The sequence below is a fragment of the Lachnospira eligens genome, from assembly GCF_009680455.1.
Taxonomy (GTDB): domain Bacteria; phylum Bacillota; class Clostridia; order Lachnospirales; family Lachnospiraceae; genus Lachnospira; species Lachnospira eligens_A.
This window is the reverse complement of the sequence record NZ_WKRD01000008.1, coordinates 3,876-61,546: the sequence shown is the minus strand read 5'-3', so window position 1 is coordinate 61,546 and position 57,671 is coordinate 3,876. Positions and strand designations below refer to the sequence as shown.

The window sequence follows — 57,671 nt, the reverse complement described above, 5'->3', positions numbered from 1 at the left end:
CATTTTTCTACTATTGAGAATTATATCTCAAGTACATATGCCAACCAGATGACCGAAGGTCCTAAGCCTTCTAACGGCATGAGAGTCGCAATCATCGGTTCAGGTCCTGCCGGTATCACTATTGCAATTATTCTTGCAAGATACGGATATCAGGTTACTATATTTGAAGGAAAGGACAAGATTGGCGGCGTATTAAGATACGGTATTCCGGAATTCAGACTTCCTAAGACTGTTCTTGACGACATTGAATACAGACATCTTGCCTTAAAGGGAATCAAAATTCGTCCTAACACCACTATCGGTGGTGCCATCGGAATTGATGATCTGTTCCGTGACGGCTACAAATCTATATTCATTGGTACTGGTGTATGGAAGCCTAACTCTCTTCATATTAAAGGAGAGACTTTCGGTAATGTCCACTTTGGTATCAATTACCTCAATAACCCTGACAGCTACCATCTCGGCGAAACTGTTATTGTTATCGGTGCCGGTAATGCTGCTATGGACGTTGCAAGAACTGCTAAGAGAAAGGGCTCTCGCAATGTCATCTGTTTCTCTATCACTAAGGAAGTTGCTGCAAGTAAATATGAATTCAGCTATGCACAGCTTGAAGGAATCACATTTGAATATAACAAACGCCCTGTTGAGATTAAAGATGACGGTGTTATATTCAGGGATATTATTGAGAATGAGGATGGAACTTTCACTGATGTAGAAGGAACTGATACACTTCACCACTCAGACAGTGTTATCATCTCTATCAGTCAGGGACCTCAGAACCGTATTGTCAACACAACAACAGGTCTTAAGGCTACTGCAAGGGGACTTCTTGACGCAGACGAGACTGGCCACACAAGCCGTCCTGGTATATTTGCATCAGGTGATGTTGTCAACGGTGCAAGAACCGTAGTAGAAGCTGTTGCACACAGCAAGATTGTAGCAGAATCAATGCATCAGTATATGCAGTCTCTGCCGAAAGATAGTGAGTAAATAGAATATTCTTAATATTACATCAGGTGGAAGTATGTATCAGCCAATACATATTTCCACCTGATTGTCTGTATATGACTTACGCTCGATTTATTACGAGCTGTGTGGGAGTTAATGCCGTTATATGCATAAGGTCTGTGAGTGAAAGCTCGTTCAAGCGAAGCGCGTTTGCTTTCGCTCACAGTAATAGCCTTTGCAGATGACGGCATTTACTCCCACTAAGCGCAGTAATCCATGAGAGCGTAAGCCATATACAGACGAGCTGGTGGAATACCATTGTCTATACTACTTCAACATCACCATATCCGCTATATACCACTTGCCGCTTCTTTTTACGAATATATACTCCATATGAGTAGGGTAATCTTTGAAACTGCCACTGTTATAAGATACTTGTAAATCAAAACTTACTTCACATGAAAAACAATCTTTTGTATATGACTGATAATTATATACTTTCATATCACTGAATGCTGGTTCCCTGCTTACCTCTAACCATATATTAGTCCTTGATATTCTGGACAGGTATGAGTATGCATATGAGCCAGGCAGTATGTATGGCGAAAGCTTTGCAAAGCTTTCATAATTAACTACATATTTACCGTAAATTTCTGTAATTTCTTTTATACGGCTTTCCTGTTCCTCTATCAGCTTGCCATTAGCTTCAAATCCAAATTCATATACATTATCTGTGCTGCTTATAAGCTCCAATTCACTGTTATACACAGGACCTGTTGCTTTTATTTCATGTTCTTTATATACATTCTCTATATGATATGTTGTTGTCTTAGGCATATTAATGTGTTTGGCAACATTACTTAGTACTTCTGCATCTTTAGTTTCTGTTACATATTCACTTCCTAGCTTATTACCATCAACTGTCACTTCTGAATTCTCCGGAACTATTATCTCATAGGTCTTTCCTTCACAGCTAAGTCCTGACACATCCGCAATTGTCCACTCATTTTTACTTCTTTTCTCAAGATATATTATTATATCTGTTTTCTGCCCGTCTTTCTTTAACTGATATACCGGATTATCATTAGTGTACTCACCAGACTTCTTAGTGTATGTCCACTCTCCCTCACATAATACATTTTTAATATATTCTCTCACAGCTTCATCTAACACTTCACTGCCTTCATAAGCATTTTCCCCTGTGTGTACATACTTTGTGAAATCTCCTGTATCCTGTAATTGTATCTGTTCAGTTATCTTATCCATAGCATACTCTGGTCGTGACTGCTCATACTTTTTTAAAGCTGTCCACAGGATGCTCCACAGTACAACAAATCCTATCAGTACTATGGTGACAACTATTATATATATTTTCCAGAATAACGGGATTTTTATTGTCTTTTTAATCATTATTTTCTCAGCCTCCGGCCTGCCCTTTTTAAACATTTATTTAATAATTATTGTTGTCGGTAAATCTCTTGGTCCATACATTGATGCACAACTGTTGATGTATTCTCCATTGTAATACATAAGTGATGATGAGCCACCATCAAGATTAGCCGCATTAACTGCACCATACTCAAGCATGAGCTCTATCACATCTGAATATGACGCTCCCAGACTGTTTACCTGGCGTCCATCTATTACTACAAGCAGTATTGAACCATCTTCTCTCTGTCCGATTGCTGTTCTTGGATTAAGACCGCTTCCGCTCCCATTAACTTCAACCGCTTCTCCATTAACAACAAGCACCGGCCCGAAGCTTACGGCATCTCTTACTCCCCGGTCAAGTGCCGCCTGTGCTGTCATATCTCCCACTACAAGTACATTATTATTGTCTATACCTATAATTCCATAAGTTGTTCCCAGTGACCCCCACTTTAACCTGCCTTCTGATATAACAAGTCCATCCGGCTCGCCACCTGTTCCTACTCCTCCTGCATCCCGAAAACCGCCGGCATTAGTCGCAGCTATTGCTCCATAGCTTTCCGCTATCTCTGATACTTTCTTTCCCTTACAGCTTTTTCCATATTCTCCGCTTGTTCCTACCATAACTCTTGATGGGTCTCTTACAATCATCATCTTACCTCTGTAAGTATCCTTCTCTATATCAATAACCTCTATCATTGATTTTTCTTCTTGTGTAAGAATTTTTGTATCTGATATAAGCGAAGAATCTGTCACTTCATTTGTCTTCTGTATGGAATTGATTGCTCTTATTCTGGCTATCTCTTCATCTGAAAAAAATAGTGTTACAAGTATTCCTCCTGCACTTGATTCCATTGCTGAATTAACAAACAGATTTCTTGCTGTCTTTGATGGTCCGAATTCCATAATTCTTACAACGCCTAACAGCCCTATAAGAAGCAAAACCACTGTGGTAAGAATACATATTCCTACTCTCCTTACTATTTTCAATGCTATCCTTTTCTTTGTCATAATTTCTATCCTTTCACACAAAGTAAAAAAATTATAGCATAAAAAAAGGCCAGAGTAAATCACTCTGACCATTATCTTAGACATATTCTGTTATAAATATATTCTACATATCTGCAAGCAATTCCTTTGCCTTGTCCATAGAATCCATATGAACATAAATATCGCACTTAGAATTCTTACTGTTATTAAGGAACTTGAACACGCCTGTGTGAAAATTCCACTTCTCAAAATATGATATATTGTTTCTTCTAAGAACTCTCTCTATCTTTCTGCTTTCCTCTAATGTTACATCAGAACGCAATAAACGTTCATTAGTTCCGACTTCTGACATACTGCTGCACCTCTTTACTAACGTCTGTTATATTAGTATGTTATCACATTTTTAATGTAAAATCTACTTTAGAAAATTAAAAAATCGGTCTGAACACTTGTCCAGACCGAATAAATATTTTAATAATACGAATTACGCAATTGTGTAAATCCATCCCTTAGGAGCTTCAATCTTGCCCATCTGGATACCTGTTAATGTATCATAGAGCTTCTGAATTGTAGGTCCCATCTTCTCCATTCCGCTTGGGAAGCAGATTTCCTTACCATGGTCGTTAATCTTACCAACAGGTGAGATAACTGCAGCTGTACCACAAAGACCACACTCTGCAAAATCCTTAACTTCATCAAAGAGAACTTCTCTTTCCTCAACCTCTAATCCAAGATACTCCTTAGCAACAACCATTAATGAACGGCGTGTGATTGATGGAAGAATTGAATTAGACTTTGGTGTTACGAACTTACCATCTTTAGTGATGAAGATGAAGTTAGCGCCACCTGTCTCCTCAACCTTAGTTCTTGTTGCTGGGTCAAGGTACATGTTCTCTGCATATCCTTCTTCATGTGCTGTCATAATAGCATGTAAGCTCATTGCATAGTTAAGTCCAGCCTTGATATGTCCTGTTCCGTGTGGTGCTGCTCTATCAAAATCTGAAACTTTGATAGTAATAGGCTTAGCACCGCCCTTGAAGTAAGGACCTACTGGAGTTGTAAGTACTCTGAACTGATATTCATCAGCAGGCTTAACTCCGATAACAGGGTTGCTTCCGAACATGTATGGACGGACATAAAGTGTAGCACCTGAACCAAAAGGTGGTACCCATGCTGCATTAGCTTCTACTGTCTTAGCAACTGCCTCTACCCACTTATCTTCTGGGTAAACTGGCATTTCAAGTCTCTCACATGAATCTTTCATTCTTGCTGCATTCAGATCTGGGCGGAACATAACAATGTGACCATCCTCTGTTGTATAAGCCTTAAGACCTTCAAAACATGTCTGTGCATACTGAAGGACTCCTGCACACTCGTTAATGACAACCTTGTCATCCTCTGTAAGTGTTCCGTTATCCCATGCGCCATCTTTATAGTTGGCTACGAATCTCTTGTCAGTCTTGATGTAACCAAAGCCAAGGCTTGACCAATCAATATTCTTCTTTTCCATTGTTAGTACTTCCTTTCATCTAAAGATACTGATGTAAAAAATGTTTTACACGATTTTGAGCATATTTTACGCTCTTAAAAATGTCATGTCAACATTTCATTATTCATCTCCGGTAATTTCTGTGTAATATTTAGCATAATCGGTTCTTTCTGCCTTAGTAAATGCAATTGCTGTTCTTGGATGCTGGTTAGTCTGACCGGTAAGCATGTACTGTACATCACATCCCCATACAACACCTGATGCTTTAAGTGGAACCATATGCTTCTCAATAAACTTAAGCACTGGAACAATATTAAACTTAGGATTTCTTAAGAACCCTAATAATAATTCTGAATAGCAGTTACCTGCACCTCTTCCCATTCCGCTTACTGTTGCATCAAGAAGGCTTACGCCGATTGAGCATGCCTCAATTGTATTGGCAAATGCAAGCTGCTGGTTGTTATGTGCATGTATACCAACACTTTTTCCATACTTCTCTGCTATCTTAATGTATTTGTCAGCAAGTCTTCTTACCTGCTCCGGGTATAATGAACCATAGCTGTCAACAAGGTATATGTACTGTGCCTTGCTCTGTGATGCAAGAAGCTCTAATGCAAGGTCTAACTCATTCTCACCTGCTGTTGATATCGCCATAATATTGACTGTAACCTCATATCCCATATCTGAACAGTAGTTAGCCATCTCAATAGCTGCTGGAATGGTATTAATATATGTTGCAACTCTCACCATATCAACAACTGACTCTGACTTAGGTGGAATATCTCTCTTCATATTAGTTCTTCCGACATCAGCCATAACTGATATCTTAAGTGGTGTATCATTCTCGCCAACAATAGCTCTGATATCTTCTTCCTTACAGAACTTCCACTTTCCGAATTCTTTCTCATCAAATATATCCTTATCAGCCTTATATCCAAATTCCATATAATCAACGCCTGCTGCCACATTAGCTTCATAAAGATCTTTAACAAACTCATCAGTGAATTCAAAATTATTCACAAGACCTCCATCTCTTAATGTACAGTCCATAACCTTGATGTCTGGTCTGTATGAAGTCAAATTACCCCTGTTTTCTGCCATAACCTGTTTCCTCCTGTAAAATTTCTCCCTGAAATTGTTTCCTTTTGGAATTGTACCCCTTTGGGATTGTTCCCTCTTGAGATTGTTTCGCTTTAAACCGTTACGCTTTAAAGCGTTAAACTGTTTTGAATTATAACACATCTTTCGAGGTTGTCAACTGTTGATGTAAGATTTTCAGCTTTGGCCTACTAATCTTTCATAACACTTTGCTTTAGTAGGTCTTTTTCCTCATTCTTGCTTACATAAGCTGACATATCATGCGTAAAAGACCTACTAACTCACCTATCTCTGCCTGTTTAGTAGGTCAACTCCTGCTCTCCATCTCTTTTCCCTAGCTAATTCACCTACTAATCTTCCATTACACTTCATCCTAGTAGGTCTTCGCCTGATTCGCTCTTACATAAGCTGGCTTATCACTCTTAAAAAACCTACTAAACAAACCACTTCTGCCTGTTTAGTAGGTCTCTCCCCACACACCAAAAAATTTGCTTGGCATAGTACAACTACATATCACAACTGCACTGCTCATCCAAGCAATATGCCGCCTCACGACTTCACCATCAGCCTCTCAATAAACACATCCATCAACGCATTAAGCCCCTTAAGGTATTCCTTCGCATTAGTGAATTTCTTCTTAGTTACAGTCCATATGAATGCAGGATTGGCGTCTACTCTCATCTGGATTGCACCGCCATACTCGTCAAGAAGCTTCTTTATAGCATCCGGGTCTAATTCAGCCTTAGGATAAACTGTCATAACTGTACGCCATACTGCTGTTCCTGATTCCTGATGTGCAACGCCGCCCTTTATCTCTATCATGCCAAGTTTATGTGCCTTTGACTTGATAAGCGCAATCATAAGCAGATTGTCGGCGCATGATGGCACACTTCCGTATCTGTCTGATAACTCGTCCTTCATATCTGATAATTCATCCATGTTCTCAAGTGCAGCAATTCTCTTATATATATCAAGCTTCTGGTACTCACTCTTAATATATGTTGCCGGAATATAAGCGTCCACATCTACATCTATTGTTGTCTCAAACTCATACTCATTCTTAATTCCCCTAAGATTGTTGACCGCCTGATTAAGCATTTTACAGTACAGGTCGTATCCTACAGCCGCCATGTGACCGTGCTGGCTGTTTCCAAGCACATTTCCTGCACCTCGGATTTCCAGATCCTTCATCGCAATCTTAAAACCCGAACCAAAATCCGCAAATTCCCTGATTACGCTGAGTCGCTTCTCCGCTACCTCTGTCAGTACCTTATCTCTTCTGTACAGTAAAAATGCATACGCAGTCCTTGAGCTTCTGCCAACTCTTCCTCTTAGCTGATAAAGCTGAGAAAGTCCAAAACGATCTGCATCTTCAATTATCATTGTGTTGCAGTTGGATATATCCATACCTGTTTCAATTATAGTTGTAGACACCAACACATCTATCTCACCATTAACGAAATCACACATTATCTTCTCAAGCTCCCGTTTAGCCATCTGACCGTGGGCATATGCCACATTTGCATCAGGAACAAGCTCCTGAATGTGTGCAGCCGCCTCATCAATGCTTCTTACACGGTTGTATACATAGTAGACCTGACCGTTTCTGGCAAGCTCCCTTGTGATTGCCTCTCGTATCATCTCATCATTATGCTCTGTAACGAAAGTCTGTATCGGAACACGGTCAACCGGAGGCTCTTCAAGAACACTCATATCCCTGATTCCCGCAAGGCTCATGTGAAGCGTTCTTGGAATCGGAGTGGCACTGAGCGTAAGTACATCAACATTATTCTTTAACTTCTTAATCTTCTCCTTGTGTGTAACACCAAAACGCTGTTCCTCATCAATAATAAGAAGTCCCAGATCCTTGAACACCACGTCTTTAGAAAGAAGCCTGTGTGTGCCTATTACAATGTCAACCATGCCCTTCTTAAGTTCCTCAATAGTCTCCTTATTCTGTGCTGAGGTTCTGAAGCTTGACAACTGGGCTACCGTAACCGGAAAGTCCTTCATTCTCTGTTCAAATGTGGTAAAATGCTGGCTTGCAAGTACTGTTGTCGGTACAAGATAAGCAACCTGCTTTCCTTCCTGAACTGCCTTAAATGCTGCTCTTATCGCAATCTCTGTCTTACCATAGCCTACATCTCCACATATAAGTCTGTCCATTACCCTGCGGCTTTCCATGTCATGCTTCGTGTCTTCTATCGCATTTAACTGGTCTGTTGTCTCCTCATAAGGGAACATTTCCTCAAATTCCTGCTGCCATACCGTATCCGGGCCAAACTGGTATCCTTCTATCCTCTGTCTTGTGGCATACAACTCAACAAGATCTTTAGCCACTTCTTCAACAGCTGAATGAACCTTTGACTTGGTCTTGCCCCACTCTGTACCTCCAATCTTATTAAGCTTCGGCTTTTTCTCTACATCTGAACCCGCGAATTTCTGCAGACGGTCAAGCTGTGTTGCAAGAACATACAGGTTGCTGTTATCAGCATAAGATATCTTAATGTAATCTTTCTCAACACCTTCAACCTTAATCTTCTCAATGCCCTTATACTGACCTATACCATAATTCTCATGAACAACATAATCGCCAATATTAAGTTCATTAAAGCCGGCAATATTCTTGCCGTCGTACTCCTTCTTCTTTACTTTCTTGCGTTTCTTCTCTGTAAATATGTCAGTCTCGGCAATACACACAAATCCCTGCAGCGGATACTCAAATCCTCTGTGAAGGCTTCCGTAAGTAACCATCACAAGCCCGCCTGCCATGGATTTATTGCTGTCCTCTGTATAGAAGCTCTCAATTCCAAGCCTTCCGAGGTCGTCAACAATTCTGTTAGCTCTTGTTCTTGAGCTGCATACAAGAAGAACTGCGTATTTGTTGCGTTTGTACTTCCTTATGTCATCTGAAAGATATTCAAAGCTGTTATTATATGAGCTGATGCTTCTTACTTCAATGTGCATTGAATAATCTATCCCAAAGAATTCAGGGGTGTATTCAAGTGTTGTCAGCACAAGCTGCTTATGTCCATTCATTGAAAGAACGGCTGTCTCCATATCCATAAACATATGTGTCTGGCTTGGAAGCACATAACCGCTTTCTAATCTGTTCTTCATACTCTCACTGTACTCATAGAAAGTCATGTCGCTGTGTTCCTTAAGCCTTGCAGGTTCGTCTACGACAATAAGAGTATCTCCCTTAGGGAAATACTCTGCCAGACTGCTCACTCTGTCTGCAAATGTATATATGAATTTGCTGTAATCTCCTGTCCTTAACGCGTCATCAAACATTCTGTTAAGATGATTTCCAGCCTCTATCTGTTCCTTAGTACGCTTTCTTTTATCTGCTCCAAACAGCTTCATCTGTTCGTCTTTTTCATGTCTGATTTTTTCAATCCCATGCTCTATCTCATCCTCAGTAAAAAGGAACTCTGTTGCAGGAAATACTGTATAACTCTTATAGTTCTCAATCGAACGCTGGCTGTCTGCATCAAATGCCCTTATTGAGTCTATCTCATCGTCCCACAATTCAATTCTCACAGGTGCTTCATCTGTATATGAAAATATATCTATTATTCCGCCTCTTATGGCAAACTGTCCTTTGGCTTCAACCATTCCGAATCTCTCGAATCCCATAGCTGTAAGCTTCTTTGCCATATCATCTACATCGAGTATGTCACCCTTCTTAAGGTTAATGACTGCCCTCTTGAATCTGTCGACTGGAAGAAGCATATCTGATATTCCATCAATGGTTGTCACAATTGTAAGCGGTCCGTCTGAAGCTTCCTCTGTTGATTTCTCCGTTCCAGATTTTACAATGTCCGATTTATTCAATCTGTCAATTATGGCTGCTATACATTTGATTCGCTCTCCGGCAATCTGTCGTCCCTGCACATCTGCGTTATAAAATATTACATCCTTCGCAGGATAATACATTACATTTCCACCGTTAAAGAATCTGGCATCCTCCGCCATATCCCTTGCTTTCCCCTCGTCACTGGTTATAACAAGCTGGAAATTATAATTGCTGGCTATAGCACTTGAAAAATGCAGCTTCTGCGTGTCAATACAGCCACTTACCATTACTGTTCTGCCACCATCTTTAGCAAGCTCTTTATTAAGTTGTTCCACACCGGCTGTATTATACACCGGCTCAAATATTGCTTTCATATTATACCACCAGTTATCCGTTATATTTATTCATACCACTTTCTATTCCATCTGTAAGTATGCATTCTACAGCTTCACAGGCTTTCTTATTAGCCTCTCTTAATGTTGCATATTCCTCTGTAGGAAATTTCCCAAGCACCCAGTCTGCAAGATCCCAGTTCTTAGGCTTATCGCCGACTCCGAACTTTATTCTCTTGAACTTGTCGCTTCCAAGATGTGCTATTATACTCTTGATTCCATTGTGTCCACCTGCACTTCCCTTTGCACGGAGTCTTAGTTTACCTACGTCAAGACTTATATCATCGAAGATAACAATAAAATCATCTATATCACATTTGTAATAATCCATAACTTCTCTTATACACTCGCCTGAATTATTCATATATGTCATTGGCTTAACAAGTATTACTTTCTGACCTGCTATTACGCCTTTTCCGATAAGTCCTTTGTGCTTTGCTGTGTCCACACTGATATTATATTTGTCTGCAAGCTCGTCTATTACTGAAAATCCTGCATTGTGTCTTGTTCCCATATATTCTTTACCCGGATTACCCAGTCCCGCTATTATATACATAACATCCTCCTGATTAATTATCATATATTAGCAAGTATATAACATATTTCTTCTTTTGGCTATCTTAACGCACCATCTGTAACCTGACAGGTTAAGACAACCATATCTTTATCCAAAAAGTCCCGCAAGTCATAACGACCGCGGGACATTTTGTTATATTAAACAATTATTCAATTATAATTATTTAACAGATATTCTTCTTTTCTTTGATACAAATACAATTCCTGCTAATGCACAAAGTATTAATACTACATATAATGCAATTGGAGCTGTATCTCCAGTCTTTACAGTTTCACTTGTTGACTCTGTTGTTCCATTAACATTATTGTCTTTTCCTGTTTCTCCACCGTCTGCTACATCATCCTTTGATGAACCGTCATCCTTAGAGATAACTTCTTTATAATGAACCGGCTTCCATGTTCCAAGAACTGTATCAACAGCAGAAACATTTTCTAAATCAATGTAATTAACAACAGCATCTAATGTACTATTAGTGCAGCCTGTTGTCACAAATGCTTCACCCTTGTTTGTGTTATTGTACTCATTGAAGATTGCTGAAGCCTTCTCTCCATTAGACATTTCTGTCCAGCCTTCTGAGTCAATGTATCCGTTAGTCTCACACTCAATAAATGATGCATTAGAGTTAGCACCCCATGTTCTACCGTACTTACCTAATACTGCTGCATCACCATGTGCTCCATCTGTTGTAACCTCACAGTTTCTGAATACATATGGGCTTGTCTTAGGTGCAACAATGTAACCAATCTTTGCATTGTTATTTTCATCATTCTTATATGTCTTCCACTGTAACTTACAGTTATCAAATACAGCTGCAAACTCACCACAGATATAATCTACATTACCACCGATTGTACAACCGTTGAAATATGCGTGATATCCATAATTTGCTGAACCATTTCTACCAAGTGTATCCTGTGATGAAAGAATTGAACAGTTGAAAACTTCAATATTATCAGCCTCAATATAGAAAGCATTTGATCTCTCTTTAAACTTGTAATCTGATACATCTGCGCCTTCTGCTAATCTGTCTACTGAAAGATTTGAACCTGCAATATCTGTCTTCTCAGCCTCTGTTAAGTAATAGTTGTATGTATTCAGGAATGTTGTATTCTCTGCAACAAAATTATTACCTCTAACAATGAATACTCCACCCCAGAGACTTCCATTTCCTTCTTCAGATGAGTATCTGTCCATAGCAAGTGTCTTATTGTAAAGACCTGTTGCTGGATCTATTGAATAATACTTTGTTCCAACACCATAATACCATGAAATTGTATGTCCATTACCCTTAAGTGTTACATATGGTGCAGCCATAACTACCTGTTCAAATACATCAGATGTAAGGTTAATAGTTACTCTGCCTGCTTCGCCTTCTGGTCTGTTCTGCATACCAAGAATAGCATCTGAAGCTTCATTTAATGTATCATAATCGCCAGGAACATTAATCTCTGACTTGAATTCTGTCATAGGAACAACTGAAATTCCTGTAATATATGTTGTTGCACCAAAGTTAACAACAGCATCACCTTCAACTACTATCTCAAATGTATCTGTCTTAGATGTTGTACCAACTGATGTATAGCCCTTATCAGTTTCTGTACTATCGTACTTCTCTCCATTAACTGTAAAGTTGAATGCATAGTAAGTAGAAATAGCAACCTTAGCTTTTCCCTTTACTGGAATTGTAAGTGAAGAATCAGCTCTTGCTACTGTGTGAGGCTTTCCATTCTCTACTGCAATACTACCTGCTGTTGCAAGAGATGGAACTCTTGTATAGCTGTAATCTCTCTTAGATGCTGGATCATCCTTCTCTACATATACATCATTAACATTATCAACACCAGCCTTAACGGATGCTCTGTCATATGTTGTTGATCCATCCTTAGTCTCTACGCTTGTTGTATATTCTCCAGGCTTTACAGAAACCTTGTATGAATCTCCTGTTATTGTTGCTTCATTTACTGTTCCACTAGTATTATTAGTAAATACAAGCTTTGTAACATTAGATGAATCTGTGCCTACAATCTTACCTGTAAGTTCAACATCCGGAACATTATTAAGTGTGATTGTAACTGCATCACCTGTTACTGTAAATGTCTGTGAATCACCTACGAGTGGCTTAACACCGCCATCGTTAGAGCTTACTCTGTATGTGTGTCCCTTAAGAAGCTTAAGAGATTTTGTTGTTGTGCTGAGAGATATCGCATCTCCACCTAACTGGTCATCTACTAATGATAACTTTAATCCGCTACCAATTGTTGCATCAATATTATTTACAGTTACCGGAACTGTAATCTTCTCATCTGCAATATAGCTGTATCCAGCATAGAACATATTATTAGTCTTTCCTGTTGTTGACATAACATATGTCTTACCAGGAACAACTTTAAATGAATATGATGTTAATCCTGTTTCTGAATCAACAAAGCCTTCCTTAGTTCCATCAGCATTGAAAGTATGTACTCTGAGGAATGATGTTGAATTATAGTAAACTGTCATCATACCCTTAGCAGCTGGTGTAAATGTAGCTAAACATCCATCACCTTCACCTGGAAGATTAGGAATATTATTGGCATCAGCATGTCTCTTACCTGATGTATAAGCATCATGTTCAACACCATTAATTGTAACCTTCTTATCTGGCTTTACTGTATACTGAGTAATAACTCCGCCTACTGTCTGTCCACCTAATGTAAGTGTGCTGTCTCCGAACTTGTACTCACCAGTCTTAACAACACCATCTACAGCATGCTCATCCATAACAAATGTAAAGTTTTCTACATTAGCTTCTGGCTCTGCAATATGCTTTACATCAATGCTTCCAAGATATCCATCAGCTGTTGCAACTAATTCTACATATCCTGCTGCACCTGAGTATTGATACTTGAATTCTGTAGTGCTGACTTCTGTTCCTTCAATTGTAGCCTGCTTCTCTTTATATGATCCAATTGTGATTTCACATGAACCCTTAACCGGAATCTTAACAACAGCTCCTGTGTTAAACTGTGCCCAGTCACTTCTTGTAGAATCAAACTTACCAGTTGTAGCATCAATAACTAAGCCATTAACTTCACCTGTAGTTTCCTGAATGAGCTTTCCGTTAGAACCCATTAATTCAGAACCTTTTCTGAAGTTCCATGTTCTGTCTCCGTTATCTTTTGATTCTACTAATGTTAAATTCTTAATCTTCATCTCACCTGAATCACCGCTTGCAAGTGTATCTGGTGTAAGTAAAATATAACCATCCTCAAAAGCTGCTGATGAAACTGTTACAGTAGCTTCTTTATCACCATTGATATTAACAGCATTAGGAAGTTCCTCTCTACCTGCTGTATTCAGACAGATGACTGCATTCTCTCCGCTCTTGTCACCAACATAAACATATCTGTTATTGTTGTTACTAGAAAACTTTAAAGTAAGTGTAGCTGATGTTGCTGTTGGGTCAACAGGAACAGCAATAACAGCATCCTTTGTTTTCTGAGCTGATAATCCTGCTCCTTTAGTCTTAACATATGCTGTACCGGCAGCAACCTTTATTCTGCCAACCTCATCACCTTCTGCTAAAGTAAGTGAACTGCTTCCTGAGTATTTTGAAAAATCCCATGTTGTTATTCTTTCGTTATTCTCCCATGTACCAGCGTCTACTACGACCCCAGATTCAGCGGTCTTATCATCGGCTTTAGTATTAGTAATACTGCCTGGCATGAGAGCTGCAACCATAAGAACCGCCATGAATAATGATGCAATTCTTCTGATCTTACGCTTTTTCATAAACTTCATAATTATCCTCCTTAAATATATTTGCACACGATAGTGTCTTTCGCGGTAGTTTTCCGCTTTTGTTACCATAATACATTTATGTAATGTGTTTTGCTACCGCTTTTTTTGTTTCTTGAGTTGTTTTTACATATAATTTTGGCTTGATTTTTTAACCATTTGTTAATTACAGCAATATTTCAACATGTTTTTTGTGCAAAATGTATATATTGCACTTATTTTGCTCTAAAATTTTCCGTTTTTTAATCCATTTATTTTTCCATTTATCTGTGTTAATATATCTTTAAATATAACTTCAGGAGAATGTATGAATTCAAATTATTTTAACATTTCAAAATTATATCGCACTCCAGAAAATTCAATGTCATCTTCTCATACACACTCTTTCTGGGAATTATTTTACCTTACCAAAGGAAGCTGTAGCATTTTAATAAGAGATGCTTTATATGAAATAAACGAAGGAACCATTTTCCTGATTCCATGTGATATTTCTCATAAAACCATATATTCTAATACAGATAATGAACGGATTGTAATTGAATTAGGAGACGACTATGTAGCACCAATTATATCAGGTTTCCCCGACTTAACTTTTTATAATAAATACTGCTGTCATTTCTTTACTTTTAATCTGTCAGCATCTAACCTGATTAATTATTATTTTGATACTGTTCTTTTAGAATCTAAAAAACACAGTTCTATATCTTCATTAACTATAAGGCATTCAATTCAGGGAATTATTCTGTGTATAATCCGTTCTGGTTTTGATATAACAGCGTCATTAAATGTCAGGAACTCATTACAAACAGAGAATACAATTATTCAGAATGCCATTGATTACATAGAGCAGAACTTTTCCGCCAATATTTCTTTGACCGCTTTGGCTGAACATTTACATCTGAACCCTTCTTATCTGTCCAAGCTTTTTAAAGATGAAACCGAAATGACATTTAAAGATTTTCTGAATAGAACAAGGATTAGCCATGCTGAAAGATTATTGCTTGAAACCAATCTTCCAATGTCAGATGTTGCTTCATTGTGTGGATATGAATCCGGTAATTATTTTGGGGATGTTTTCAAGAAAACAAAAGGTATTTCCCCTATCAAATTCAGGGAAGCAAAGGGATATATTGCATAAAAAAGGTCTGACTCTGAAGATGCGCTAACGCATCTGTCAAAGTCAGACCTTTTAAATGTGTTAAATTGTTACTCCTCTACATCCTCTGCCTTTTCATAAGCATCAAGTACAATCTTCTGTAACCTGTCTCTTGTCTGGGTATTGATAGGATGAGCAATGTCACGATACTCTCCGTCTGATGATTTTCTGCTTGGCATTGCAATGAACAAGCCCTTCTCTCCCTCAATCACCTTGATATCATGTACCACAAATTCATCATCTATTGTGATTGACACAACCGCTCTCATCTTACCCTCTTTAGCAATCTTCCTGACCCTTACATCTGTTATATTCATAACGCACCCCTTCTTGAACCTCTGCGGTTCTTGTTATACTTTAGTCTGAAAACCTTCTGTTGCAACTTTTATTCTTAATAATACAAAGGGCTGTCCTCCACAACAATCCTTGTACCATTCTCCCCGACATACCTTGAATTAGCTTTGATTGTACTATTGCTTTCAACAATACAGTTCTCAATATATGCATTGTCTCCAATATATACGTTGTTAAGAATAATTGAGTTCTTAATTACACTGTTATTACCAACATATATCTTCTTAAATAACACTGAATCTTCAACAGTTCCGTTTACTATACATCCACTTGAAACAAGGCTGTTCCTTACATTAGCTCCGAAGTTATACTTAGCAGGTGGTAAATCCTCAACCTTAGAATATACATCCGGATACTGCTTGAAGAAGTAATCTCTTACATCCTTCTTAAGGAAATCCATGTTAGTCCTATAATATGAATCTACTGTAGATATATTGCTCCAATATGTATCAAGCTTATAGCCATATATCTTCTTGATATTCTTATATCTTACAAGAATATCTCTTACAAACTCATGTCTGTCTTCTTCAGCAGCCTTTTCAAGAAGTTCAATAAGAAGTCTTCTTCTTATTACATATATTCCTGTTGAAACTGTAGAGAGGTTAGTCTCTAATGGCTTCTCATCAATATCTGTGATTCTTCCTTCCTCCGTCATGGCAACTACACCATAACGTCCTATCTCAGAACGATCTTCTAAATTCTTAACAACTACTGTAATATCAGCCTTCTTCTCAATATGATACTGAAGCACTTTATTATAATCGAGCTTATATACACCATCGCCTGATGCAATAACTACATATGGCTCATGGCTCTGTTTTAAGAACTGCATATTCTGATATAATGAATCTGCTGTTCCACGATACCAGTTACTGCTCTCTGCTGTAATTGTAGGAGTGAATACAAATAATCCTCCCTGCTTTCTTCCAAAATCCCACCACTTAGATGAACTTAAATGTTCATTAAGTGATCTTGCGTTATACTGTGTAATGACAGCAACCTTCTGGATTCTTGAATTAGTCATGTTGCTCAATGCAAAATCTATGGCGCGATAACTTCCGGCAATCGGCATGGCTGCAATGGCTCTCTTATTAGAAAGTTCACGCATCATTCTGTTATTTCCGCCAGCTAATATAATACCTATTGCTTTCATTAATTATCACCTGCCTTAATTATTATGCCTCCGCCTGGTAACTCACCATTAGGGTAATCCTGTAATGTTGTCTCTCCTGATATGGCTGTATTCTTTCCAACCTTAACATTGTCTGGAATAACAGACCACTCACCGATAGTAACAAGTCCAGAATTATATATCTTAGGGAACTTAACATTCTCTGCTTCTTCACCAACTCCAAGTTCAACATTCTCTCCAATCGTTACATCTTCTGCGATTATTGACTTGGTTATTGTTGTGTTCTTTCCGATGTGTGAATTATTCATAATAATTGAGTCTCGGATTACACAGCCTTCTTCAATAACAACTCCCGAACCTATTACGGAATTAAATACTCTTCCGTATACTTCAGTTCCATCACCTATGATACTCTTCTCTATATAAGCATCTTTTGCAATATACTGTGGTGGGATTGTATCTGTCTTAGTGTATATCTTCCAGAATTCCTCATAAAGATTAAATATAGGAATAATATCTATAAGTTCCATATTAGCTTCCCAATATGAGCTTAATGTTCCTACATCTTTCCAGTATCCGTTGTACTCATAAGCAAATATTCTCTTATTGTTATTAAAGCAGTATGGAATTACATGTTTTCCAAAGTCACATTCCTGCTGATCCTTAAGCTTGATAAGTGCGTCCTTAAGAACCTTCCAGCTGAATATGTATATACCCATTGATGCAAGATTGCTCTTTGGATGTTCAGGCTTTTCTTCGAACTCCGTAATCTTATTATCGTTATCCGTTACAACTACACCGAATCTGCTTGCTTCTTCTATAGGTACAGGCATTGCAGCAATTGTAATATCTGCATTATTAGCCTTGTGATAATCGAGCATTATCTTGTAATCCATCTTGTATATATGGTCACCTGAAAGAATAAGTACATATTCAGGATGATACTGCTCCATATACTCAAGATTCTGGTAAATGGCATTAGCTGTTCCTGTATACCATTCACTATTCTGACTCTTCTCATAAGGTGGAAGAACTGATACGCCTCCTACATTACGGTCAAGATCCCAAGGAATACCAATTCCTATATGCGTGTTAAGACGAAGTGGCTGATACTGTGTTAATACTCCCACTGTATCTATTCCTGAGTTAATACAGTTACTGAGAGGAAAGTCAATTATTCTATACTTTCCACCAAATGCTACTGCCGGCTTTGCCACCTTAGAAGTAAGAACTCCTAATCTGCTTCCCTGGCCACCAGCTAACAGCATTGCAATCATTTCTTTTTTAATCATGCTATCACCTCTGATGTTAAATTTTTACTGCTTTTAGATATTTTGATTATATCATACTATTCTCATTAAGTAAAAAGAATTTCGAGTTTTTTATACACATTTTTATGCACATTTTCTAAATCGTATAGTATATAATAAGAAAGGTTTGAAAAATAAGCCGATAAGACATACAATATATTAAACACTAAATTCAAGGAAGGAAAATATCATGTACAAGATTGATTTCAACAACCCTATCCATATTCACTTCATTGGCATAGGCGGTATAAGTATGAGCGGACTTGCCAAGATTCTTTTATCTGAAGGCTTTACTGTTTCAGGCTCTGATTCCCACTCATCAGCACTCACTGACGAACTTACAGGTGACGGATGTCTAGTATCTGTACCCCAGAGTGCCGGTAATATAACTAATGATATAGATCTTGTTGTATATACAGCAGCAATTCACCCGGATAATCCTGAATTCAAGGCAGCTAAGGAAGCTGGGCTTCCAATGCTTACCCGCGCAGAGCTTCTTGGGCAGATTATGACTATGTACAAGAATGCTATTAACATTGCAGGTACTCATGGAAAGACTACTACTACTTCAATGGTTTCTGAGATTCTGCTTGCTGCCAATATGGATCCTACTATCTCTGTAGGTGGTATACTTAACAGCATTGGTGGCAATACAAGAGTCGGCGGTAACAAGTATTTTGTAGCAGAAGCTTGTGAATATACTAACAGCTTTTTATCATTTAATCCTACAATGAACATTATTCTCAATGTCAAGGAAGACCATCTTGATTTCTTCAAGGATATTGATGATATCCGTCACTCTTTCAAGCTTTTTACTGAAAAGCTTCCATCTGACGGAACTCTTATCATCAATACTGACATTGATAATTATGAATATTTCTATCAGGATACTGACTGCGAAGTCATTACATTTGGTTCTGACCCTGCAAAGAGCATGTACAGTGCTTCTGATATCACTTATGACGAGCTTGGAAGATGCACTTATTCTCTTCTTATTAATGGAGAGAAGGCTGACACTATTACTCTTGGTGTACCGGGGCTTCACAATGTTTACAATTCTCTTGCTGCTATTGCCGCTGCAAGAAAGCTTTCTGTTGATATGGAGCATATCAAGGCAGGTCTTTCTAACTTTAAGGGTACTAACAGAAGATTTGAGAAGAAGGGTACATTTAACGGTGTTACTGTCATTGATGATTATGCACATCACCCTGATGAAATCCGTGCTACTTTAAGTTCTGCCGCACACTATCCACACAACAATGTATGGGTAGTTTTCCAACCTCATACATATTCGCGTACGAAGCTTTTATTTAATGAGTTTGCTGATGCATTAAGCCACGCTGACAAGGTTGTTCTCGCTAAGATATACGCTGCAAGAGAAACTGATACGCTTGGAATCAGCTCTGCTGACCTGTGCGAGAAGATTAAATCTCTCGGTAAGGAATGTGTATACATTGACAATTTTGAGGACATTGAAAAATATTTATTAAAAAATTGTATCAACGGTGACTTGTTAATAACTATGGGTGCCGGTGACGTATATCAGATTGGTGAAGACTTGCTTAAATAGTACATTTTCCACCAGCCTGAACTTTTTCAACAAAGTTATCCACATTATCCACAATTTTCTGTTACTTAATTGTTCAGAATGATTGTGGATAATTTTTTATTCTGGTAATTTTAAGAATCCAGATTCTATGCGTTTTTCCTGCGTTTATTTTTTACTTATCCACATTATCCACATTTTCCACATTTCTCCTTTCCGCACTGGGCGCGCTTTGCATTTATTTTTTTCAGTGGTATAATCTGCTCATAACTTTTTTGGGAGACTAATACCATGAATAATCTGAACTTGTATTCAGAGACTGTTTCTGGCTATACAGCAGTTTCTGATTTATTTATAGACGAATATGTACCATCAGCCAACGGAGACTTTGTTAAGGTCTATCTTTATCTTCTGAGGCTTCTTACAAGAAAGAACAGCAGCTTAAGCATTTCTTCTCTTGCTGATACTTTTAACCAGACCGAGAATGATGTCATGCGTGCTTTAAGATACTGGGACAAGTCAGGGCTTGTGTGCCTTTCTTATGACGATAACAACCAGCTTTGCGGCATTACCGTTAAAGATTTGAAGAATAATTCTTCTCCTGAGCCTGACAGAAGCCGTTATGCTACACCTGAATTTAATAACGACACTGCTGATACCACGGTTCCTGCCACAGCTTTCGCCGATGAAACTTCCGCTGATGAGGCTGCTTCAGATGTATCGTCAAATGTTGTTTCTATGGATTTTGCCATTAAAGCACCATCACATACTGTTGAGCCTTCAAAGGTAACTGCTCCTGCTGAAAAGCTGGATGAACTTAACTCTAACGATGATTTTTCTATGCTGCTTTTTGTAATACAGACATACCTTGGCAAGACACTTTCTCAGCCTGAGGTTAATGCTATTGTGTATTTCTATGACACTCTGCATTTTCCTGCTGACCTTATCGAATACCTTATTGAATACTGTGTATCCAAGGGTAAGACTTCTATAAGATACATAGAGAAGATTGCTCTCTCATGGGCTGACGAAGGTATTAATACCGTTGAGGCAGCCAAGGACGAGGTATCCAACCATAATGAGGCTGTTTACGGTGTCATGAAGGCATTTGGTCTTAACAACAGAGAACCGGGTCAGGTTGAGAAACAGCTTATCTCCAAGTGGACTGATGTATTCTGCTTTGAAACTGACATGATTATTGAAGCATGTAACAGAACAATGAAAGCAACTCATCAGCCAAGCTTTGAATACGCTGATTCAATTCTTACCAAGTGGCATACTTCTAACATCAGGAATTCTGAGGATATCAGAAAAGCTGACGCACAGTTTGAAGCCGGTAAAGCTGCCAAGTCTTCAAAGTCAGGTGTTATCAAGCAGAATGCCAACCGTTTTAACAACTACCAGCAGCGTCCTAAGAAATCTGACGACTGGTACAACTCTTTATTAAGCAATAATAATTAATTATACAAGGAGGGGCAGCCATGCCTTTGACCAATACACAATATGCCTCTATTATGAGACTGTATGATGATATTAAAACAGCCAACAGGCGGCTGCAGAGTGACCGTTATAACGAAGTCACTGCCCTGTGTCCTGATATTGCCGATATTGATTCTGAGATTATTGACCTGTCTGTGAAAACTGCCAGAGCGCGTATAGAAGCTGACTCATCGGACACGAATACTGATGAATTAACTTCCAGCCTTAAGTCACTTAACGAACGAAAAGTGGCTGCCCTGGCCTCAATAGGCAAGCCCGCTGATTATCTTGATGATATATTTACATGTCCTTACTGCAAGGATTCCGGTTATGTCGACGGTAAACGCTGCATATGTTTTAATAAGAAGGCTATCGACCTTATATATAAGGACTCTAATCTCAAGAATATAACTGCTGATGAGAACTTTGATACATTTTCTCTTAGCTGGTACAACAACACTGATGTTGATCCTGCAACAGGGCTCACACCTTATATTAATATGCAGAAAGTTCTCAAAGTATGTCACGATTTCGTTGATAACTTTGATAATACATTTTCTAATCTTTTGTTTATCGGACAGACCGGTGTTGGTAAGACTTTTCTTTCTAACTGTATTGCAAGGGCGCTTATGGACTCATGCCACAGTATTATTTATCTTACTGCTGGTGAGTTCTTTGACTCATTCAAGAGCGATGATTTTAAGGAATTTGGAAGTTCCAAGTTTGACACTTCATTTTTTGTTGAGTGTGACCTTCTTATTATTGACGACCTTGGAACAGAGAAAGCTTCAGATTATAATTTTTCTAATCTGTTTAATACTATTAATGAAAGGCTTCTTAGAAGAAAGAGTATTATTATATCTTCTAACCTTGAGATGCCTGATATTGAGACAAGGTACTCACAGAGAATTTTCTCAAGACTTGTAAGTGCCTATTCAATTTTAAGACTCTTTGGAGATGATATCCGCTGTATGAAGAAATTATCACCAACTAAAAGGTCTTAACGATTATTTATGTCAAATATATCATTGACTTATTTCGCGTCAATGTTTATATTTTTATATGTATGTTTAATTATTATACTTTTATGGAGGATTATTTATTATGCCACGTGATGAAAGACACACAGAAACTATTCCCTACGGAACTTTAGGTATTATCCCATTAGCAAGCTGCACTGAAATGGGTAAGAAAGTTGACGAGTACCTTGTAAAGTGGAGAGAGCAGCGTCAGAATGAGAATACTTCTACCCTTAATTTTGCAGGATATAAGAGAGACAGTTATATTGTTAACGCTAAGACTCCTAGATTCGGTTCAGGAGAAGGAAAGGGCGTTCTTGTAGATTCTGTCCGTGGTCATGACTTATATATTATGCTTGATGTCTGCAACTACAGCCTTGAATATACTGTTTGCGGTTTCAAGAACCATATGTCTCCTGATGATCACTATGCTGACCTCAAGAGAGTTATTGCTGCTGCAGGTGGAAAGGCAAGAAGAATTAATGTAATCATGCCTTTCCTTTATGAATCAAGACAGCACAAGAGAACAGGAAGAGAATCTCTCGACTGCGCACTTATGCTTCAGGAACTTACAGATATGGGTGTTGAGAATATTATTACTTTCGATGCACATGACCCTAGAGTACACAATGCTATTCCTCTTAAGGGATTTGAGTCTGTATCATGCACATACCAGTTTATCAAGTATCTCCTTCTTAATGTGGACGACCTTCACATCGACAGCGAGCATATGATGGTTATCAGCCCGGATGAAGGTGGTATGGGACGTGCTGTTTACTTTGCTAATGTTCTTGGTCTTGATATGGGTATGTTCTATAAGAGAAGAGATTACACTAAGATTGTTAATGGACGTAATCCTATCGTTGCACATGAGTTCCTTGGAACTAATGTTGAAGGCAAGGATGTCATTATCATTGATGATATGATTTCTTCTGGTGAAAGTATGATTGATGTTGCTTCTGAGCTTAAGAAGCGTGGTGCAAGCAGAGTATTCTGTGCAACTACATTCGGTCTTTTCACTAACGGATTCAAGAAATTTGATGAAGCATATGAGAATGGTATTATCGACAGAATCCTTACAACTAACCTTGTGTACCAGCCAACAGAGCTTCTCTCTAAGCCTTGGTACATCAATGTTGATATGAGCAAATACATGGCTCTTCTTATTGATACACTTAACCATGATTCTTCAATCAGCAACCTCTTAAGCCCTGTTGAAAGAATCCAGCAGAGAGTTAAGGAATATAACGAACTTCATTACGGTAAGTAATTCTGGTATTATTTATACTAAAAAGCGGAATCTGATTCAATTGTCAGATTCCGCTTTTTATCTTAATTCTTAATCTAATTCACTTCCTATCTGCAAGTAACCTTTTGAATAATTCCATGTTCCATCTTCATTCTGTCGATATATAATTATTGTTTGCAGCCCCTGATTCTTAGGTTCAATAGTATTAATTACATCTCCTTTTCCTACAATTTCATATCTTGTGCCATTATCAGAAACAACATATATACCGAAACTAAATCCCTTTGACAATTTATCTCCTCTAATTTCTCCCCCGCCCCCAGCATCAGCATAATTATCTGTTTCAAAATCTGTCTCAAGCGTTTCTATTTCTCCATCAATATATTCATATATCTTGTCTACCGCTGTCTCTTTCCCCGGCTGCAGCCTTTCGCAGAACTGCTCTTTTAGCTGTTCACTGTCATGATTCTTTATGGCATCATAGACATTTTCTGCCATATCCTTTGTTTGTCGTAATGGTGACTTACTTGTATTATTACTTTTTACTCCGCATGCTGTTATATTGAAAATCATACATATAACCATTAATGACATTATTAATATTTTTCTCATAATTTTATAAATGTTTCATTCATAATTAAACAGCTTTTTTAAGCTATTCATTATGATATTTAATCAAGTTCACTTCCTATCTGTAGATAATCATCTGTATAATTCCATGTTCCATCTTCATTCTGCTTATATACACGAAGCACCTGTAATCCTTGGTCTCTCGGCTCTATTGTATTGATGATATCGCCTTTTGCCCCAATCTTATATCTAACTCCTTTATCCGTAATAATTACCAGCCTAAAAACAAATGTTTTCGATAATTTATCTTCTCTAATTTCTCCCCCGCCCCCAGCATCAGCATAATTATCTGTTTCAAAATCTGTCTCAAGCGTTTCTATTTCTCCATCAATATATTCATATATCTTGTCTACTGCCGTCTCTTTCCCCGGCTGTAATCTTTCACAGAACTGTTCTTTAAGTTTCTCACTGTCATGATTTTTTATAGCATCATAGACATTTTCTGCCATATCCTTTGTTTGTCTTAATGGCGACTTGCTGGTATTATTACTTTTTACCCCACATGCTGTTATGTTGAAAATCATACATATAACCATTAATGTTATTATCAATATCTTTTTCATAAAACTATTATTGTTATCCCTATAATAAATCAACATATTTAATTCAATTCACTTCCTATCTGCAAGTAACCTTTTGAATAATTCCATGTTCCATCTTCATTCTGCTTATACACGCGAAGCACCTGTAATCCTTGGTCTTTCGGCTCTATTGTATTGATGATATCGCCTTTACCTCCTATTTCATATCTGATTCCTTTATCTGTGGTAATGATTATTTCAAATACAAATGTTTTTGATAGTTTATCGCCCCTTATCTTTCCACCACCGCCCGCTCGTGCAAAATGCTCTGTTTCAAAATCTGTCTCAAGCGTTTCTATTTCTCCATCTATATATTCATATATCTTGTCTACCGCTGTCTCTTTCCCCGGCTGCAGCCTTTCGCAGAATTGTTCTTTTAGCTGTTCACTGTCATGATTCTTTATAGCATCATAGACATTTTCTGCCATCTTTTCAGTTTTTTCTAATATTGTTTCACTTTTATTGTTCAAATCAAATCCACATGATACGGTATTAAATATTATCAATATACAAATTAAAAATAGTGTTATTACTTTTTTCATAACTGGTCTCCAATATACATCCGACATTCCATTACAACGCTTAATCTAATTCACTTCCTACTCTAAAGACATTGTTTTTGTAATTCCATGTTCCATCTTCATTCTGTCGATATATAATTATTGTTTGTAACCCCTGATTCTTAGGTTCAATAGTATTAATTACATCTCCTTTTCCTACAATTTCATATCTTGTGCCTTTATCAGAAACAACATATATACCGAAACTAAATCCCTTTGACAATTTATCTCCTCTATTTTCTCCACCTCCTGTGTCAGCATAATTATCTGTTTCAAAATCTGTCTCAAGCGTTTCTATTTCTCCGTCAATATATTCATATATCTTGTCTACCGCTGTCTCTTTCCCCGGCTGCAGCCTTTCGCAGAACTGCTCTTTAAGCTTCTCACTGTCATGATTCTTTATGGCATCACAGACATTTTCTGCCATATCCTTTGTTTGTCGTAATGGTGACTTACTGGTATTATTACTTTTTACTCCGCATGCTGTTATATTGAAAATCATACATATAACCATTAATGTTATTATCAATATCTTTTTCATAAGTAATGCAATCTCCTTAGTAAACCTACCATTTCATCATATTCAGCAACTTTAGTAGGTCTTTTCACATTGTTAATTGTTTTATAATGCTTCTTCCCAACTTAAAAGCCTACTAAACAAACACTATTCACACTTTTAGTAGGTCTTTTTCTTATATATCTACAGCATCAAACAGTTTTAGTTAGCAAAAAAGCCCACTATTCGGACACATATCATCAACTTAGTAGGTCTTTTTCTTTATTCTCATTAATTCTCCTCGGAATTTTCTTGCAATTAACCTACCACTTCATCATATTTAGCAACTTTAGTAGGTTTTCCCTGCTATGCATTAATTTCGTGTGCCATTTGACACTATCAACAATTATTTTCAAGTCTCTGCTAAAACAAAAAAGGCTGCATTTAAGAAACATTTCCTAAATGCAACCGAACCATCATAGCATTAGCCTTAGACTTCTAGTTTTGTGTCCTTATATTTCTATAAGTTTACCCCACTAAAATTTATCATACAATCCACTTTTCTGCAAGTATTATTTTATTTACATCTACGATATATCTGCAATTAATAACCTGAGATATCCCCTTTAGTCTCTGCCGGCTTATCTGTATCTGCCCGGCTTTCACTTCCTCCTGCCGTACTATCCTGTCTGGTGCCTGCAGTTGCATCATTATCCCTTGCCGTGCCTGTTTCCATCTGACTTGACGACTGGATCTGACTGCCCTTCTGCGTCTGTGTTACTGACTGCGTCTCACTGACTGACTGCGTTTCTGTCTGTGTTTCACTTACAGATTCAGTTTCTGTCTCCTTATTGTCTGACTTCTGTCTGTACTTAGGGAAATCCTTCTTTGCCAGAGTCTTATGTGAATCCTGCATAAATTGCCTGAATATATCCTTTGTATGACTCTGTGGGATTGATGCAGGATAATCATATCCCTGCCATACAGCCACTGTATAATAAGCACTGTATCCACAGAACCATGAATCATAATTAGAGTTCGTTGTTCCAGTCTTTCCGGCAACAATTGCATTATCTGGTGCTGCCCCGCGTCCTGTTCCTTCATTCACAGCAGTTTCAAGCATATCCGTCATCATCCTGCACGATTCAGCATCATATATCTTCTGCCCCCTGCCAGATGAATCATATACTATTCTTCCTCTTGTATCCTTTATCTGGGATACACATGTAACTCTTCTGTACTCGCCCTCATTAGCTATTGTTGCATACGCACCTGCCATCTCCTCTGTTGACACACCATATGTGAAGCCGCCTATGGCAATCGCATTGTATTCTTTATCCATCCATACTTTATGAAATCCCTGATTGAGAAGATATGAACTTCCAGCCTTAGGTGTAAGTTCCTTTAACACATTCCATGCAACTGTGTTACGTGAAAGACTTACCGCTGTTCTTAATGTAATGCTTCCCATATATGTTCCATCTGCATTCTTCGGACCATCCTGAATATATTCATCCTGAACTATAGTGTCAGGTGTATTGCCCTTTTCGAGATACGGAACATAGTCTATTATCGGTTTAATTGAGCTTCCGGGCTGTCTGTAGCTCTGATATGCCCTGTTAAGAGTATATCCTTCTAAATCCTGAGTTCTTGAGCCAACAATAGCCACTACATTTCCTGTTGAATTATCAATACAGGTAGCTGCTGCCTGCATTTCATACACTCCGTCTTTTTCTGCGGTATATCCTTTAAGATTATCGTCAACAGCATCCTGAAGCATCTGCTGTACATCCATGTTGATACTTGTGTATACCTTGTATCCTCCGGAAAGCAGTTTCTGCTGAAACAGTGTATAGCTGTTTTCATATATTTCTTTATATTGTTCGTAATCATCATCATTGTTAAAATTCGTTCTAAACACAAAGCCATTCGCCTGCATCATGCTCTCTGTCGCACAATGCCTTGCATATGTCTCGACAGAATTGTTCTTTGAAACCTCGGGCTGCTGTGCCAGAACCACCTGCGTATCAAGTGCAGTGTAATAGTTCATGGAATTAATCATATCATTTTCATACAGCTTTCCAAGTATGAGGTCTCTTCTCCCAACTGTGTTATCATAATTAGTCAGTGGATTGTATCTTGTCGGATTGTTAGGGATTGCCGCTATAAATACCTGTTCAGCAACTGTCAGCTCACTTACCTCTTTGTCAAAATAGCCTCTCGCTGCTGCACCTACTCCATAATATCCATTACTGAAATATATGTTGTTTAAGTAGAATTCAAGAATCTGATCCTTTGTATATTTCTTTTCCAGATCCCATGCCACAAATATTTCTTTTACCTTTCTCTGCCATGTAACTTCCTGACTTAAGAATATATTCTTTGCAAGCTGCTGCGTTATTGTACTTGCACCCTGAACGATTTCATCATTCTCTGTATTAGCTATCACAGCCCTTATTATAGCCTTGAAATCAATTCCTTTATGTTTATAAAAGTCTTTATCTTCCATAACAACAAAAGATTTCTGTAATGTATCCGGTATCTGACCTATATCAACATAATACATATCCTTTGACTCACGCATGGTACACAGCTCGTTGCCATCAGTATCATATATAACTGTTGTTCCTGATGCCATAAATGTGTCTAAGGAACTTTTATTTACAAGCTCCTTAGCCTCCTGCGCAAGCTTTATAATCTTTACTATCTTTGGTGAAAATATTGCAAGTGTTGTAACAAATGCCAGCAGTAATGTAAGAAGTATAAGTCTTCTTATTAATCTGCGTCTTCTTTTCTTTTTTGATAATTTTTTCTTCGCCATAATATTCAATCCCTGTGCATATCATCACTTATAATAGGTTACATATATATTGCCGCCCTGAGAAAACATTTTTCCAGCATCATTCATAGACATAGTCTTTACTGAACCAGATGATGATTCAATATATGCTATTTCACTTGAATTATATGCAGTAATGATTATATATTCGTCTTCTCCGGTCTTTGCTATCACAAGACTTCCTTCTCCGACATAGCTTAATGCCTTCTCATATGTTATTCCTGTAAGACTTATTCCATGTACTCCGCTTATCATGTTCATTGTCTGCACTGCTGTATACCCCTGTTCCATGTAAGCCGCGGCATTATAATCAGCCCCAAGATAATTACATACTGTTGTAACTGCATTTTCAAGAGAACTTCCACCCATAACCGGCGAAACCCCGTCTATTGATGCCTGTGTGCTTCTGTACCGTTTCCACACAGACTTTGAATCACAATCCACAACTGTTCCATATGTGTCATACGCAAGAGTTATTGCTGATTCAAGCTGTGTCCTGCTTCCCTGGAATGTTCCGTATCCATATACATAGTACCTTCCATCCCATGTAAATTCATCTTCAAGTTCCAGACTTGTATTGTCTTTAAATATAATCTCACCTGAAGTTCTGTAACTAACAGATATATCATTTACCTTGGTTATAAGGTCAATATATAATTCCTGTTTCCTTGCGTCTGTGCTTATTGTATCAGCCTTTACAACATTTTCAACAACATTCTCATCCTTATTGATAAGCTGGTCTATGCTCGTTGACACATAACCACTTCCTGACTTCACTATTCTTGTAAGCGTAATTCTCTTGCCTTCAACCTCTGTATCAGATACATATATATCAGGCTGTTCATATTGTTTAATAATATTATAATCAACATCCATAATACCGACTTTGTACATTGCATATGTTCTGCTGCCATCTGCATCTGATACAATATCTTCCTTATGAGCCATTCCATATATAAAGTCCGAATCGATATATCCAAGTGGTCTTAATGTATCTGCCTCATCTGCCTTTAACTCATAAGCGCTGTCGTTGCTCATATTAAGAACTCTTATCGTATCAGTGTTGCATATATCACCTGACACACTATATGCTATGGCATCTCCGGCATCTGATACAGCATATGAATTCTCTTTAAGTCCTGTTATCTCTGTCATGACCTCTTTACTTACAAGGTCTACAGAATACAGAGTCTCATCTATAAGTATATAGAATTTGTCGTTAGAAACATAAGAAACGCCACCAACATTCTGTGTGAGAATGTTATAAGGAATCGCCATTGGAATGAACAGTCTTTCAGTAACATCATTATCTGAATATGAATATCTGCATAAAGATACGCCAACCTGTCCTTCATGCTCTCCTCTGTTCATATATCCTGATACTAAAAATGTTGCATCTCCGTTATCTTCTATTTTCATTATCTTAATATTATGGGCATCATAACCTTCTCTTACAGAATCAGTCTCCTCACCCTTGAACGAAAATACTCTTGTAAATGTCTGTGAACTGCTGTTAAAACACCACAGTGAACCCTGATTAACAAAATAGGTATATATTCCCTTTTCATCAGATGCACAATTAACATCTGTTGAAGAATTAATTCCAAGATTAATCTTCGCCGTTGAAGTCAGGTCGTTCCTTGCGTCAAATACCTGATTCATCTCCCTCTCGAAATTAAGAAGATAGAAACCACTGTTAGTCTGCCGTATTCTATAATACTCACTTACTGTATATGTATCACTTGATGAATAATCATTTGCTGCTCCAACTCTGTAACTAAGTCTTAATATTGCCACATCATCATCAACTGATATAACCTCCGGCATAATATCACTCTCTACATATGGGTCAAGGTCTCCCCAGCCGACCTGGCTTAATGAGCAGTTAATATTTACCTTTCCATAATTAGTGTTATCGCCTGAACTTGAAGTTTCAAGATATCCAGCTATGTCCTTAAGTCTACTGTCATCAAATGTACATGCATTGAAATCCATGACAAAATCAAGCTTTTTCTGAAGGTCATAATCCACTCCATAAACAATTCTTGTGTAATAATATACTGTCTCATGCTTCTTTGTCTTAAGCACGACCTCAAGCGCATACTCTTTTCCGGTATCAAGAAGATTCTTTATGTTAAATGTAACATTTATACTGCTGCCTGCATTATCATAATCACTAACCTCAGTATTCTCGATAAGCGACTTATCCTCTAAAGAACGGATTTTGTATGCCACACCTTCAATATCTTCTCCGTATGTATTAATTGTAACTGTCAGCTTTCTGTCCTTTGCAACAGGTGTAATATTGCCATAAAACAATGTTGAATCCAGCTCCGAAGTGTAACCATGAAGCACATTATACTGCGTTCCTGCCTCTGTATCCATTGCAACTGTTGGAAGAGTTGCATCTGCCATAGTGGTTGCTGACGGCATTATCTGTTCGAATTTCATTGATATAAATGTTATGATAACCGTAACTAAAAATATAACTCCAAGTATAAAATACTTAGAACCTGATATACTATAATTCCTGATTCTTTTCAATTTAATCCTCCAAAAGCTTCTTTAGCGTAAGGTCAATATTAAGCACCCTGCTCATATTCTGTACTTCCTCATAAGCCTTTGCATCAGGCTTTCCGGTCTTAACAGCTCTTATAAGCAGATTCTTTGGTGTATGCTCCATGTCTATGAATTCGAGTATCTGTGTCTGGTAACCCTTAGATTCTAAAAGCTTTGCCCTTGCACCATCTGTCGCTATTGCTGCAAATCTTTCCTTTAAGATTCCATAATCCATGACAGGTGAAAGAGTTTCATCAGCAATTGTTCTGTTTGCCTCATGCTGACAGCAAGGCACAGAAAGTATAACCTTCGCACCCCATTTTACTGCTTTGGCGAGTGCATAATCTGTAGCCGTATCACATGCATGAAGTGTTACAACCATATCTACAGACTCAACACCCTTGTAAGAAGCAATATCTCCTTCATAGAAATTGAGTCTCTCATAACCATATTTCGTTCTTAACTGGTTGCAATGCTCAATAACATCTTTCTTTAAATCCAGCCCGATTATCCTGATATTGTATCCCTTAAGTACCTTGAGATAATAATACATTGCAAATGTAAGATATGATTTTCCACATCCAAAATCAATTATTGTCTGTTCTTTATCCTTATCTAACTGTGGCAGAATATCCTCTATAAATTCAAGGAATCTATTAATCTGCCTGAACTTATCATATCTTGTTCTTACAATTGCCCCCTCTTTAGTCATAACTCCAAGATCAACAAGAAAATCCACCTTCTCGCCCTCTTTAAGAATATATGTCTTGGTTCTGTTGTGTGACATATCCTTCTGACTCTTTATCTGTGCAAGCCTTTTATACTTACAGGTACATGCGCCCTTCTTTGAACTAAGCACCGTGGCAGTCGCATCTGTCATATTAAACTGCGCCTGTTTAAATGTGTTCTCCATATATTCTGTAATTCTTGTCTTAATGTCTTCTTCTGAATAATTGGTGTGAAGCACTTTTCTTCCCACGAATTCTGATGCCTGATACTTTATCTCATCCTTAAGTCGGACCGGACGAATCTTAACCCTCATCACATCTTCTTCATTCTTTACCCTCTGTCCGCTTATTGTAAGATCAATAAGCCTGTCATTAATACATTTATCTAAAAGCTCTTTTAATTCCATATCTGCCTCATCTTTTCTTGATTTATCCTCTGGATATACATGGTTATTTTAATCTCTTTAGACAAAAACCACAATAGCAAGTTTTATGCCTTAAAAATCATCATCAGAAATCCTCATTATATATCGGTGTTGAAAGCTGTATATCCGTCACTCCCCTTGTCTCGTCATAATTCATTGTTATATTAACATTTATCTTGTTCTTTCCTATGCTTACAGAATCCTTAACGCTTTTAGCGTAAGCATACACAACATATGAATCCTGTATCTGTCCCGTAGTCACAGTCTTTGCACCCAGCATCTTAAGCATTCTGCCGCTGACCTCGCTCTTATCATACTGTGACATATCCCCAGCAATGCTTCCTTTCATGCTGACTGTTACATGAGTATCTATTCCATATTCCTCTAAAACCTGTTTCATCAGCTTTTCATAATCTGAAGTGCTCTCAAATCCCTTATACAGTTCTATATCAGTTATAAAATATTCTCCTGTACTGCTCTTTTTTATTGATATATCTGCGCTGCCATTAACTGATTGCTGTGTAAGATATATTCCTGCTTCATCCTCCGTTATATTATATCTGTTAAGCCCCAGAGTCTTTGCCATCTGTGTCATCATAAGTTTCTTTGCTGTATCCGACATCCCATTGTCAAGCTTTCCTGTCGCTGATATGTCGGCACTTATATCATAGTACACATTTTCACAAAATGTATCTACAACATCCATTGTCTCACCCTTTATGCCCTTGTATACAAGTCTGCCGGCAAATACTGCCCATATAATTACTGCGACTGCTATCATCAGCCTCTGAAATCTATATATCTTTACCATATAAAAAACCTCCCATCACCTGAAATATTCCCAGATAATGGAAGGTTTATACATATTATTTAATTAACAGCCTTAATTCTCGCAAGCGATCTCTTAAGCGCTGCCTCTGCTCTTACCATATCCAGATTAGAATCATGGCTGGCAAGTCTCTTTTCAGCTCGCAGTCTCGCCTCATTAGCTCTTTCTACATCGATTTCATCTGACCATTCTGCCACCTCAGCAAGAATAGTTATCTTATCCTTGAGAATCTCTATAATTCCACCGTGTACCGCAGCTTTCTTTACATCATTACCATTGTGTATGCTAAGAACACAAGGAACAACAACTGCAGTAAGCGGAATATGTCCCGGATAAACACCTATATCGCCTTCACTGGTAGAAAGTTCAACAAATGTAGCGTCATCATGGTAGAAAACTCTGTCCGGCGTATTAACCAGAAGCTTTATTGTCTGTAAATCTGCCATTACAACCTCTTTTCTACTTCTCTACCTTAGCTAAAACATCATCAATTCCACCACAGTTAAGGAAGTAACTCTCTGGAATGTCATCATACTTTCCTTCGATAATTTCCTTGAAGCCCTGAATAGTCTCACTTACAGGAACATATCTTCCTTCAAGACCAGTAAACTGTCCTGCAACGAAGAATGGCTGTGATAAGAATCTCTGAACCTTTCTTGCTCTTGAAACAACAAGCTTATCATCCTCTGAAAGCTCGTCCATACCAAGGATAGCGATGATATCCTGTAATTCTTTGTATTTCTGTAAGATTTCCTGAACTGATCTTGCAACCTTGTAATGCTCCTCACCAACAATTCTTGGATCAAGAATTCTTGATGTAGACTCTAACGGGTCAACGGCTGGATAGATACCAAGCTCAACGATTGATCTTGAAAGAACTGTAGTAGCATCCAGATGTGCAAATGTTGTAGCCGGAGCCGGGTCAGTAAGGTCATCGGCTGGTACATATACAGCCTGAACAGATGTAATAGATCCGTTCTTAGTAGATGTGATTCTCTCCTGAAGAGCACCCATCTCTGTCTGTAATGTTGGCTGATAACCAACGGCTGAAGGCATACGTCCAAGAAGTGCTGAAACCTCTGAACCAGCCTGGGTAAATCTGTAGATATTATCAATGAAAAGAAGTACATCCTTTCCACCCTTATCTCTGAAATACTCAGCCATTGTAAGTCCTGCAAGACCAACTCTCATTCTTGCTCCAGGTGGTTCGTTCATCTGTCCGAACACCATAGTAGTTTTCTCGATAACGCCTGATTCCATCATTTCATGGTAAAGGTCATTACCCTCTCTTGTTCTCTCACCAACACCTGTGAATACTGAATATCCACCGTGCTCAGTTGCAATATTTCTGATAAGTTCCTGAATAAGTACTGTCTTACCTACTCCGGCACCACCGAAAAGTCCGATTTTACCACCCTTCTGGTAAGGGCAAAGTAAATCTACGACTTTGATACCAGTCTCAAGAATCTCCGTATTAGTTGCCTGCTCTGCAAATGCAGGTGCCTTTCTGTGAATAGGCATATGCTCCTGTACTTCTGGAGCTGGCTTATTATCTATTGGCTCACCTAATACATTGAACATTCTTCCTAAAGTCTGTTCACCTACTGGTACAGAAATTGGGGCTCCTGTTGCCTCTGCTTCCATACCTCTGACAAGACCATCTGTAGGACCCATGGCTATACATCTTACTACATCATCACCAAGATGCTGGGCAACCTCTACAACAAGCTTACCGCCGTCATTAGTCTTAATATTGATGGCCGAATTGATTTCTGGCAGATTACCGTCTGTAAACTTAATATCGATTACAGCACCGATAACCTGAGTAATCTTACCAATATTATTCTCTGCCATTATTCCCTCCATTGTTTTATTAATTGATAGCATTCGCTCCTGCTATAATCTCTGTAAGTTCCTGTGTAATTGAAGCCTGACGCGCTCTGTTAAACTTAAGCGACAGATCTGATATCATATCCTCTGCATTGCTTGTTGCGCTGTCCATTGCCTGCATACGTGCTCCGTTCTCACTTGCAACGGCCTCAACCATAGCTCCGTATATCAGACTGCACACATACTTCGGTATAATCAGGTTAAGAGCTTCCTCTTCACCCGGTTCATAATTCATAGGTGTGTTATCAGTCTCTTCGCCGTCCTGTTTCATCGCATCTGCGTCAACAGGAAGCAGCTTGATAAGCTTAGGTTCATGAACCACAGTGTTCTTAAAAGATGTATAAGCAAGATATATCTCTCCGACTTCTCCACTTGTAAATGCATCAAGCACCTCATTACATATAGCCTTGGCATCTGTATACGCAGGTTCTTCAACCATATCTGAATAATCTGCTTTAATCTGATAGCCTCTTCTTGAAAGGAAATCTCTTCCCTTTGTTCCTATTGCATATATAAGTGCGTCTTCCTTAGGAATATCACTACCTGTTATAAGTCTGGTAATATTAGAATTATATCCTCCGGCAAGTCCTCTGTTCGCTGTAATTGTGATAATCGCTTTCTTACTTGAATCTCCGGCTTTCAGATATTTGTGATTGATATTACCTGACTTGGCAAGCATATTCTTTACGGTATCATACATGAGGTCGAAATACGGCTTGGTACTTTCCGCTTTCCCTTTAGCTTTCTGCAATTTAACAGTAGATACGAGCTTCATGGCTTTGGTAATCTGACCGGTACTTTGAATACTATCTCTGCGTCTTTTTATGTCTCTCATTGAGGCCATAAATTATTACCTCCATTCCAAAACATTTACTGGATAAATGTTTTCTTAAACTCCTCGATGGCAGCTATAAGTGCCTTCTCATTATCTGCTGTCAGTTCCTTAGTCTCCTTGATAGACTCTGGAATCTGTGGATACTTGGTATCAATAAAGTCGAATAATCCCTGCTCAAAATCAAGAATTCTGTCAACATCTATATCGATAACATACTTCTTGGTAACTGCATATATGATTATAACCTGATACTCAACCGGCATTGGCTTGTACTGTGGCTGTTTAAGCATCTCTCTGATTCTCTCACCCTGTGCAAGCTTTTCCTTGGTATCAGCATCAAGCTCTGAACCAAACTGTGAGAATGATGCAAGCTCTCTGTACTGGGCAAGCTCTGTACGGATAGGAGCAGCAATCTTCTTAATAGCCTTAATCTGTGCTGAACCACCAACTCGTGATACAGACAATCCGGCATTAATAGCAGGTCTGAAGCCTGAATTAAACATCTCTGTCTCAAGATATATCTGTCCATCTGTGATAGATATAACATTAGTAGGAATATATGCTGAAACATCCCCTGCCTGAGTCTCGATGATTGGAAGTGCTGTAAGTGAACCTCCGCCGTATTCATCTGACATTCTTGCTGCTCTCTCAAGAAGTCTTGAATGAAGATAGAATACATCACCAGGATAAGCCTCACGTCCAGGTGCTCTCTTAAGAAGAAGTGAAAGTGTTCTGTACGCTGCAGCATGCTTGCTTAAATCATCATAAACAACTAATACATCTCCACCATTCTCCATCCACTCTTCACCAATAGCACATCCTGAATAAGGAGCAATATACTGTAATGGAGCAAGTTCACTGGCTGTAGATGCCACTACTGTTGTATATGCCATTGCACCATATTCCTCAAGAGTCTTAACAATACTTGCAACAGTTGAAGCCTTCTGTCCGATAGCAACATATATACAATGTACTCCCTGACCCTTCTGGTTAATAATAGTATCAATAGCAATAGCCGTCTTACCTGTCTGACGGTCACCGATAATAAGCTCTCTTTGTCCTCTTCCGATAGGAACCATGGCATCAATAGCTTTAATACCTGTCTGAAGTGGAACGCTTACTGATTTTCTTGTAATAACGCCTGATGCAACTCTCTCAATCTTACGATACTTATCTGTAACGATTGGTCCTTTGCCATCAATAGGCTGTCCTAATGCATTGACAACTCGTCCTGTCAATGCGTCACCAACTGGAACCTCAACAACTCGTCCAGTTGTCTTAACAGTATCGCCTTCATTAACATTTCTTGAATCACCAAGTAAAACGGCACCAACATTATCCTCTTCAAGGTTAAGTACCATTCCATATACCTCGCCTGGAAACTCAAGAAGTTCTCCCTGCATGGCCTTTTCTAATCCATGAATTCGTGCGATACCATCTGCTACCTGAATAACAGTACCAACATCTGATACTTCAAGTTCGGTAGAATATCTCTTTATCTGTTCTTTTATAACTGAACTGATTTCTTCCGGTCTTAAATTCATTAGCTCTATGCACCCGCTTTCTGATTAATTAAACTAACCTGTCTGATATTCCTATAACTGAATCTTCATCAGACTTCTGGAAAGTTCGTCTATTTTATGCTTAATACTACTGTCTACTACACGGTCACCGATTCTTATTACCATTCCGCCAATAAGACTTTCATCAACCGAATAATGCATCTGGAAATCAACATATCCTGTAGTTTCTAACAGCTTCCCAGCAACAGCCTTCTTCTGTTCATCAGTGAGTGGCTTTGCTGTGCTTACATAAGCAATTCCTATTTTCTTGTATTCGAGAACTCTCTTTCGAAAATACTCAAGTGTATCAACAATCTTTTTCTGTCTGTCCTTTGAGACCATGGTTATCAACAAACCTGTCATATCTCCTGAAACAAACTGAGAGAAAATGTTATTAATAAGTCCTTCCTTTTCTCCCTTTTCAACTTCTGGATGATTGAGCAGTCTGCCAAACTCCGGATTATCATTAAATGCTTCAATGACAGCCCCGGCCTCATCATACAGAGAATCCACCCTGGACTCTTCTACGGCAAGCTCAAATAAAGCATCACCGTATGTTGCTTCAATTAGCTTAGCCATGTTTTCTCACCCATTTCATTCAAAGTCTCTTCAATAAGAGCATTGCTGTCCTTCTCATCAATAGATCTGGCAACTAACTTAGATGCCATAACAGCTGCTACAGTTACAATCTGCTGTTTAACCTCATCAGCAACCTTCTGCTTCTCAAGTTCAGCTTCAACATTAGCTCTTTCTATAATTCTTGCTGCCTCAGCCTTGGCTTCATCAATGATTTTGGTCTCATTGTGCATAGCAGTCTTTCTTGCATCACTAAGAATCTGTTCTGCCTCCTTGTGGGCATCCTTTAACTTAGCCTCATATTCTGCTTTAAGGGCGCTCGCTTCCTTCTTATCGTTCTCAGCGTTCTCCCTGTCACTTGTTATCTTGTCTTGTCTCTTCTTTAACATATTCCTTACAGGATTGAAAAGAATAAATGTAAGTAAAAGAAACAGTACAAATACATTGACTGCAGTTACTGCTGCATCAAAAAGGAGCTGCGGATCCAGACCGAATAATCGTCCATCAGCCGCTATGGCAACAAATGTATTTCCTGACAAATTCAATTGTAGGCCTCCTTTCTATTATCTTCGCACCTCTTCTTAGTTTCCGAAAGGCTTAACGAACATTAAGATAATAGCTACGGCAAAACCGTAAAGACCTGTTGTCTCGGCTACGGCCTGTCCAAGAAGCATTGTTGAAGTAATATCAGACTTAGCTCCCGGGTTACGTCCTACTGCAGATGCACCATAACCTGCTGCGATACCCTGACCAACACCAGGACCAACACCTGCGATCATCGCAATACCTGCTCCAATTGCTGACATAGCACTAATAAATTCACTTCCTGAAATATTCATTTAAAAATCCTCCGTCTAATAAAAATATTTGCCGTTAATCGGCTATCTTGTCGTTAACATAAACCATAGTTAACATGCAGAATACATACGCCTGAATGCAGCCTGAGAATAAATCAAAGTACGCATGCAGAACTGCCGGGTATGCAACTGTGAATGGACTGAGCAAATCATATATCAATCCCATAAGAACTGTTCCTGACATTACATTACCGAAAAGACGTAATGATAATGATAACGGAACTGCAAATTCACCAATAAGGTTAATCGGGAATAAAAACCATATCGGTTGGAATAATGCTGTAAAGTGCTTAATCCTGTTCTTCTTGATACCATTAAACTGAACCAGTATAAATGTTATCAGACCAAGACACAGAGTAACACCATAATCAGCCGTTGGTGGTCTTAACCCAAACAGACCGGATATGTTAGATATTATTATAAACAAGAATAATGTGGATATATAGTTCACAAACTTGTTGGCATTCTTACCCATAATACCATCAACCATAGTGCCTAACATCTCAACGATGATTTCTATGACATTCTGGAACATTCCCGGTGTATCTGAAGCATCGACTTTATTAATCTTAATCCTTGCTATTACAGCCATAACAAGAATAAAGACTGATACCAGCAGCAGAGCCACATGTGTTGTGTCAATGTTCAATGAAACGCCATTCAGCTTAAATGTGTACAGCGTCTTAATCATGAAACTTGAATCTCCGGCCACCATCGTAGTCAAACTCTCGCTTCCCACCTACTCACTCTCCTTTTCTATTATATTTTTATCAGTCTGAGGAAACTCCCCAGTACTGTTTTCCCCTTTTGCGGACCTTTTCTTGTCCAGTAAAGGCGACAGATATGCCGCTATCTTCTCTGAGAACATGCCAATAATTGCACACAGCAAATCTCCTGCCTTAAAGATATACAATAATGCAAGCAGTATTATCATTACAAGAAATCTTACAATGTACCCAAATACAAGTGTTGAAGACTGCTTATGCCCGCCATACACAACCTTTCGTATAGTAAAGCTTAAATGAAATGAACTGAATACAGCATATAAACATCCCGCAAGCAGTCCCACTGCACACATTATCTTATTCGGAACAGCAATAAATATAATTATCTGAGCAACAACAAGATAAATACATTCTATAAGCAGCATTCCCGGAAGAGCTTCATTAATATCTTTAATTCTTTTTAACATAAATCACCTCTTAATTTCACTGGAATCTTTTTCCTGCCTCTTTCTGTATTCCTCTACCTTTCTGTCGATTTCATCCTGCTGTGCCTTATCTTTCTTAAGCTTCTCCTGTCGTATTGTGTCCATTGCCAGAACATATGCATTTCTTGCACCTGCTGCCATCCCAATAAAAAGCAGTGGAACCGTAAACCATGTTCCAAACCTTTTATCAAGCCATATTCCAAGTGCCAGACATAAAAATGTTGGCACCATCACACATATAGCGAGCTGGGATATCAGTACAATATTTCGTAATGCTTTGCTATCATTCTTCATATCATGTTCCTCACAAAAGTCTGCATTAATTTTACCAATTTATAGGTATATTTTTCAACCCTTTTTATTGAAATTTAATTAATCTGCTGATATAATTTTGTCATTATATTTTGTGTATTATTAACTATACCCGAAAAGGGGGATTTTATATGCCTACATTATACAGAAAAAGACTTATTCCTGATGAATGCGTTAATCTTAAGGACGATAACATAATATTCTTAGATTCTGATACTATTGTGACCAGTTGGAACACATTCCGTCCAAAAGCTGAATTCACACATGGAACATCATATTATGTTATTAATGAAGGGTTTAAGATAAGCAAATTCTATAAAGCAGACAACTCTCTTGCATATATCTATTGTGACATTATTGACACTTCTTATGATGCTGTCTCTGATACATATATATTCACAGATCTTCTTGCAGATGTCATAATTGAGAATAACGGGCGCGTCCGTGTTGTCGACCTTGATGAATTAGGCGATGCACTTACAGAGAATATTATAAGCTGTGAGCTTATGTCTGATGCGCTTCACAAGCTTAACAAGCTTCTTACCGCCATCTATAACGGTACCTTTAATGAATACATCAGAATTCTTGAATCACATGAATAACAAGTTCTAAAGGGTCTGGAAACCTTATTCGTTTCCAGACCCTTTTTTACATGTCAATTGTTATTGTGCGACCTGTTCTTTCATACTTGTAATATCTGACACCTGCGGCATTAAGCATTCTCTTTGATGCAATTACAGATGCAGTATCTGCATATTTGTCACAGTCATATACAACAGTCTTAATTCCTGCCTGAATAATTGCTTTCGCACACTCATTGCATGGAAAAAGTGTTACATAAAGCTTGGCATTATCAAGGCTTCCGCCTCTGTAATTAAGAATCGCATTAAGCTCACTATGAGTTGTATAGAAATACTTATTATCTTCACCATCTCTGTTCCATGGAAACTCATCATCTGAACAGCCTCTTGGCAATCCGTTATATCCCATGGACAATATCTTATTATCCTGGCTTACTATACACGCACCAACCTGTGTATTGGGGTCTTTGGACCTCATACCGGAAAGTGTTGCAATTCCCATGAAATATTCATCCCATGATATATAATCTTTTCTCTTATCACCCATTTATTAATCCTCTAACATGCTGATTCTTCTTATATGTCTCTCATCATTAGAAAACTTGGAATCTAAAAATGTATCCGCTATTCTAAAAGCAAGCTCTGGTCCGATAACTCTTGCACCCATACACAATACATTGGCATTGTTATGTTCCTTAGTAGCCTGTGCTGAGAAGCAGTCGCTGCATAACGCTGCTCTTATTCCCTTAATCTTATTAGCGGCCATGCTCATTCCAATCCCTGTTCCGCAAAGAAGAATTCCTTCCTCACACTCGCCCGAAAGAATAGCCTCAGCTACCTTCTTGGCATATACAGGATAGTCGCATGAATCCTTAGTATATGTGCCATAATCCTTACACTCAACACCTCTCTTCTTAAGATGTTCTATAAGCTGCTCCTTTAGTTCTAATGCTCCATGATCACAACCAATTGCTATCATTGTTCTTCTCCTTTATCTTCTTTTTCTTCTGACAACCCATCCAGATACTCTGCAACCTTGCCAACCAGCCTGCATATCATTTCAAAACATGCATTATATTCCTCAATGCCTTTTCCATATGGGTCTTTAATGTCCTGTTCAGGCTCTCCTGCATATTCACTCAGAGTATATACATTAATTGCCTCACTGTATTCATCATATATCTTCTGTTTCATATGCGAATTCATAGCCAGTACAAGTGTATCATTTCCGAAATCCTCATTCAACAACTGTTTTGCTGAATTGTTCGGAATTATCATATTATGCTTGGCTGCAACAGCAACCGCCTTCGGATTATATGGTTCTGGGAAAAGCACCACCATCCCTCTGGATTCCGATATAATATCCTGTTTAAGATTAGCCATAACAGTTGCCGCCATCGGACTTCTGCATGTATTTCCATTACATACGAATATCACCTTGTCAAATGTGTTCATAGGAAATCCTCATATCTTCATTAATTAAAAATATATTAATCCAGTTTAACTATTTTATGCCCGGCTGCCTTGATAAGTCTGTTCATAACAGCCTGTCCCACATTCTTTGTCTCAAAACTTTCTGAGTAAACATACTCTACTTTCTGCTTGTCAAAGTCCCTTAATATCGCATACAGGTTTCTTGCAACACTCAGCTCATCATCCTTATGTCCTGCTGAAACAATATCATTGCATATATATTTATCTTTTGTCTCATCAGTTGCCATAACTGCACATCTGTGACCTTCTGCTTCTTTTTCTGACACCTGCCTGTTAATATACTGGACAACCTTTTCATGTGGACCTTCAACAATGGTCACATCAGCATTAGGTGCATAGTGCTTGTATTTCATTCCCGGTGCCTTAGGTATCACGCCTTCTTTAAGGCTTCCCATAATTGCCGGATCAATTATTGTTTTTCCAATAGCTTCCTCAAACATAGCCTGTGTAATATAGCCAGGTCTTAATATAGTCGGTACTTCCTCACTAAGATCAATAATCGTAGACTCCACACCTATATCTACAGTATCATCCTGAATAATCATATCTATTCTTCCAGATAAATCATTAATTACATGCTCTGCCATTGTTGGGCTTGGCTTTCCTGATGTATTGGCACTTGGTGCAGCTATATATACTCCTGAGCTTCTTATAAGCTCTGCTGCAACAGGGTGGCTTGGCATTCTTATCGCAACCGTTCCAAGACCCCCTGTTATAGAATCAGGTACTTTATCCTTTTTCTTAAGAATCATTGTAAGCGGACCCGGCCAGAATTTTTCTGCCAGCACAAGTGCCTTATCTGGTACCTCTTTGGCTAAATCATATAATGCATTAACATCTGCAATATGCACTATAAGCGGATTATCAGAAGGTCTTCCCTTAGCAGCATATATCTTGGCTGAAGCTTTCGCATCAAGTGCATCCGCACCAAGTCCGTATACAGTCTCTGTAGGAAAAGCCACAAGCCCTCCCGCTCTTAGAATCTGTCCTGCCTGTTCATATATTTTCTTATCTTCTTCTGTGTGTGTTATCTTCTTTATTATTGTTTCCATAAAACCTTTCGCCAGCTTTCATTACTTCATATTCATCATCAGATATTCTATTATACCACAATACAGAGCATCAGCCACTTTTTCCTGATATTCTTCCGTACACAGTCTCTGCTCCTCTTCTGGATTAGACAAGAAACCACACTCTGATATAATTGTCGGAAGCTTGGAATGAAGCAGTATGTAATAATTAACATCTGACTTAATCTGCCTTGTTGTACCTAACTTCTCACCAAGAATCCCTTGCATTATCTGTGCTATTCTTTTACTTTCCTCAGACTTCTTATAATAAAATACCTGTGCACCTTCTGCCTTAGGTGTGACATAACTGTTCTGATGGATACTAATTACCATATCTGCACCACTGCTATTGATTATATCACATCTTCTTTCCAGGTCAGCTTTCTTTTTACTCTTATCGGACTCCACACTTAAATCATCATCTGTGTCCCTTGTCATAATAACATTAATCTGAGCATCTTCAAGCCGTTCCTGTAATTTTTTTGCAATTGCAAGATTAATCTCTTTTTCATTTGTTCCCGCAACCCCCACTTTACCTGGGTCTGCGCCACCATGCCCACTATCAATAACGATACATTTTTCAGAAAAATTAATATTCATCTCAATGACTTCACCATCACCTGCATCATCTGACAAATGTTGTCTTTCCTGCACATCTTCACTTTCTTTGCTGCCTTTGCCACTGGCCTTTAATGGCAGAAGTACATTGGCTGTCATGTAGACAGCAACAAGTAGTATTATTGACATAAACGGCAGAAGAAGTGTCCTGCTTATATCAGCTTTTTCTGGCATAACAACTCCGAAACCTGTAATTCTTTACTAATTTATTACAGAAGGTTTATGCATATTACTTTTATTTATTATATTTGCTGATAACTGGCCATACTGATGACTTCTCAAGACCTAATTTCCAGCCTGCAACACCTGCCACATTATTTTCCTGTATAACCTGCATCTTGGCCTCTATTGATTTCTCTTCTTCAAACCATATCTGTCTTGTGGCATTTCCCACAGTATATGAAGCAACATACTGTCCACAGTCATCATTCCACAATGCAACCTGTCCGTCACTGTTTAACTGGTCAACTGCTGCCTGCATACCAACAGCCCTGCTTGTCGTGTTTCCATCTGTTGTTGTCCATATTCTTGTATAAAATGGAATACCTGCTATTACATGTTCCTTACCAACAAGCTGTACTGTATCCTCAACTGCCTCCTTTACAAATGGAAGTGAAGCTACAGAACCGGCATCTGTTCCTGCATAGTGTTCATCATATGCCATTACAATAACATAATCAACGAATCTTGACTGTTCTTTTAAATTATAGCATCTGTTATATGCCTCTGGCTTATAGTTATCTGTTGACAACACAAGACCTTTTCTTTCACAAGCAATCGACAATTCTCTTACAAACTGCAGATAATCTTTGGCATATGCACTCTTAATATTCTCACAATCAAGATTAATTCCGTCAAATCCATATTTTTCTGCATCATTAATAAGTGTATTAACCATGTTGGTTCTTGCCTTCTTACTTGAATAAAGTGCAGCAAAATCCACATTTGTATCAAAATCACTTACAAGCGCCCATACATCTGTCCCCCTCTGATGCATTTTATTGACCAGCCCGGCCGATGCATAACATGACATATTGCCTGATGAATCTGTAACCGAATACCATGTTGGTGCAAGCACATTAACACCTGACGCTGTAGCAATATTATTGTCTATTCCTGAATTGCCAGCCACTCCGCTTACCTGAAACCAGGCAAGCGTAATCTTATCATCTTTCATATTATAATTATGAGTCTCATAATTCTTTTCTTCTCTTATGTACGCAAATGTATCTGATGCCTCTGATTTCTTTATATATCCTGTATAACCTGTCGCTGTTGTCACCTTTATCCAGTCGTCAAGGTCATCCTCGTACACTAATCTGTCCCCCTTCTGCACATACTCAAGGACAGGACTTTTGATTCCACCTCTGTATCTTACAGCAGTCTTTTTCTGTGCAGTTACATACTGCTTTTCTTCTCTTTCGAGAGTTATGTTAATCCTTTCCGGCTCATTGCCATATTCATATTCACAATCTGTATGCTCTGCAACATATTCCCAGTTGACATAACATTTTCCCTCTGATTCCACTACAACAGAATAATCTGTATTGTATGTCTTACCTGTATCGTCCGTATATACATTTTCGCCTTTCTTATATGTATACATATATTTCGAATCCGAATATAATACTGCGTCACTTTCTGTATCATAATAAAATCCGACGTTAATATTATCTGCTATAAATTCCTGTGGAAGATAATACCGGCCTTCATATATAATTCCAGTATCTGGATACAGTTCTCCATCTATTATAACAAAAACCTTATCCGTATTCCTGTCTATGCCATAATATGTATAACCACTCATCTTCTCTTTGGCAGGTGTATATCTCACTATAATAAACATTACTGCCACGACAATAATCAGTACCAATGCCGCCGCTGCAATAGTAATTCCCTTAATCCTTTTATTAACTTTTATTTTCATCTGTCTGCCTTTCTTATTCACTACAATTATAATATTGTACCACCTGATACAATACCGTTGCAAGTAAAGGCATACCTTTATCACAGATTTTCCATAATAAAGATATGCCCTGAACTTAATCATACACTACGCAAAAGGAATCAGATAGGGCATGATTTGCGATATATTTTCTTTTAGACCTTTAAATCAGACATAAATGAAATTTTAAGTTACAACCTGCTTCAAAGCCTTTATGGCACTTCCCCTCATCTCAAAAGGGTTTTCCTCCATAGGTGCTTTATATGCTCTGAGTTCGAATTCACGTTCCATGCTCCTTGCTCGTTTTTCCTGCCACGTAACTGAAACTATAGGCATGTTTTTAACACTGTAGATTCTTCTTATCCGCCCCAGTCTCTTTATACATTCTCCATATTTCCATGGAACCATTGATCCAACAAGAATACGGCATTCGCAAGACATAACATCTCTTAAGCCATCTGCAAGTTTTTCTTTCAGGCCAGCAAGATTAATCTCTACTATAACCACGTCATAATACTCTGATATAACATGGACGAAACCTTCTCTTACACCTCCAAAGAAGTCTATCCCCTTATATGAAAACCCCCGTCTGCTGCCAGCATAATTCCTGACTTTACCAACCTGTTCTTCCTCTTTGATTCTGTCAAATGAATCATCAAATCCAGCACTTACTATAGCTGTTTTCAGATGCAGTCCGTTAGAAAAATAATTAGCAAGCATGATACCAAGCTGCGTTGTTCCGGCACCGCTGCATAAACCAATCAGTCCGACAGTCTTATAATTCATAGCCGCTTCATCATTATCTGCTTTTCTTTTTCTTAACCCCTTTAAAATATCTGATACTACTAATCTTCTCATATAACCTGCCAATACACTCCTTTAATCTATCAGGTCTGCAATCTTCCCATAATTCAGAAAGGTTATCCTGTAAGAAATCATTCATTGTTTCGTCAAATATAGGATTATCCTCGCACCAGTCATATATGCATGGCTCACGATAACATTTTTTACCTTTCAGCATATCTGTTAATTCATAAAACTGTGTGGCACTTACAAGATTCAGCATATAAACCCTGTCTTCTTTTAGTCTTCTTAACCTTTTATTCTCTTCGCATATATGCTTTCCAGTCACACAAACTTCTATATATGCATAATTCTCAACAGCAATATCCATAATATCCTTATCATTTTCCAGCTTCCGCATACTATGTCCTGAATCAACAAGAATAATATCCGTTTTCTGCACACTCACCGATATTGCTCCATTATAATCTGGAATTATCCTTATGCCCTTATATATATAAGAGCCATCTTCCATAAGTCCGTTTTTTAAAAACGGCGGAAGTACACGCCTGTTTCCAGACCTGTCAACGACAACGCAACTAATTCCATTTTTCTTAAAAAAATGTGCCATACACATTACCGTATGCGTAGTTCCTATACCTGCCTTATCCCCTGCAACCTGTACTATATAGGAGTGTTTTTCAATTGTACCGCCACTTCTTCTCATTATCCCCTGCAACTCATTCTTTAATAATGTAACACTGCTGTACCGCAGTCCCCATTGATGATGAATTGATTTTTCAATAACATGATACAATCTTGAATACCGCATCGGTATCCCTGCTAAATTATGGCCCTTATCGGTCTTAATATGACCATGTGAGACCATAAAAAGAATTACCATTCCCACACTATATACATCTGACTGCGTCACAGCATACTCTCCACTATACTGTTCCGGTGCAGCATACAACGGACTTCCGCTATCAACTGACACTCCGGCATTACCTGCAACCGCATTGTCAAAATCTATTAGTTTAACTTTTCCGTTAATATCAAGCATAATATTATCTGGCTTAATATCCATGTGTAATATTCCATTGCCATTAAAACCATGAAGATATTCCAGTATACAACATAATTCAACGCCAATACGGCATATTTCATGAACACTCAGATTGCCGCCAGCACCTGTTTCATCATTAACATATTGCCGCAAAGATTTACCATCAATATATTCTTCAATAATGCAGATACTACTATTATCTTCTCCAATATTCTGTTCAATATCATAAATAACCGGGATGTGGGGATGTTTCAAATTCTTTATCAGATGGGCTTCCTTAAGCAGCCTGTCGGCCTCATACTGGTTACCCGAAAATATCTTGGCTACACGATATACATCAAGTATCCGGTGCCTTACAAGATAAACTTTAGAATGTCTGGAACAAGATAGTTCCCTTATGATTTCATATCTGTCGTAAAATTCGTTATACACCTCCTCTTACGGCGATATATGAAAAACATCTCCTAAACAGATATTACAATATAATAATTTAATTTTCAATATATTTTAAAAAATTTTTTATATTTATTTTATTCATGTGTTATTCCACCACCTTTACATATCCACAAAAAGTGGGTATTATATCTTTAATAAATAATATTAATGTAATATAGTCAGAGGTGGCTTATGAAAATAGAAAGACTTAATGAAAACCAGATAAGATGCACACTTAACAAATCTGATCTGGCATCAAGACAATTAAAGATCAATGAGCTTGCCTATGGCAGTGATAAAGCGAAAGAACTCTTTCGTGATATGATGCAGCAGGCTTCATATGAACTTGGTTTTGAGGCGGAAGATACTCCTTTAATGATTGAAGCAATTCCTGTCTCTTCTGAGTGTATTGTCCTCATTGTCACAAAGGTTGATAATCCGGAAGAACTTGATACAAGATTTTCACGCTTCTCACCATCTGATTCGGATGATGATAATTTTGATTTTGATGATATTGAAACAATAGAAGGTACTGATTATTCCGATTTCTCACTGCCAACAGCCAATGAAGAGCTTGACGAATGTGCTGCCACAGATGAAGAAGGTCTGCCTGAAGATGAACTTATGAATATCTTTAACCGTGTTAAAGAATATTTCAATAAAGATTCTGACAATAAAGCATCCCAGTCCTCTCCTTCCCAACCGTCTGGCAAAGGAACTACGGACAGGCCTGAGCACATGGAATCTGCTAATATATCACGGGTATTTTCATTTTCTTCACTTGATGATATAACTAATGCTGCTTGTATTATAGATACCTTTTACAAAGATTCCAATTCAGTATATAAGAATCCTTCTGACAGAAGATACTATCTGTGCATCTCTAAAACCAAATGCAATTCTAAGGATTTCAATAAAGTCTGCAATATTCTTTCTGAATATGGACAAAAGGAATCTGGTTTTGATAATCATATAGGATTCTTTGCTGAACACTGTGAGTGCATTATTGCTGAACATGCACTTCATATATTACGCAGATTGTAATCACCGGTTATATATAATAAGAGGCTGTGGATTTAATGGTTTTCATCATTAAATCCACAGCCTCTTATTTTTAACCATTATCCAATAGACTGAAGATAATTCTGAATCTCCTCAATAAGCATATCTGGATCAATACCATGAACCATAGCAGCTTCCTCTAATGTCTCGCCTGCTGATGATGGGCATCCAACACAATGCATACCAATTCCCATAAGAATAGGTATAATTCCTGCATCTATCTGAAGAGCTTCTCCAATTGTAGTGTCCTTCGTAATTCTTGTCATACTGACCTCCTGTTATTAGGTTAATATTATCGGTACTTTTGTACCGCTCAACATACCTACTATAATATTGCCCCGGATAAATGTCAATAATACACTAATTTTACTTTATTATTCTACCTCAAGTTAGTTATACCTAACAATAATAATATATTTTATTGATAAAAATTCATATTGAATTTTATCAAAGCCTATCGTATAATATCACTAAAGCGACTGCCAAGGCAGTTAATAAAGAGATTATTAAGGAGGATATATACTATGGCATATGTAATTAATGATGATTGTATCAGTTGTGGTGCTTGTGCAGCAGGATGTCCTGTTGAAGCAATCAGCGAGGGTGCTTCTCATTACGAAATCAACGCTGATGTTTGTGTTGATTGTGGTGCTTGTGCTGGAACATGTCCAGTTGGCGCTCCTAACCCACAGTAGTCTGAACAAGATACAGATTAACGTTCACCAGATGGTGTTCAATGTACCTGAATGGTACTTACATAAAACCCCGGACCAGTTTAATACTGATTCGGGGTTTTCCTTTTTTAGCTTGTTCAATTACTGTCTTAAGTCTCTTGAAAGATCTGCAAATCTTGTCTGTTCCGGCAGCCATGCCATCTTAACAGTTCCAATAGGACCGTTACGCTGCTTGGCAATAATAATCTCTGCAATACCCTTTTGCTCTGTATCCTTGTTGTAATAATCATCTCTGTAGAGGAACATAACAACGTCGGCATCCTGCTCGATAGCTCCTGACTCTCGAAGATCCGAAAGCATAGGTCTGTGGTCTGGTCTCTGCTCTACTGCACGGCTTAACTGCGAAAGTGTTACTACTGGTACATTTAACTCTCTCGCAAGTGCCTTTAACGCTCTGGATATGTCAGATACTTCCTGCTGTCTTCCTTCAGAACGTCCGCTTCCGCTGCCACTCATAAGCTGAAGATAATCGATAATAATAAGTCCAAGATTATTCTCCATCTTGTATTTTCTACATTTACTTCGTAATTCTGCAATTGAGATACCCGGAGTATCATCAATTATAAGCTTTGACTTTGCAATACTGTCTGCACCCTCAATAAGCTTACCCCAGTCATTAGAATCCAGATGTCCTTTTCTTATCTTGTCCGCATCTACTGTTGATTCCAGTGATAACATACGGTTTACAAGCTGGACATTTGACATCTCCAAGCTGAATACAACTGTTGTAATCTGCTGCTTGATAGCTACATTTTCAGCAACATTAAGGACAAATGCTGTCTTACCCATTGAAGGTCTGGCTGCAACAAGAATAAAATCTGACGGTTGCAGACCTGACAGATAAGTATCTAAGTCCTTGAACCCTGTAGGAACACCTGTTACAGCACCTTTAGTCTTTGCTGCCGCAGATATTCTGTCGAGTGCCTCAAGAACAACCTTATCAATAGGTGTATATTCCTTGCCGCCCTTATTCTTAACAAGCTCAAATATCTTCTTTTCAGTATCAGCAAGTATATCTTCAGTCTTTTCCTTGCCCGCATAACACTGATTGGCAATATCATCATTAACTCTTATTATATTCCTGAGTACTGCTTTTTCCTTAACAATACCCGCATACTGTCTTATATTGGCTGATGTTGGCACTGATGATAACAGCTCTCTTACAAACTCTATACTATAGACTTCAGCCGGTACATCTGTCTCCTTCAATCTTGCCTGCAGAGTAACTATATCTACAGGTTTTCCCTCGTTATTCATGTCTACCATTGTCTGGAACATAGTTCCATACTGCCTGTAGTAGAAATCATCCTGCCTTAAGATTTCAGCGGCAGTTATAATTGCCTGTCTGTCCAGAATCATTGAACCAACAACAGACTGTTCAGCCTCAATGCTGTTAGGCATCACCCGTGTTACCACTGACTCGTCCATAGTAATTCCCTTTCTTACAAATGTGTCTTAAAACTTATTTCTCAACAACCTTAACAGTCAGTTCGGCTGTTACATCTTTATGGAGCTTTATCTGGATAATATAATTACCTAAAGCCTTAATCGGCACATCAAGCTTCATTTTCTTCTTGTCAATATCAAGACCTAACTGTTTCTTAGCCTCTTCTGCAACTTCCTTGGTTGAAACTGTTCCAAATGTTCTTCCGCCTTCACCTGTCTTCATAGAAACAGTAACTGTGCACTCTTTAATCTTAGCTGCAAGCTCCTTTGCTGCTGCAAGCTCTTCTGCTGCCTCTTTTTCTTCTCTCTTCCTGGCTAACTTAAGGTCATTAAGATTCTTAGCTGTTGCCTCAATTCCAAGCTTTTTAGGCAGCACATAATTTCTTGCATAACCGTCATTAATCTTAACAATCTGTCCCTTTTTTCCTAATGTCTTAACATCCTCTAATAAAATAACATCCATTATATTTCACCATCCTTAATCATATTATCAAGTGTAAGCTTAATCTTATTAATTGCCTGGTCAATTGTACAATCAGTAAACTGTGCACCGGCAATACTTATATGACCACCACCGCCAAGTTTTTCCATAACAAGCTGTACATTGACTTCATCAATAGACCTTGCACTCACATATATCTTATCCTCGTAAGGAGTGATAACAAAAGAAGCTTTAATTCCTGATATATCAAGCAAATCATTGGCTGTCTTGGCACCGCCAACAGTTGGTGTGTCAATCCCATCACCATTAAATATTGATATTGCAAATGCGTCCTTATAAACTTCCACACGGCTTACAGCTTTTGCAATCTCCTTATATTCATTCATATTACTTCGAAGCATTTTTCTTACTCTTGTTACATCTGCACCATGTCTTCTTAGGAATGCTGCTGCTTCAAAAGTTCTTGGTCCTGACTTACTGTTAAATCCATCAGTATCAATATTAATTCCTGCATAAAGTGCATCTGCCTCAAATGCCTTAAGCTTAATATTATCATCAACATACTGTATCATTTCTGTTATCATCTCACTGGCTGATGATGCATATGGGTCAACATATGAAAGAACTGCGCCAGTAATTGTATCACTCTGTCTTCTGTGATGATCAAATACAACAACTGTCTTGCATTTTTCAAGAAGCTCAGGACACTCTGTTCTCTGTGGTCTGTTGACATCAACAACAATAACAACTGTTGATGCATTTATCTTAGAAGGCGCATCATCAGGCTTTATAAACATATCGTCCGGATACTCCTCCTTGTCTATGAATCTGTTCACAAAAGGCCGTACACTGCTTGTAACCTCTCCAAGAACAATGTGCGCCTCCTTGCCAAGCTTCTTGGCAATAACATATATTCCCAGAGCTGAACCAAATGCATCAATATCCGCAAGTGTATGTCCCATAACAAGCACATTACTGTTATTATCAAGAATCTGTCTCAATGCATGAGCTTTAACACGCACCTTAACTCTTGTATTCTTCTCCATCTGCTGGCTCTTGCCACCATAATAAAGAATCTTCTCACCATCCTTGACTACCGCCTGGTCTCCGCCTCGTCCAAGAGCAAGATCCATTGCTGCCTTAGCCACATCATAATTCTTAGAATACTCTGCCGAACCCGTTCCTATCCCCATACTTAAAGTAAGCGTCATCTCGTTACCAATCTTGATACTCTTAATCTCTTCAAGCAGACTAAACCTGTCCTGCATAAGCTTCTCTAAGAAATTATATCTGAATACAACGATATATTTATCCTTTTCCAGTTTTCTTACAATTGCTGAACCCGGAGAAAAATACTTGTTAACTCGCTTATCAATAAGACCTGCAAGAAGCGACCTTCTTACATCGTCAGTACTATCAAGGGCTTCCTCATAATTATCTATATACACAAGTCCCACAACGAACCTTTCATCCTTTAACTTCTGTATATATGTGTTAATATCTGTCTCATCAAAAAGATACATTACATACATTGAAGAATCCATGCTTTTCTCAATTATATCAACACCCTCTGCTATAAAATCTGCATCAATATTCTTTAATTCAGCCTTATAATCCCTGTCCTGAAATGTAAGTCTTATCTCCTTAAATCCAATTTCACTATCTGGGAATATACTTGGTGTAACTTCTGGAATAACAGTATTAATATTCTTTCTGAAATCTCTCTTAATGCCTAAGCAATCCTGCATTGCCTTATTAGTCCACATGACATTGCCGTTATTATCAAGAAGACAGTATGGCACACTGAGGTTATACAAAAGTTGCTTCTGAACCTGAGAATAATTGGATGCAAACTCCACTATTCCTGACATTATTCTTGGTCTCATATAGAAATACATGAGGCCGCATGCCATCAGATATATAACCATAAAAATGCTTACAACTGTCGCTGCTGTCACATTAACACAGAACATAATTGCACATATAATAATCAGAACCGCCCCAATATATAATGGCCATGCAAAAAACGACCTCAAGAGTCCGCTATATTTAAATGCTTTTTTTCCATATTTGTTATCTGGCATAACACACATCTCCATAATCGAATTAGAGTAATTATATCATGTATACAAATATACTACAAGTATGCTTTGTGCAAGCACATTCTGGATTGCACGGCTCACTGCTGCGGGCAGCTCATATGCCAGAACTTCGTTCTGGCATTGTCGCGGCGCTCCTCGAAAAGACATGGAAAGTTCTCAGTTCGTGCAAGCACGACTGGGAACTTTCCATGTCTTCTCTCATCGCTGCCCGCGCAAAAAAGCCGTAGCAGGTTTCCCTGCTACGGCTCGTAGTCTTAATATATATTAATCTACTGAATATGGAAGAAGAGCTACGTGTCTTGCTCTCTTAACAGCTACAGTAAGAGCTCTCTGATGCTTTGCACAGTTTCCTGTGATTCTTCTTGGAAGAATCTTTCCTCTCTCAGAAACATAGTGCTTAAGTGTAGCAACATCCTTATAATCTAATACCTTGTTGGCATCTGCACAAAATGCGCAAACTTTCTTTCTTCTACGCATTGGTCTTCTTCTCATCTGACCCTCTGGTCTCTCAGCCTTCTTATCTGGCATGGTTTTTACCTCCTATCTTAGTTGAAAGGCAAACCCTCATCATCTACTCCGTCAGGAATAGCCATAAATCCATCTCCAGCCGCCTGGCTTGGTTCTGGTCTTGATGGTGTGTACGCAGCATAACTAGAGTCTCCTCCATTACTTGCTGCTGCGGATTTGCTTTCTGCAAATTCCTGTTCTTCAACAACTACATCGGTTGTATAAACTCTCTGACCATCTTTGTTAGTATAACTACCTGTCTGGATTCTGCCAGTAACAACAATCTTAGTACCCTGATGAAGATACTTCTCAGCGAATTCTCCTGATCTTCCAAAAGCAACACAGCTTATGAAATCAGCAGACTGCTCATTATCACTGTTTCTTCCACGTCTTCTGTCTACAGCCAATGTATATCTAGCAACTGCCATAGAACCGTCTGCATTCTGTGAATATCTTACATCTGGTTCTCTTGTCAGTCTTCCCATTAAAATAACTTTGTTCATACTTTATCTCCTCTTCTATAAAGAGTTGTAAGTCAAACGTCATCTTTAAAAATCGGGATTAATAAATTACTCTCCGTCTTTAACGATTAAGAATCTTAATACATTATCCATGATACGGATTCTGCTTTCAATCTCAGCTGGAGCAGTAGCTTCTGCTTCAAACTTAATGAAACTATAGAATCCTTCGCTCATATGCTGGATATCGTATGCAAGCTTCTTCTTCTCGCTTGTGCCTGGATCTGTAATAGTACCACCGAAACGAGTGATTAACTCATTAACCTTCTCGATAGTAGCTGTTCTTACTTCATCCTCGACGTTTGCGCTAACAACTAATGCTAATTCATACTTATTCATCTACGTCGCACCTCCTTCTGGTCTTTTGGTCCCTTCTATCCTTATACATAAAAATGTAAATGAAGGAACAAGGATTAAAAATATATCACAAGACAAAATCTTATCATATCCAGAAGTTAATTTCAAGCTTTTTTCAATTTTTTTGTATTTTTTTGTGCAAGTGATCTTTTTATAATAATTTCATGACCACATCCTAAGCATTTCATTTTAATATCTGCACCCGCTTTGAGAATCTCCCATTCGCTGCTACCGCATGGATGCTTTTTTTTCATTTCTACAATATCACCAGTTTCGTATGGAATAATTCCTGCCATTCAAAACCTCCGCTATATATTAATTAAATAAAATTCCTGAATACATCAGCAAGCGGCTCATTAATAAGAATGTCAGCCCTGCTGTCATAAGGAGTTGCTGATTTATTAATAAGAACAAGCTTGTCTCCACTGTAATAATCTATAAGTCCTGCCGCTGGATATACCCCAAGAGATGTTCCTCCTATTATAAGCATATCAGCATGTCTTATATAATTCACAGCATTTGTTATATTGTTATCGTCAAGACCTTCTTCATACAATACAACATCGGGCTTTATCCTTCCACCACATTCACACATCGGAACGCCCTCAGAATCGATAATCTTATCAATACCATAAAACTTATGACATCTTTCACAATAATTTCTGAGTACTGAACCATGCAGTTCTATTACATTGCAGCTACCAGCCTTCTGATGCAGTCCATCAATATTCTGTGTTATGACAGCCTTAAGTTTTCCTTCTTTTTCAAGCTTTGCCAATGCCAGATGTGTAATTCCTGGCTTTGCGTCAGGATATAACATCTTATCCTTATAGAATCTGTAAAATTCCTCTGGATATCTCTGATAAAAGGAATGACTGATAATTGTTTCCGGTGGATATTTGTATTTCTGATTATATAATCCATCTGGACTTCTGAAATCAGGAATCCCACTTTCGGTAGATACTCCCGCCCCACCGAAAAATACAATATTGTCACTCTCCTGCACTAATTGCACAAATTTATCAATATTATCCATTAATTACCACACCCAGAACATTACATTTATTGTTCTCAAGTTCATCAACATAATTCTCTGCTGATAATTCACCGAACTCGCTTTCCTCGTACATGATAACAGTTCCATCACAATATTTTGCTATTCTTCCGTCTACATCTGAGCTTAACACTATTCTGTCATATCTATCAGAATACATATCTATAAACTGTTTCATCATTGATTCTTCATCTTCTGATATCACACCATCATCTAATACTCCGGTAAATATAATGTCAAGCTGAGGATTATTCGTCTTACATATCAAATCATACATTTGAGAAGGTTTTTTTAAAAAATCTGCTACACCTTTCAGATTCTTTCCAAGCTTATATTTTCCGAGAAAAATCTCTGACATAATATCAGCATCGATAAAGAGAACTTTTTCTCCTGCACATACAAAACTATATGCAATTTTAAATGCTCCTATGCCATTCTTTGTAATAGCAAGGACTTTCCCGCCATTCAACTCTTTCTTTAAATTTTCTCTAAGTTCTTCATAACATTTTTTCTCATTATCTGTCATTCCGACAATCTTATCTATATTTACGCTGAACATATTTCTCCTCCTCTCCTGTATTACTTATATATTCTTCCTAGAATTACAATTTTGCTTACCGGTTCCACTTCTTCTACCGCTTGTTCTTCTTCTACCGGTTTCACTTCCTCTTCCGGCTGTTCTTCTTCTACCGGTTTTACTTCCTCTTCTGGCTGTTCTTCTTCTACCGGTTTCACTTCCTCTTCCGGCTGTTCTTCTTCTACCGGTTTCACTTCCTCTTCCGGCTGTTCTTCTTCTACCGGTTTTACTTCCTCTTCTGGCTGTTC

General features: G+C 38.2%; 57 protein-coding genes and 1 riboswitch (1 of these 58 only partly in view). Of the genes, 9 read left to right on the top strand and 48 right to left on the bottom strand.

What is annotated here, in order from left to right; all coding sequences use genetic code 11:
* Positions 1 to 990 carry the 3' portion of an NAD(P)-dependent oxidoreductase gene (locus GKE48_RS10970; RefSeq protein ID WP_055286492.1) on the top strand. Its footprint begins 246 nt before the window's first position, so the window shows 990 of its 1,236 coding nt (coding positions 247–1,236); its start codon lies off the left edge, out of view; it ends in the stop codon at positions 988 to 990.
* Between the two features lie 285 nt (positions 991 to 1,275).
* Here GKE48_RS10970 and GKE48_RS10965 read toward each other — a convergent pair whose 3' ends face one another.
* From GKE48_RS10965 to GKE48_RS14860, 8 genes are all read right to left on the bottom strand, one after another.
* The gene (locus GKE48_RS10965; RefSeq protein WP_154301067.1) at positions 1,276 to 2,358 is read right to left on the bottom strand and encodes a hypothetical protein; all 1,083 of its coding nucleotides are present in this window, start codon (positions 2,356 to 2,358) and stop codon (positions 1,276 to 1,278) included.
* 36 nt (positions 2,359 to 2,394) lie between these two features.
* Positions 2,395 to 3,387 (bottom strand): phosphodiester glycosidase family protein, encoded by a 993-nt coding sequence (locus GKE48_RS10960; protein ID WP_173016925.1) that lies wholly within the window; start codon positions 3,385 to 3,387, stop codon positions 2,395 to 2,397.
* Positions 3,388 to 3,490: 103 nt separating this feature from the next.
* A complete protein-coding gene (locus GKE48_RS10955; RefSeq protein ID WP_012740132.1) occupies positions 3,491 to 3,718 on the bottom strand; it encodes a hypothetical protein in 228 nt (75 codons plus the stop codon).
* A gap of 132 nt (positions 3,719 to 3,850) precedes the next feature.
* Positions 3,851 to 4,876: a branched-chain amino acid aminotransferase gene (locus GKE48_RS10950; RefSeq protein WP_022098998.1), complete on the bottom strand. Its 1,026-nt coding sequence runs from the start codon at positions 4,874 to 4,876 to the stop codon at positions 3,851 to 3,853.
* Between the two features lie 99 nt (positions 4,877 to 4,975).
* On the bottom strand, positions 4,976 to 5,956 hold the full coding sequence (locus tag GKE48_RS10945; RefSeq protein ID WP_012740134.1) for an aldolase catalytic domain-containing protein: 981 nt from the start codon (positions 5,954 to 5,956) through the stop codon (positions 4,976 to 4,978).
* Positions 5,957 to 6,502: 546 nt separating this feature from the next.
* Positions 6,503 to 10,126, bottom strand: coding sequence for a transcription-repair coupling factor (mfd, locus tag GKE48_RS10940; protein ID WP_154301065.1), 3,624 nt, complete (start codon positions 10,124 to 10,126; stop codon positions 6,503 to 6,505).
* A gap of 13 nt (positions 10,127 to 10,139) precedes the next feature.
* Positions 10,140 to 10,700, bottom strand: a complete 561-nt coding sequence (pth, locus tag GKE48_RS10935) for an aminoacyl-tRNA hydrolase (RefSeq protein WP_022098996.1) — start codon at positions 10,698 to 10,700, stop codon at positions 10,140 to 10,142.
* A 180-nt stretch (positions 10,701 to 10,880) separates the two neighbouring features.
* Positions 10,881 to 14,501: a pectinesterase family protein gene (locus GKE48_RS14860; RefSeq protein WP_194173945.1), complete on the bottom strand. Its 3,621-nt coding sequence runs from the start codon at positions 14,499 to 14,501 to the stop codon at positions 10,881 to 10,883.
* A 304-nt stretch (positions 14,502 to 14,805) separates the two neighbouring features.
* Here GKE48_RS14860 and GKE48_RS10925 point away from each other — a divergent pair, with 304 nt between their 5' ends.
* A complete protein-coding gene (locus GKE48_RS10925; RefSeq protein ID WP_154301063.1) occupies positions 14,806 to 15,636 on the top strand; it encodes an AraC family transcriptional regulator in 831 nt (276 codons plus the stop codon).
* A gap of 68 nt (positions 15,637 to 15,704) precedes the next feature.
* Here GKE48_RS10925 and spoVG read toward each other — a convergent pair whose 3' ends face one another.
* The 3 genes from spoVG to GKE48_RS10910 form a co-directional block, all read right to left on the bottom strand.
* Positions 15,705 to 15,971, bottom strand: a complete 267-nt coding sequence (gene spoVG, locus GKE48_RS10920; protein ID WP_154301062.1) for a septation regulator SpoVG — start codon at positions 15,969 to 15,971, stop codon at positions 15,705 to 15,707.
* A 74-nt stretch (positions 15,972 to 16,045) separates the two neighbouring features.
* The gene (gene glgD / locus GKE48_RS10915) at positions 16,046 to 17,161 is read right to left on the bottom strand and encodes a glucose-1-phosphate adenylyltransferase subunit GlgD (RefSeq protein ID WP_022098992.1); all 1,116 of its coding nucleotides are present in this window, start codon (positions 17,159 to 17,161) and stop codon (positions 16,046 to 16,048) included.
* Entirely contained in the window at positions 17,161 to 18,432 is a 1,272-nt protein-coding gene (locus tag GKE48_RS10910; protein WP_055216409.1) for a glucose-1-phosphate adenylyltransferase, read from the bottom strand. Before GKE48_RS10910 ends, glgD begins: the two co-directional genes overlap by 1 nt.
* A 208-nt stretch (positions 18,433 to 18,640) precedes the next feature.
* Here GKE48_RS10910 and murC point away from each other — a divergent pair, with 208 nt between their 5' ends.
* The 4 genes from murC to GKE48_RS10890 all read left to right on the top strand — a co-directional run bounded on the left by murC (position 18,641) and on the right by GKE48_RS10890 (position 23,764).
* Positions 18,641 to 20,020 (top strand): UDP-N-acetylmuramate--L-alanine ligase, encoded by a 1,380-nt coding sequence (gene murC / locus GKE48_RS10905; protein ID WP_154301061.1) that lies wholly within the window; start codon positions 18,641 to 18,643, stop codon positions 20,018 to 20,020.
* Between the two features lie 267 nt (positions 20,021 to 20,287).
* Positions 20,288 to 21,457, top strand: coding sequence for a DnaD domain protein (locus tag GKE48_RS10900; protein WP_022098989.1), 1,170 nt, complete (start codon positions 20,288 to 20,290; stop codon positions 21,455 to 21,457).
* A 20-nt stretch (positions 21,458 to 21,477) separates the two neighbouring features.
* Positions 21,478 to 22,479: an ATP-binding protein gene (locus tag GKE48_RS10895; protein ID WP_154301060.1), complete on the top strand. Its 1,002-nt coding sequence runs from the start codon at positions 21,478 to 21,480 to the stop codon at positions 22,477 to 22,479.
* Between the two features lie 100 nt (positions 22,480 to 22,579).
* Positions 22,580 to 23,764: a ribose-phosphate pyrophosphokinase gene (locus GKE48_RS10890; RefSeq protein ID WP_022098987.1), complete on the top strand. Its 1,185-nt coding sequence runs from the start codon at positions 22,580 to 22,582 to the stop codon at positions 23,762 to 23,764.
* A gap of 69 nt (positions 23,765 to 23,833) precedes the next feature.
* On the opposite strand, the gene GKE48_RS10885 is transcribed toward GKE48_RS10890, so the two are convergent.
* The 18 genes from GKE48_RS10885 to GKE48_RS10800 form a co-directional block, all read right to left on the bottom strand.
* Positions 23,834 to 24,355 (bottom strand): DUF5104 domain-containing protein, encoded by a 522-nt coding sequence (locus GKE48_RS10885; protein WP_154301059.1) that lies wholly within the window; start codon positions 24,353 to 24,355, stop codon positions 23,834 to 23,836.
* Positions 24,356 to 24,414: 59 nt separating this feature from the next.
* Positions 24,415 to 24,936 carry a DUF5104 domain-containing protein gene (locus GKE48_RS10880; protein WP_173016924.1) on the bottom strand — a complete coding sequence of 174 codons (522 nt, stop codon included), beginning with the start codon at positions 24,934 to 24,936 and terminating at the stop codon, positions 24,415 to 24,417.
* 38 nt (positions 24,937 to 24,974) lie between these two features.
* Positions 24,975 to 25,496, bottom strand: a complete 522-nt coding sequence (locus GKE48_RS10875; protein WP_055216417.1) for a DUF5104 domain-containing protein — start codon at positions 25,494 to 25,496, stop codon at positions 24,975 to 24,977.
* 40 nt (positions 25,497 to 25,536) lie between these two features.
* Positions 25,537 to 26,055, bottom strand: coding sequence for a DUF5104 domain-containing protein (locus tag GKE48_RS10870; RefSeq protein ID WP_055216418.1), 519 nt, complete (start codon positions 26,053 to 26,055; stop codon positions 25,537 to 25,539).
* Between the two features lie 415 nt (positions 26,056 to 26,470).
* A riboswitch (cyclic di-GMP riboswitch) is annotated at positions 26,471 to 26,553 on the bottom strand.
* A 61-nt stretch (positions 26,554 to 26,614) separates the two neighbouring features.
* Positions 26,615 to 28,831 (bottom strand): transglycosylase domain-containing protein, encoded by a 2,217-nt coding sequence (locus GKE48_RS10865; RefSeq protein WP_022098984.1) that lies wholly within the window; start codon positions 28,829 to 28,831, stop codon positions 26,615 to 26,617.
* A gap of 24 nt (positions 28,832 to 28,855) precedes the next feature.
* Complete coding sequence (locus GKE48_RS10860) at positions 28,856 to 31,393, bottom strand: hypothetical protein (RefSeq protein ID WP_154301057.1); 2,538 nt, start codon at positions 31,391 to 31,393, stop codon at positions 28,856 to 28,858.
* Position 31,394: 1 nt separating this feature from the next.
* Positions 31,395 to 32,543 carry a class I SAM-dependent methyltransferase gene (locus GKE48_RS10855; protein ID WP_154301056.1) on the bottom strand — a complete coding sequence of 383 codons (1,149 nt, stop codon included), beginning with the start codon at positions 32,541 to 32,543 and terminating at the stop codon, positions 31,395 to 31,397.
* Between the two features lie 103 nt (positions 32,544 to 32,646).
* Positions 32,647 to 33,372, bottom strand: coding sequence for a YwmB family TATA-box binding protein (locus tag GKE48_RS10850; protein WP_055286469.1), 726 nt, complete (start codon positions 33,370 to 33,372; stop codon positions 32,647 to 32,649).
* A gap of 59 nt (positions 33,373 to 33,431) precedes the next feature.
* Positions 33,432 to 33,836 carry an ATP synthase F1 subunit epsilon gene (gene atpC, locus GKE48_RS10845; RefSeq protein ID WP_055286467.1) on the bottom strand — a complete coding sequence of 135 codons (405 nt, stop codon included), beginning with the start codon at positions 33,834 to 33,836 and terminating at the stop codon, positions 33,432 to 33,434.
* 13 nt (positions 33,837 to 33,849) lie between these two features.
* Complete coding sequence (atpD, locus tag GKE48_RS10840) at positions 33,850 to 35,244, bottom strand: F0F1 ATP synthase subunit beta (RefSeq protein WP_041688829.1); 1,395 nt, start codon at positions 35,242 to 35,244, stop codon at positions 33,850 to 33,852.
* A 19-nt stretch (positions 35,245 to 35,263) separates the two neighbouring features.
* Positions 35,264 to 36,124, bottom strand: coding sequence for an ATP synthase F1 subunit gamma (gene atpG, locus GKE48_RS10835; RefSeq protein ID WP_055286464.1), 861 nt, complete (start codon positions 36,122 to 36,124; stop codon positions 35,264 to 35,266).
* Positions 36,125 to 36,150: 26 nt separating this feature from the next.
* On the bottom strand, positions 36,151 to 37,659 hold the full coding sequence (gene atpA / locus GKE48_RS10830; RefSeq protein ID WP_012740151.1) for a F0F1 ATP synthase subunit alpha: 1,509 nt from the start codon (positions 37,657 to 37,659) through the stop codon (positions 36,151 to 36,153).
* 51 nt (positions 37,660 to 37,710) lie between these two features.
* Positions 37,711 to 38,256 carry an ATP synthase F1 subunit delta gene (gene atpH / locus GKE48_RS10825; RefSeq protein ID WP_012740152.1) on the bottom strand — a complete coding sequence of 182 codons (546 nt, stop codon included), beginning with the start codon at positions 38,254 to 38,256 and terminating at the stop codon, positions 37,711 to 37,713.
* Positions 38,244 to 38,798, bottom strand: coding sequence for a F0F1 ATP synthase subunit B (atpF, locus tag GKE48_RS10820; protein WP_330375517.1), 555 nt, complete (start codon positions 38,796 to 38,798; stop codon positions 38,244 to 38,246). The genes atpH and atpF overlap by 13 nt, the downstream gene beginning before the upstream one ends.
* A 36-nt stretch (positions 38,799 to 38,834) precedes the next feature.
* Entirely contained in the window at positions 38,835 to 39,092 is a 258-nt protein-coding gene (gene atpE / locus GKE48_RS10815) for an ATP synthase F0 subunit C (RefSeq protein WP_012740154.1), read from the bottom strand.
* Positions 39,093 to 39,126: 34 nt separating this feature from the next.
* Positions 39,127 to 39,849, bottom strand: coding sequence for a F0F1 ATP synthase subunit A (gene atpB, locus GKE48_RS10810; protein WP_055216432.1), 723 nt, complete (start codon positions 39,847 to 39,849; stop codon positions 39,127 to 39,129).
* Positions 39,850 to 40,302, bottom strand: coding sequence for an ATP synthase subunit I (locus GKE48_RS10805; RefSeq protein ID WP_022098974.1), 453 nt, complete (start codon positions 40,300 to 40,302; stop codon positions 39,850 to 39,852).
* Positions 40,303 to 40,305: 3 nt separating this feature from the next.
* Positions 40,306 to 40,614 carry an AtpZ/AtpI family protein gene (locus GKE48_RS10800; protein ID WP_012740157.1) on the bottom strand — a complete coding sequence of 103 codons (309 nt, stop codon included), beginning with the start codon at positions 40,612 to 40,614 and terminating at the stop codon, positions 40,306 to 40,308.
* Between the two features lie 149 nt (positions 40,615 to 40,763).
* Between GKE48_RS10800 and GKE48_RS10795 the strand changes: the two genes are divergently transcribed.
* A complete protein-coding gene (locus GKE48_RS10795; protein ID WP_118009910.1) occupies positions 40,764 to 41,234 on the top strand; it encodes a ribonuclease FAU-1 family protein in 471 nt (156 codons plus the stop codon).
* 46 nt (positions 41,235 to 41,280) lie between these two features.
* Here the strand turns inward: GKE48_RS10795 and GKE48_RS10790 are convergent, their stop codons facing one another.
* The 8 genes from GKE48_RS10790 to GKE48_RS10755 all read right to left on the bottom strand — a co-directional run bounded on the left by GKE48_RS10790 (position 41,281) and on the right by GKE48_RS10755 (position 48,621).
* Positions 41,281 to 41,760 carry a deoxycytidylate deaminase gene (locus GKE48_RS10790; protein ID WP_012740159.1) on the bottom strand — a complete coding sequence of 160 codons (480 nt, stop codon included), beginning with the start codon at positions 41,758 to 41,760 and terminating at the stop codon, positions 41,281 to 41,283.
* 3 nt (positions 41,761 to 41,763) lie between these two features.
* Entirely contained in the window at positions 41,764 to 42,192 is a 429-nt protein-coding gene (rpiB, locus tag GKE48_RS10785) for a ribose 5-phosphate isomerase B (RefSeq protein ID WP_022098972.1), read from the bottom strand.
* A complete protein-coding gene (locus GKE48_RS10780; protein WP_022098971.1) occupies positions 42,189 to 42,668 on the bottom strand; it encodes an arsenate reductase/protein-tyrosine-phosphatase family protein in 480 nt (159 codons plus the stop codon). The genes rpiB and GKE48_RS10780 overlap by 4 nt, the downstream gene beginning before the upstream one ends.
* A gap of 35 nt (positions 42,669 to 42,703) precedes the next feature.
* A complete protein-coding gene (locus GKE48_RS10775) occupies positions 42,704 to 43,759 on the bottom strand; it encodes an L-threonylcarbamoyladenylate synthase (RefSeq protein WP_055216441.1) in 1,056 nt (351 codons plus the stop codon).
* 21 nt (positions 43,760 to 43,780) lie between these two features.
* Positions 43,781 to 44,569, bottom strand: coding sequence for an N-acetylmuramoyl-L-alanine amidase family protein (locus GKE48_RS10770; RefSeq protein WP_055216443.1), 789 nt, complete (start codon positions 44,567 to 44,569; stop codon positions 43,781 to 43,783).
* Between the two features lie 61 nt (positions 44,570 to 44,630).
* Complete coding sequence (locus GKE48_RS10765) at positions 44,631 to 46,343, bottom strand: glycosyl hydrolase family 18 protein (RefSeq protein WP_173016923.1); 1,713 nt, start codon at positions 46,341 to 46,343, stop codon at positions 44,631 to 44,633.
* 183 nt (positions 46,344 to 46,526) lie between these two features.
* Entirely contained in the window at positions 46,527 to 47,198 is a 672-nt protein-coding gene (locus tag GKE48_RS10760; protein WP_022098967.1) for a hypothetical protein, read from the bottom strand.
* Positions 47,140 to 48,621 carry a protein kinase domain-containing protein gene (locus GKE48_RS10755; RefSeq protein WP_022098966.1) on the bottom strand — a complete coding sequence of 494 codons (1,482 nt, stop codon included), beginning with the start codon at positions 48,619 to 48,621 and terminating at the stop codon, positions 47,140 to 47,142. The genes GKE48_RS10760 and GKE48_RS10755 overlap by 59 nt, the downstream gene beginning before the upstream one ends.
* A gap of 195 nt (positions 48,622 to 48,816) precedes the next feature.
* Between GKE48_RS10755 and GKE48_RS10750 the strand changes: the two genes are divergently transcribed.
* The gene (locus GKE48_RS10750; protein WP_022098965.1) at positions 48,817 to 49,668 is read left to right on the top strand and encodes an adaptor protein MecA; all 852 of its coding nucleotides are present in this window, start codon (positions 48,817 to 48,819) and stop codon (positions 49,666 to 49,668) included.
* Positions 49,669 to 49,745: 77 nt separating this feature from the next.
* Here GKE48_RS10750 and GKE48_RS10745 read toward each other — a convergent pair whose 3' ends face one another.
* Entirely contained in the window at positions 49,746 to 49,952 is a 207-nt protein-coding gene (locus tag GKE48_RS10745) for a DUF1858 domain-containing protein (RefSeq protein WP_012740169.1), read from the bottom strand.
* A 258-nt stretch (positions 49,953 to 50,210) separates the two neighbouring features.
* On the opposite strand from GKE48_RS10745, the gene GKE48_RS10740 reads away from it, so the two are divergent.
* Positions 50,211 to 50,381, top strand: a complete 171-nt coding sequence (locus GKE48_RS10740) for a DUF362 domain-containing protein (RefSeq protein WP_022098964.1) — start codon at positions 50,211 to 50,213, stop codon at positions 50,379 to 50,381.
* 120 nt (positions 50,382 to 50,501) lie between these two features.
* Here the strand turns inward: GKE48_RS10740 and dnaB are convergent, their stop codons facing one another.
* The 10 genes from dnaB to GKE48_RS14590 form a co-directional block, all read right to left on the bottom strand.
* A complete protein-coding gene (dnaB, locus tag GKE48_RS10735; RefSeq protein WP_012740171.1) occupies positions 50,502 to 51,848 on the bottom strand; it encodes a replicative DNA helicase in 1,347 nt (448 codons plus the stop codon).
* 34 nt (positions 51,849 to 51,882) lie between these two features.
* Positions 51,883 to 52,329: a 50S ribosomal protein L9 gene (gene rplI / locus GKE48_RS10730; protein WP_012740172.1), complete on the bottom strand. Its 447-nt coding sequence runs from the start codon at positions 52,327 to 52,329 to the stop codon at positions 51,883 to 51,885.
* Entirely contained in the window at positions 52,329 to 54,392 is a 2,064-nt protein-coding gene (locus GKE48_RS10725) for a DHH family phosphoesterase (RefSeq protein WP_243138498.1), read from the bottom strand. The genes rplI and GKE48_RS10725 overlap by 1 nt, the downstream gene beginning before the upstream one ends.
* A 282-nt stretch (positions 54,393 to 54,674) precedes the next feature.
* The gene (gene rpsR, locus GKE48_RS10720; protein WP_012740175.1) at positions 54,675 to 54,938 is read right to left on the bottom strand and encodes a 30S ribosomal protein S18; all 264 of its coding nucleotides are present in this window, start codon (positions 54,936 to 54,938) and stop codon (positions 54,675 to 54,677) included.
* Between the two features lie 17 nt (positions 54,939 to 54,955).
* Positions 54,956 to 55,420, bottom strand: a complete 465-nt coding sequence (locus GKE48_RS10715; RefSeq protein ID WP_022098962.1) for a single-stranded DNA-binding protein — start codon at positions 55,418 to 55,420, stop codon at positions 54,956 to 54,958.
* 66 nt (positions 55,421 to 55,486) lie between these two features.
* Positions 55,487 to 55,774, bottom strand: coding sequence for a 30S ribosomal protein S6 (gene rpsF / locus GKE48_RS10710; RefSeq protein ID WP_022098961.1), 288 nt, complete (start codon positions 55,772 to 55,774; stop codon positions 55,487 to 55,489).
* A 122-nt stretch (positions 55,775 to 55,896) separates the two neighbouring features.
* Positions 55,897 to 56,088, bottom strand: coding sequence for a DUF951 domain-containing protein (locus tag GKE48_RS10705; protein ID WP_022098960.1), 192 nt, complete (start codon positions 56,086 to 56,088; stop codon positions 55,897 to 55,899).
* Positions 56,089 to 56,111: 23 nt separating this feature from the next.
* Positions 56,112 to 56,828 carry an NAD-dependent protein deacylase gene (locus GKE48_RS10700; protein ID WP_055216452.1) on the bottom strand — a complete coding sequence of 239 codons (717 nt, stop codon included), beginning with the start codon at positions 56,826 to 56,828 and terminating at the stop codon, positions 56,112 to 56,114.
* Complete coding sequence (locus GKE48_RS10695) at positions 56,821 to 57,405, bottom strand: P-loop NTPase family protein (RefSeq protein ID WP_022098957.1); 585 nt, start codon at positions 57,403 to 57,405, stop codon at positions 56,821 to 56,823. The genes GKE48_RS10700 and GKE48_RS10695 overlap by 8 nt, the downstream gene beginning before the upstream one ends.
* Positions 57,406 to 57,425: 20 nt before the next feature.
* A partial coding sequence (locus GKE48_RS14590; RefSeq protein ID WP_194173944.1) for a hypothetical protein occupies positions 57,426 to 57,671 on the bottom strand: 246 nt, incomplete at its 5' end.

Excerpts from the sequence above, each read along its gene's own strand:
- GKE48_RS10875 (WP_055216417.1), bottom strand. The coding sequence starts at position 25,496 with ATGAAAAAAGTAATAACACTATTTTTAATTTGTATATTGATAATATTT.
- rpsF (WP_022098961.1), bottom strand. The coding sequence starts at position 55,774 with ATGAATAAGTATGAATTAGCATTAGTTGTTAGCGCAAACGTCGAGGAT.
- atpC (WP_055286467.1), bottom strand. The coding sequence starts at position 33,836 with ATGGCAGATTTACAGACAATAAAGCTTCTGGTTAATACGCCGGACAGA.
- GKE48_RS10770 (WP_055216443.1), bottom strand. The coding sequence starts at position 44,569 with ATGCCAGAAAAAGCTGATATAAGCAGGACACTTCTTCTGCCGTTTATG.
- glgD (WP_022098992.1), bottom strand. The coding sequence starts at position 17,161 with ATGAAAGCAATAGGTATTATATTAGCTGGCGGAAATAACAGAATGATG.
- atpD (WP_041688829.1), bottom strand. The coding sequence starts at position 35,244 with ATGGCAGAGAATAATATTGGTAAGATTACTCAGGTTATCGGTGCTGTA.
- GKE48_RS10725 (WP_243138498.1), bottom strand. The coding sequence starts at position 54,392 with ATGCCAGATAACAAATATGGAAAAAAAGCATTTAAATATAGCGGACTC.
- atpE (WP_012740154.1), bottom strand. The coding sequence starts at position 39,092 with ATGAATATTTCAGGAAGTGAATTTATTAGTGCTATGTCAGCAATTGGA.
- GKE48_RS14860 (WP_194173945.1), bottom strand. The coding sequence starts at position 14,501 with ATGAAGTTTATGAAAAAGCGTAAGATCAGAAGAATTGCATCATTATTC.
- GKE48_RS10700 (WP_055216452.1), bottom strand. The coding sequence starts at position 56,828 with ATGGATAATATTGATAAATTTGTGCAATTAGTGCAGGAGAGTGACAAT.
- atpG (WP_055286464.1), bottom strand. The coding sequence starts at position 36,124 with ATGGCCTCAATGAGAGACATAAAAAGACGCAGAGATAGTATTCAAAGT.
- GKE48_RS10715 (WP_022098962.1), bottom strand. The coding sequence starts at position 55,420 with ATGAACAAAGTTATTTTAATGGGAAGACTGACAAGAGAACCAGATGTA.
- GKE48_RS10890 (WP_022098987.1), top strand. The coding sequence starts at position 22,580 with ATGCCACGTGATGAAAGACACACAGAAACTATTCCCTACGGAACTTTA.
- GKE48_RS10795 (WP_118009910.1), top strand. The coding sequence starts at position 40,764 with ATGCCTACATTATACAGAAAAAGACTTATTCCTGATGAATGCGTTAAT.
- GKE48_RS10950 (WP_022098998.1), bottom strand. The coding sequence starts at position 4,876 with ATGGAAAAGAAGAATATTGATTGGTCAAGCCTTGGCTTTGGTTACATC.
- atpH (WP_012740152.1), bottom strand. The coding sequence starts at position 38,256 with ATGGCTAAGCTAATTGAAGCAACATACGGTGATGCTTTATTTGAGCTT.
- GKE48_RS10900 (WP_022098989.1), top strand. The coding sequence starts at position 20,288 with ATGAATAATCTGAACTTGTATTCAGAGACTGTTTCTGGCTATACAGCA.
- GKE48_RS10745 (WP_012740169.1), bottom strand. The coding sequence starts at position 49,952 with ATGACAAGAATTACGAAGGACACTACAATTGGAGAAGCTCTTCAGATA.
- GKE48_RS10800 (WP_012740157.1), bottom strand. The coding sequence starts at position 40,614 with ATGAAGAATGATAGCAAAGCATTACGAAATATTGTACTGATATCCCAG.
- dnaB (WP_012740171.1), bottom strand. The coding sequence starts at position 51,848 with ATGGACGAGTCAGTGGTAACACGGGTGATGCCTAACAGCATTGAGGCT.
- GKE48_RS10885 (WP_154301059.1), bottom strand. The coding sequence starts at position 24,355 with ATGAGAAAAATATTAATAATGTCATTAATGGTTATATGTATGATTTTC.
- atpA (WP_012740151.1), bottom strand. The coding sequence starts at position 37,659 with ATGAATTTAAGACCGGAAGAAATCAGTTCAGTTATAAAAGAACAGATA.
- GKE48_RS10960 (WP_173016925.1), bottom strand. The coding sequence starts at position 3,387 with ATGACAAAGAAAAGGATAGCATTGAAAATAGTAAGGAGAGTAGGAATA.
- GKE48_RS10850 (WP_055286469.1), bottom strand. The coding sequence starts at position 33,372 with ATGGTAAAGATATATAGATTTCAGAGGCTGATGATAGCAGTCGCAGTA.
- GKE48_RS10955 (WP_012740132.1), bottom strand. The coding sequence starts at position 3,718 with ATGTCAGAAGTCGGAACTAATGAACGTTTATTGCGTTCTGATGTAACA.
- GKE48_RS10870 (WP_055216418.1), bottom strand. The coding sequence starts at position 26,055 with ATGAAAAAGATATTGATAATAACATTAATGGTTATATGTATGATTTTC.
- GKE48_RS10865 (WP_022098984.1), bottom strand. The coding sequence starts at position 28,831 with ATGGCGAAGAAAAAATTATCAAAAAAGAAAAGAAGACGCAGATTAATA.
- mfd (WP_154301065.1), bottom strand. The coding sequence starts at position 10,126 with ATGAAAGCAATATTTGAGCCGGTGTATAATACAGCCGGTGTGGAACAA.
- GKE48_RS10805 (WP_022098974.1), bottom strand. The coding sequence starts at position 40,302 with ATGTTAAAAAGAATTAAAGATATTAATGAAGCTCTTCCGGGAATGCTG.
- GKE48_RS10760 (WP_022098967.1), bottom strand. The coding sequence starts at position 47,198 with ATGAGAAGATTAGTAGTATCAGATATTTTAAAGGGGTTAAGAAAAAGA.
- GKE48_RS10780 (WP_022098971.1), bottom strand. The coding sequence starts at position 42,668 with ATGAACACATTTGACAAGGTGATATTCGTATGTAATGGAAATACATGC.
- GKE48_RS10910 (WP_055216409.1), bottom strand. The coding sequence starts at position 18,432 with ATGATTAAAAAAGAAATGATTGCAATGCTGTTAGCTGGTGGCCAGGGA.
- GKE48_RS10790 (WP_012740159.1), bottom strand. The coding sequence starts at position 41,760 with ATGGGTGATAAGAGAAAAGATTATATATCATGGGATGAATATTTCATG.
- GKE48_RS10880 (WP_173016924.1), bottom strand. The coding sequence starts at position 24,936 with ATGAAAAAGATATTGATAATAACATTAATGGTTATATGTATGATTTTC.
- rplI (WP_012740172.1), bottom strand. The coding sequence starts at position 52,329 with ATGGATGTTATTTTATTAGAGGATGTTAAGACATTAGGAAAAAAGGGA.
- GKE48_RS10695 (WP_022098957.1), bottom strand. The coding sequence starts at position 57,405 with ATGTTCAGCGTAAATATAGATAAGATTGTCGGAATGACAGATAATGAG.
- rpsR (WP_012740175.1), bottom strand. The coding sequence starts at position 54,938 with ATGCCAGATAAGAAGGCTGAGAGACCAGAGGGTCAGATGAGAAGAAGA.
- GKE48_RS10925 (WP_154301063.1), top strand. The coding sequence starts at position 14,806 with ATGAATTCAAATTATTTTAACATTTCAAAATTATATCGCACTCCAGAA.
- GKE48_RS10705 (WP_022098960.1), bottom strand. The coding sequence starts at position 56,088 with ATGGCAGGAATTATTCCATACGAAACTGGTGATATTGTAGAAATGAAA.
- GKE48_RS10750 (WP_022098965.1), top strand. The coding sequence starts at position 48,817 with ATGAAAATAGAAAGACTTAATGAAAACCAGATAAGATGCACACTTAAC.
- GKE48_RS10740 (WP_022098964.1), top strand. The coding sequence starts at position 50,211 with ATGGCATATGTAATTAATGATGATTGTATCAGTTGTGGTGCTTGTGCA.
- GKE48_RS10945 (WP_012740134.1), bottom strand. The coding sequence starts at position 5,956 with ATGGCAGAAAACAGGGGTAATTTGACTTCATACAGACCAGACATCAAG.
- murC (WP_154301061.1), top strand. The coding sequence starts at position 18,641 with ATGTACAAGATTGATTTCAACAACCCTATCCATATTCACTTCATTGGC.
- GKE48_RS10855 (WP_154301056.1), bottom strand. The coding sequence starts at position 32,543 with ATGGAATTAAAAGAGCTTTTAGATAAATGTATTAATGACAGGCTTATT.
- GKE48_RS10895 (WP_154301060.1), top strand. The coding sequence starts at position 21,478 with ATGCCTTTGACCAATACACAATATGCCTCTATTATGAGACTGTATGAT.
- pth (WP_022098996.1), bottom strand. The coding sequence starts at position 10,700 with ATGTATATAATAGCGGGACTGGGTAATCCGGGTAAAGAATATATGGGA.
- rpiB (WP_022098972.1), bottom strand. The coding sequence starts at position 42,192 with ATGATAGCAATTGGTTGTGATCATGGAGCATTAGAACTAAAGGAGCAG.
- spoVG (WP_154301062.1), bottom strand. The coding sequence starts at position 15,971 with ATGAATATAACAGATGTAAGGGTCAGGAAGATTGCTAAAGAGGGTAAG.
- GKE48_RS10965 (WP_154301067.1), bottom strand. The coding sequence starts at position 2,358 with ATGATTAAAAAGACAATAAAAATCCCGTTATTCTGGAAAATATATATA.
- GKE48_RS10775 (WP_055216441.1), bottom strand. The coding sequence starts at position 43,759 with ATGGAAACAATAATAAAGAAGATAACACACACAGAAGAAGATAAGAAA.